The following is a 41,121-nucleotide window of genomic DNA, read 5'->3' as shown; positions in this document are numbered from 1 at the left end:
AGCAACACGTGAGTATTATTTCACCGACAGCTGGCAGTGTCTAGAAGAACATGTTGACACCTCCAACACCCCACGACGTCAATACGTTTGGGGCATGCGTTACATCGACGACCTTGTAGCACGAGACCGCGATATCTCGCCTTCGGGTGGGCTTTTAGGCGAGCGACTATACTTCCTGGCCGATGCCAACTGGAACACAACGGCTATTGTCGACGCCTCCGGCATCGTTCGAGAGCGATACGAGTACGATCCGTACGGCATACTGTCTTGCTTCGCGGCCGACTTCACGCCGCGATCCAGCAGCAACTACAACGTTCTCTACACGTATACGAGTCGCGAGTGGACACCGGTCGCCAGCCTCTACTACTTCCGTAATCGTTGGTATGACCCACAACTCGGCCGGTTTAGCTCCAGAGATCCTATCGGGTATGAAGGAAGCATGTGGAGTCTTTACGAATATGTAATGTCGGGCCCACTGATTGCAATGGATCCTTTAGGGCTCCAGCGCGGCGTAGGCCCCGTAAGACCAGGCATTAGACCCGGCACAGGTCAGCCCAGTACGAGGCCGGGAACAAGACCGGGATCAGAGCCATGGCCGACGAACGAATCAAATGGGTCAAACCTCTTTGTTGAGTAAGCAAGCTGGTGCACCAGCGTGAAGCGGCGATTAGCTTCAGCTAATGCAGCAGCGATCAGTCACATATCGATGGTATGTGGCAATGCGTTTTGCTACACCGCCACACGTTATCCAAACGGCAGCGAGGTTACACTCCACTTCAAAACCAATGGCCTGATCAAATGTTCCCAATGTCCAGCCTTGTCGACATAGAGTTGGCCGTTTTGACGGAGTACGAGTACTTAGGGCGGGGGAGCGTCTTCTAGCAGGATAGTTTCGAAGCAGGGAAGCGTGATGAAAGTTTGTGTGCTGCTTTTAACTCATCAATCAAAAACGACGATCTTTGAGCATTTTGATTCGATCGAATTGCCTCCTGGATGGAGCAAGTATCTTCTTGTCGACGAGAATTCGTGTGCGGTGAGTGAGTTTGGCGATCGCAGTGTTGTGGGGTTCTGTCACGAGAGTTTAGTGAAGGTCGGTTATCATCCCATCTCAGGAACACTCATTCCAGGGAGCGCCCATTTTCCTGTGATTGAGTTTGCGTACACTCGCAAAGTCGATTTCGTATGGGCGATCGAGTTTGATGTGCAGTGGACAGCGAGTTGGCTTGATTTTTTTAATGAGTTTGACGATTATGCGGACTTTTTGGCAACTCGAGTGCGCCGATACGAAACGGATGCGAATTGGTGTTGGTGGGATTCGCTGAAACCACCTCCTGGTGCAACAATCGAGTGGAACCACCCGAACGCCTCGCTCGCGTCATTCAATCCGATTTACCGGTTGTCAGCTGCCGCTGTTTGTGCGTTGCGGAAGCGATTCTTGTTGGGCTGGTCAGGTCACAACGAGGTGACGATCCCGACCTTGCTTGAACAGGAGGGGCTAGTCGTCGCGGACATGGGCGGGGCGGGCGAATTCACTCCCACCGCACAACGCGAGCGTATCTATTCATTGGAAACGATGCGGTGGAGACCGGAATTCAGCCTAGAAGACGTTTCTACGCTTGAACCCAATATGCTCTATCACCCAATGAAACATTAAGATGGCAGAGACGCGGACAAATCAGTGGGGAAGGGGGGGCAAAAGATGGTCTCCTATCTGCGCCAGATTGAAGCGACTCTTGAGCAGCACGCCAGGAGGCGGGCTTATTCATTGGCGGGCTGCATACCCGTCATGCGACTTTGTGCAGCAATTGATACCCCAATCCGATCCGTGCAACTCGCCGAAGATACTGAACTATGTGACTTGGGGGCGATGTCTTAGCTTTCCCCCAAGTCAGCGATTCACAATGAAACTGTTGGTTCGAAAAGCGAGCTATCGGCCGCCCACCGCAAGGTCAGAGGGTGAAATCCGAGCCAGCGAATGAACCAACTCGTCGACGTATTGGAAGTGTCCAATTCGCATGAAGACTAAATGTCGTGACCGGATTTCTAAGGTTCGGCTTGTTGCTCCGGCCTTATGGCGTGCAATACAACCGTTCATTTCATGATTACACCTATTGGATGCACCGGTAGTTCTGGGTTCGGTGGATGCCTAGTTGCCGGTTCCCGCCTTTTTGCCGCACACGTACGCTTCCGCTATCTCGACAGCGGCAAGCGAGCCTTGTCGACAAAACGTACTTGAGACGCGGTTCTTTTTCTCCGTTGATCGAAGCTGGATACGAAAAGGTGCTTTCCCGCGAGCTGCTCCACGCTTTGAAAACATGGAAGAATCGCCCAATTGCTTTGAAATCGGGGGCTATAGGAGAAAAGAGGGTTGGCTTTGTTGGCGGTTTGGCCAACGGCTAACAATTCAAACGTATTCATTCTCGTGTTTCTTCGGGACGCCCGGTTTGCAAGGGGAGCCGTTTGTTTGCCTCGCTCCAAGCAAAAGCTCTCGTTTCCTATGGCCCATTCTTGGTAGCACCACAATAACATGGAATTTGCAGTGCAATGAAACATGTCAGAGGAGGGGACTTGTGCGGCTTTCGAAAGAGCCTAGTTCGTCTGTCGGATTGCTTTTGGACCGTGCCCATCATCACACGAAGACTTTCAGCACAAAGTTTTTTTCCCACAGAACGCAATGAGGGCACCATGTACGAACTGATTTTACAAAAACTTGAGCAAATTGAATTGCAACTCGTCGCGTTGGTAGACGAGAAGCAAGTCCAAGAATGGTACGACACTAAGACCGTCGCGGAAATGCTGGATCGGTCGTCGTACAGCGTACGCGAATGGTGCCGACTCGGTCGCGTGCGAGCTACGAAACGAGCGTGTGGCCGTGGGAGCGCCAAGGAATGGATGATCTCGCACGATGAAGTGCAACGAATTAAGTCGGAAGGACTGCTTTCCCGGGAAGTTGTATGATTGAATGAGCCCGATCAATGACTTGATCATTCTGTCATGCCCAACATGACTCGACTGAAATGTCCGGGTATTATCCCACCGCCGTATTGCAGTTTTCGATATTCAAACCGAGTTCGGAATGTGCGCCGAAGCAATAGGTGAATTCTGCCCTGCCAGCTGCGGGGCGTGCCCTTACGGTTCAATTCAGTAAACTCAAGCAGACTGCCTATCAAGCGTTACGCGAGACCTAGGCTGAGTGATTCCGATGTGATTTCGATGAGCATGAGGAACGAACCAAGGGCGTAGTAACGGCGATAGATCGACTATTTGGGATTACGCTTTGGTCGCTATCCTGGCTCTAATGACGCAGTGATGTTCGGTATGCAATTTCAACATCGGGATTGGTTTGCTTGGGGTGGATTAGATAAAGAACAGAAAGCTCCCAAAGCAAGAACATGTCGAGAATTTTTGCAACCGGGTTACTCCACGGATTTGCTTTAGAAAAATATCAGACAAGTTTTGGATCAATGTGCCGCCCGCAATGTTGATGAAGGCGGCCAAGAAGAAAAAGCTTCACCTAGAACACAGAGGAATCGATGAGTCTTCTACGAGATATCCAGAATAACGCTATTGACGGATCCACCGACCTCTCGTCGCTGCTCCGAAGCTGCACTGTCCTCGGTGCTCGTCTAGGGAACGACGATTTCAGAAATTGGGTTTCAAACGAACTGAACGGATACCAAGACGCCAAATCGTTGCCTGACTACCGAGTCTTGGCTGTCAGATCGAAAGGAGACTTCTACGGGCCATTCGGAAGCGGGCTTCGCAATGCGGACATCCCTCCTATGTCAATACCCGCGGATTTTCGAGACCGCCTTTTCTATTGCCGCATCCAGGACCCAGTCGCCTCGATTCAAGACCTTGTTAAAAAGGCTGAGTCATCGCTTCGGGGCCCGTGGCCCGTCGAACTTACGCAGTACGCTGGGAATGAAATATTCGAAAATTACAACTGCCTGCAGGCTTGGCAGTCAATTCCGTGTAACACTATGGTTGCACTGCTAGATGCGGTCCGCAACCGATTGCTTAGTTTCGTGTTGGAGATTGAGGCCGAGGAACCAGACGCAGGGGAGGCGCCGATCAACTCAGAGCCGATTCCTGATAAAGTCGTCTCGCAGATTTTCAACACGATCATAATGGGTGACGTACAGAACATGTCCGCAGGAGGAGAGCATGTCCAGCAAACCGTTCAAACGATCGAGCCACTAAATTTTCAATCGCTTGCTGATTGGTTAAATCGCCAGGGCGTCAAAATGACCGATGTCGAGCATCTAAAATCTGCCATCAATGATGACGAAGGTACAGCGGAGGCTGGCATTGGTCAAAACGTCAAGCGTTGGCTCGCCTACATGCAGCAAAAGGCAGCAGATGGTTCGTGGAAGGTTGGAACGTCGGTAGCGGGGAGTTTGCTCGGTAAAGCACTTGCCAGGTACTATGGGTTAACTGGCGATTAGTTTCCACTCGCTCCCTATCATCTTAAACACTTGGCATCCGCAGTTTTGGTGCTATCGGGGGGCAACCGCACCTTATCGTGTATGCCGGGCAAAGGTTTATATTCACTGTTCCGCGAATGTAACGCAGCGTCGGTCGCGGGACTCTGTGACCGAGCCAATGCAGAATGTCGATAAGCGGAATCCCGGTTTGTTGGCTTCGTTCATAGTGGTCACGTCAAGCGAAAGGCCGCCAACTTTTTCGTCAACTCCAACTTGTTCGCAATACTGTTTGGCCAGCCTCTGAATCCGGCGGAGTTCACATCAGGACGATGGTGTACCGCCGCCAAAAGCGGGCGGAGGGGATTGCGGATATTTTGTTGGTGATAATGGTGCCCCACCTTAGCACATGTGGTTTGCGACAAAATCGCGAATACCATCGATCATGCGAGTTACGTCACCATCCTCGAATTCCTCTGGATGTCCATGGGCGGCTGCGTTGCGAATCTTGGCCCAAGCCCTGATTTGCTCAGCCCTCATCTTGTTGTAGACGCCTTCGCGGGCGAGGTCGTCGTTCATCGTGTTCAGTTTTTCGCAGGATTCGAGATTTGGATGGAGATCACACATTGCGCGTAGTGTTGATTCAAGCACCGTTCCGGCAACCACAGCTGCTGGCACCTTGAACTTGCGTTCAAGGAAATGGGTTGCTTGTTCAAGCTCGTCTGAAAACACTTCGGCATGGACGAGATTGCGAACGCTGAAGATATAGCCACCTTCATACTGGTCTTTCGCAGAAAGTAGAATAGCCTCAAGCATGTTGAAGTCTGGTAATCTGACCAACGAAGCAGTTGACTTCCCGAACGCGAAAAACTTGGTCATGACGGGATGCTCAGGACCGAACACTTGAATCAGGAGCGATTCAACTGACGTTGCCCAGCCCACGACAAGCCCCGAGTCAACGTAGTCGTGTGTTCCAAACATTTGCTGTGTAACAGTCTTTTTGGTTGCCTTGATGGCTGCTGTTTGCGCGGCAAGTTCATCGAACCGCTTTTGAATCCGCACTATGCCAGTCATTGTTTCTCCTTTCGCCCCGGATTTTACGCCAGATGTCATGGTGGAGTGTATTTGTCGCATAACTTCTTTTATAGGATGCAAATAGATATGTCGATATACAGCGAGGCATGGCCCCCCCTACTCGGAGCGGATGATTAGGTCTAACGTGCAGTTTTGACGGGTGGAAGAATGAGGCCGCCTCACATTACTTTCCTGGAATGTGCGCCCTCTGGGCTAGCCGAATCACCCTTGTATGTCGTTGGGCCGGTTTCTGACTTTTCTAGAGAGCCCGTGATCCATTTCCCTCTGTGCAGCCATATTTTTAAAACATAAGTCTGAAACGCAATGGGAATTCCTAGCTCCGAGATCGTTGGAATAATTTACGAACTTCTACCGGGGTTCGTCGCGGCGTGGATTTTTTACGGTCTAACGGCACATCCGAAGACATCGCCGTTTGAGCGGGTGATCCAGGCACTTATTTTCACACTGATTGCGGAAGCCCTCACGCAAATGGTTGGATTTTCATGTGTTTGCGTTGGGAGCTTGTGCGGCAAGTTTCTGATAGGTACTTGGTCGGCGTCAATTGCGTTTGTATGGAAGGTGGGATTCTCGATAGCAATTGGTTTTGCGTTTGCATGGTTCGCCAACACAAATCGGTTGAACTCTTGGCTTCCTGCATCGTTAACCAAAAGAACCTCTTTTCCTTCTGAATGGTTCAGCGCCTTTAATCGAACGCAACGTTTTGTATACCTGCATTTGCATGACAAGCGACGCCTCTACGGATGGCCCGAAGAATGGCCTGATGCGCCGGATCAGGGGCACTTCGTTTTAATGCAACCTGCTTGGATACTTCCGGACAACACCCGAGTAGAGTTGAAAATTACGGAACGAATTCTCGTATCCAGTGCTGAAGTCCGTTTCGTTGAGTTTGAAAAAGATGAAGTAGCTATCCGAGAAAACGCAGACGCGGTAAAATTGGAGTCCGATAAGATGCTGGAGTTCAATAAAGATGAAGAAGATACAAAGGAACGAGTTGATGAGTGAAGATAAGCGACCGATCCGAGAGCGAGTCATCATCGAAGGCGGGTACAACGGCGGTCCCGTGCCAGTGGAGATTCCATCACGCACAATCATTGAGCGTTCAATGAACGGAAATCCGCCAGTTCAAACGCAATGTGTCGTTCAGCAATCCCAGGACCGGCCTACCAGTCCTCCACCGCCGAAAGAGGGTTAACATATGTCCAATTCTTCAGAATCTAAGCCTGAGTCAACGAAATCCGGTGAACGCTATGAGCTGTCGTGCAACGGCCTGCCGCCTACGGCTGTCACCATGGGACGTCCTGTAAGTCCACCTCCACCGGAATCTTCTAAGGAGAATTCAAATGGGAAGTAAGATACCGCAGCCACCTCCGGCCCCCAAAACACCGATAAGAATCGGTAATGCTGCGAACGGTTGCCCGCCGAAACCAACTCAAGAGGCTCGACCTACGAGTCCACCACCCCCGAAGACTTCGGACGAAAAGAAGTAAAAGACCTACGTCTGATAAGCGAGAGTTTACACTGCATCGACAGAGCGGTTGGCTCAACCGGTCAGCTCCTTCCTATCATTGACATCGTATGTCACTTCCGGTCGTTGCTACTGAATGCATCGCACGACTCTCCCTAGCCGCCTCTGGTTTGGTATGTCCAACCTCCGCACAATTAGGATGTGCACATTGTTGCTCACAACAATGAAAACGTTGCGGTTGGTCATCGTTGATTTGGCACAGAGGTGAAGTTGACCAATGCGAGTTGGCGGCATTAGCAAATACAAGAACGAGTTGCAACCGAAGAGCGTTAATGACGCTGGGGTCTCGGACATCAAAGGACATCTCCCCCCTAAAGTTGGTTGGAAAACTCAACCACACCTTTAACCTGTTGTCCAGAAAACATTTCAAGCATTTGATCGGCTAGCTGAAAATCACATATGAACTCGTCAGAATTGACCACGCCACAGCTTTGATAAGATTGGGACTGAGTATATGGGAATGAGTATACATGTGGCTGCGGTTGAGTATTGTGTCGTGGTCCGCTATCCCGCGAACCACGAAATGCAAATGAACATCACTTCCCCTGTCAGCCCTCGATATGTCATTTAACAAAGCGGGAAAACTGTGGTTAATTTTAAAAAACGTCTAGCAGAGAAGTCGCCAGAGAAAACGATTGATCCAGTATCCCTTTACGATACGCTCGACCGAGCGAGCGACAAGGGGCCTCTGCGTCCAGTTCAAGAGACGATCTTGCAAACTTGGCATGAGAGTCGTCGGTCACATCGTGACATAATTCTCAAGCTGCATACCGGCCAGGGCAAAACACTTATTGGATTGCTAATCTTGCAATCTAAGCTCAACGAAACGGGTGAGCCAGCTGTTTACCTCTGTCCAAACAATTTCTTGATCAGGCAAACTGTAGAGCAGGCAAAGCAGTTTGGTATCCCAGTCTGTGTTTCAAACGGAGAGCTTCCGTTTGAATTCCTCAGTGGAAAGAAAATGCTGATCACATCGGTTCAGAAGCTTTTCAACGGAATGACGAAGTTTGGCTTAGGACCGAATTCCATTGCCATACACACCGTGTTAATGGATGATGCGCATGCATGCATTGACGCGATCCGCGATGCATTTTTAATAAGAATCGAAAAGAGCAACCAAGCCTATGCAGATATGTTATCGCTGTTCTCCGATGACCTTGAACGTCAGGGAATCGGGACGTTCGCCGATATTCGCAACCACGTTGCAGAGGCTATTTTGCCAGTCCCATACTGGTCATGGGATGATAAAAATTCAGAAGTAGCAAAGATTCTGTCGAAGAACGCTACCGATCGAGCAGTGAAATTTGCCTGGCCAGTAATACGAGATATGCTCCCTCATTGCCACTGCGTATTCTCAGGGCGGGCGTTGGAAATTGCACCCTACTTACCGCCGCTCGCGAAATTTGGATCGTATTTTAATGCAAAGCATCGCATTTTCATGTCGGCGACGATTACCGACGACGCGTTCCTTGTTAAGGGCCTTCGTCTCTCGCCAGAGACGATCAAAAAACCGCTTCGATTTAATGCGGAAAAGTGGTCCGGTGAAAAAATGATATTGATTCCATCGCTCATCGATGAATCGCTTGATCGCTCAACAATGGTAGAGCGATATGCGAAACCAAACCTGAAAGCGATGACAGGTACGGTTGCCTTGGTACCAAGCGTCAAATGTTCGGCTGACTGGAACGCATACAAGTCAATCATCGCGGACAGAGACTCGATTGCGGGGAACGTCGCGGATTTAAAAGCAGGAAAGGTTGCGAAGACGCTCGTAATTGTCAACCGATATGACGGAATCGACCTCCCTGACGAGGCATGCCGGCAGCTCATCGTCGATTCGAAACCGTATTCGGAAAATCTCTTTGATCTATATGGCGAAAGTTGTCGGAGTACCAGCAATGTGTCGTCGATACGCGTTGCTCGCACTATCGAGCAAGGACTTGGTCGAAGCGTGCGAGGCGAAAAGGATTTCTGCGTAATCGTGCTGATCGGTTCCGACTTAGTTCGGGCGATCCGCACTAAAGAGCTGAGATCGCATCTGTCGAATCAAACTGCGGCTCAAATCGAACTCGCGCTTGAAATTGTCGAAATGTCTCGCGAAGAGATCAACGAAGGCAACGACGCGTCTGAGGTATACCATCAGATGGTAAGGCAGTGCCTTGACCGCGACGATGGCTGGAAACAGTTTTACCAAGAGAGGATGAATGCCGTAGATTTTACGCCACGAGAGAGTACTGTACTGGAGCACTTTTCAGCTGAACTTGAAGCGGAAGACCTCTATGTTTCAGGGCAGGTCGACGAGGCCGTGGCAAGAATACAGCGACTGTTAGACAGTCATGTTGAGGACGCATTTGATCGTGGCTGGTACATGCAAACGATGGCGAGATACATATCTACAGTAAGTAAGACGCAATCAAACAAGATGCAGGTAAATGCTCACAAGAAGAATACGTACGTGCTGAAACCGCAAGCTGGCATGATTGTACAAAAGCTTGGTGAAATAAGCCAAAAACGGATGAAAAACATAGCTGATTGGATTTCGCAATTCGACTCATACGAGGAACTTGCGGTTACCGTGGCCGCCATGTTGGACCGATTCTCGTTTGGTGTCGATTCCGATGTGTTTGAGCGAACGACGAGTGAGGTTGCAAGTGCGCTTGGTTTTGAAAACCAGAGACCGGAAAAAGAGTGGGGTGAAGGGCCAGATAACCTTTGGTGTTTTAGGGATGGCGAATTTCTACTCATCGAGTGCAAGAATGAGGCACATATTGATCGCTCGGAGATCGCCAAGAGAGAGTCTGAACAAATGAACCGTTCGACCGCTTGGTTCAAGAAGTACTATCCAGCATGCTCTGTAAAGAACTTTATGATTATTCCAACGAATGTTCTTTCGAGCGCTGGAAGCTTCCTGGACCCCGTTGAGGTTGTAAACGATAACTGCCTGAGAAATCTCAAGAGAAACATTAGGGCATTCTTCGATGAGTTTCGTTGCCTTGATCTTCGCGATCTCTCCGAAGCCCGAATACAGGTATTAGTGAATGCTCACGACTTGTCGATAGACGATCTTCGATCTAAATATTCGAAGAAGGTTGTTGTCAAAAGACGTGCGAACCCCAGCTAGGATTCTCCCAATCTGTGAAGTGTCTTGGCTTGCAACAACTGGACGGAAGTTTCCCAGTGGGCAAGCAATCGACGTCCACTGTGGGGAAGCACGCCCCCAAATAGAGAACAATCGTTTCTAATGCAGTGAAATGCAGCGGCAGATAATTCGCATCGGTTCGAAAAAACTCGGTGTCTGTTGCGATGTGCGAACGGCACGTGGTCGTGGACACCGAAGGGATTTCCGCGTTTTCGTACAAAGCTTCGCTTTTTAATGGTTGTCGTTTCCTCATGGCTCGGGATTGCAGCCCGCTTCTGGCTGATCAAGGACGAGGCGGCACGCGGCACGGCACACTTCGCGGGCGAGTTGATCACTAACCGTGAACACCTTCAAGCCATCAGTCGAAATCCGTAGCACCGGAGGAAATCCGCCCTTATTCAACCATTCCGCAAGATTGTTTGCGTGCTCGGTCGCGTCGTCCACCATGCCGAGTGCGAAGTCGTCCATCATTGCGTTGAATGCTTCTGTTGGGTCCATGTAACGGACAATGCCAGAGTGATCGTTGTTCTGTCAACGAAAAATGTCGTCGCGTGTTGATCCTTTCTCCTATTGCCTGATTGAACGTTTTGCAGGCTGCCACAAGTCCGCTGCCCGACGGCAAGCAGAAAATCGGTTCCCCCTAAAGGTCTCCCCCAATTTTCGGCTTTTGCGTTCAGCAAACCCGTGGCGGTCGCTTGGCATGTTCAACCCAGGCAATAGGAGAAAAAAATGGGAACACTTACAAAAGACAATCTACAACAGTTCACAGGTGATCTTGAACGATACAGGCACCCCCTTAATAGAAAGGTGATTTACACACCTGGAGTGCGATACGTAGCGGAAGAGGGCGAGGCGTTCTGGCTCATTGATGCAATCGCATCGTGGATCGGATCGGAGGAGTTCAACGATGCTGCATCGAAAGACTACCGCATCGGTGAAATGCATTTTTGGACACTCGAAACAAGCTGGAGCAAAGCGGGGCAACTGACAGCACGAGCCGACAGCCCTGAAAAGCCCTTCATCATTCAGAACATCGAGTTTACGGACTTCCCACTCCGCAAAATTGATATCTGGGCAGGCTTTGATGGCGAACACTGGACGCTTTATCTGCCCAGCGAGCACTAAGCCGAACCAACCGATCGGGGCGATCAAGCCCCGATCACTCAACCAAAAGGAGAACAGCACCATGTCAAATACCGAAGTCACAACCACTCGCGAACGTCCACACTCTGAATTCACCCGAAAAGCCGAAGCACTCATTGCAATTGCACGTCAGGCGGAAGGCTTTCAGGAACAGTTGAGTGAACACACCACCTACGAGGAGAAAACCAATCTTACCGAAATCGCCATCACGGCCAGTCGACTTGCCACCCTTTTGAATACCGCCCATCCCGAGGCATTCTTGATCGGTCTGATCGACCAACTCCAAGACGAATTATCGTACTTTGCCAACCAATTCAAAGTGATCAGAAAGGAGCAGTGATGACCATATACCGACCAAACAATCCCTATCCAACACGTCCCGGTTTCGGGCTTCGGGTCCACCATGCCGAGACAGCGATCCGCAAACTGGCGGATGAACCGTGGGCGAATATTTACACACGCGGTTTCGATAACTGCTTCGAAAATGGCGACGGTGATGCAGTTGTCTTCGCACTGATCCACAAAGCCTACGCCGAACGCTCAGCTGACCCGAACGGCCGATCACAGCTTGCCGAGGGCATCGGCATCATGTTCCGAGGGCGTGTGAGCCTCGACGGGTTTCCGTTGAGCTGGGAAGCGGTCGCGTGGCCTGCGGAGCAGAGTGAATTGCTCACCGAAAATCGTGAGGTCAAGCAATTGTCGTTGACAGTGTAAATCGATCCGTGCCAATAACGGCACAGACACCAAACCAGCAGACGAAAGGGCAGTCACATGACACGCATATCAAAGATCGCCGCCACCAGAAGGTAGGGCGGCATGGCAAAGAAGAAAAGCACCAGCAAGAAACCCAAACGAGACATCTATCAGGAGGTCACGGACAAAATCATCGGATACCTGGAGGAGGGCATTGCTCCGTGGCGCAACCCGATAAAACGTGGCGACGGTGACGGGTGGCCCAAAAACATGGACAGCGGCAAACGATACCGAGGCATCAACGTGCTGCTGCTTGGTATGTCTGCCTGGAGTGGTGGATATTCATCCGATTACTGGATGACGTTCAAGCAGGCTCTAGCCAATGGCGGACAAGTCCGTAAAGGCGAAAAGGGAAGTTTGGTCACTTTCTGGACAATGTATGAGACCAAAGACAAAGACAATGGAAACGACATCACTGTTCCGGTTCTCAAACACTACACTGCCTTCAATGTCGAGCAAATCGACGGGATTGAAGCACCGGACGCACCGAAGGATGATCCGAATGCCATTCCGTTCCAGCCGCTCGCTGAAGCTGAGCGTATTGTGAACGGCTACCGAGTAAAACCGACCATTGAACACGATGGTGGTCGACGTGCCTTCTACCGCCCTCGCACCGACAGTGTTCACATGCCCGCCCCCGAGCAGTTCGATGAACGAAAGAGCTACTACAGCACTCTATTCCATGAGCTTTCGCACTCAACGGGCCATAGCAGCCGTCTTGATCGTGGCCTGGATACCGAACTCGCCCCGTTTGGATCACCGGATTACAGCCGAGAAGAGTTAGTCGCAGAAATGGGAGCCGCTTTCTTGTGTGCCGCCAGTGGCATCAGCCCCCCAACCATCGAGCAGTCCGCTTCGTATTTGCAAAGCTGGATCAATGTTCTCAAAGGCGATGCTCACCTTGTCATCGGAGCTGCAGGAGCCGCACAGAAAGCTGCCGATTTGATCTTGGGTGAAACCTTCAATGATGCTGCAAAGGAAGCCGCAAGTTTGATCGCGAACGCTGAAACGTCCAAGTGTCAGGTTGTTGACGCTGATAGTCCAGCGACGCCAGAGGAAGCCCATCCCGAACCTCGTGCAGAGAAGCCCAGAAGTACGACTACGCTGCCAACGCAGCTTGATTTGTTTTGACGGATATGGCATGGATTGGTGAGCCTGCACTGATCCTTGATCGGTTGATTGAGGACTATCAGGACACGCTGCCACGATGTGCGTTTCATCCGCAAGGGGCCGTGTTCTCACTTCGCTGCGAGCCGCACCTAAACCCCTTGCGGATGAAACGCACACCGCGGCTATTTCGCGGTCATAGTCATCAACAACCAACAAGGAGCAAAAACATGACACAGACAACAAACCAACCAGCCGCAAAACTACGCTACGGTGGCGTCGAAGCCGCCATTTGGGGCAATAGCAAGAAGGATGGAGATGGGATCCGCTACAGCGTCACCTACGTCCGCAACTACAAGACCGATGACGGTTGGAAAGAAACGACCTCATTCGGCGAAATCGAGAACTTGAAGCTGGGAATTCTGATCCCTCAGGTTGCTCAAAAGATCGCTGAACTCAAAGCGAGTGATCGTCAAGCGTCGCAAGACGACGACAGTGATCAATAAACACACGTTGGGAACGTTCAGTATCTAACATTTGGACGTTCCCGACTATGTGAACCGAAGTCACGAATTCGATTCTGTAATAACGGTCAAGCCTTGAAGATACAAGAAGTCGCGGGCATTGTTTGTCACCAGTGGCACACCAAGAGTTTCTGCTGTAGCGGCAATCCAGCCGTCAGCAGTTTTGAGTATCCGACCGCTTTTTTTTGCTTGGTCGATTAATCGCGCCCATGCCTCGCATGTCTTCCGGTTCGGATGGACAATGACATACCGCGATTTGATGAAGGCGGTTAGGTCTGCGTGCCGTTTTGCTCCCCAATTGCGGTTTAACGCGCCACGCAACAATTCCGCGTAGGTCATGAATGAAATGACGTTTATCTTTCCATCAAGGTGCGGTGCATAAAGCAAAGCTCTCGTATCGCCGCGAAATGCAAAAGAGACAACATCCGTATCAACAACAACCTTATTCATGGTGAAACGTTGGGTAGATCACGACCTTTTGCTGCGGCAATAAAATCGTCAACGCTCTCGTCTTCTGGCCACGCGGGAAAAATCAAATCGTTGGTATCGACAACAGGGCCAACACCTTGTTCGATAGCCAGCTTATCGACGTCGATATCGGCCTCGAATTCTTTCCAGCTTTGTATCCGCTGCTCTGACTCATCAAGACCAACACTGACTTTTGCCCCTCGTTCCCTAACCGCTGCCGCTAATTCATCAGCCACTCGGTCATAGTCCCCAGCTTGAAAAGCCGCCATGATTGATTGTTCGATATCGGATGGTAGATGAATTTGCATGATGTGTATCTCCTTCTGCCTCCATCTTACTACGGAAATACCGACAAAGACAAGTAAATCCGATCAATGAGGTATTGACCGAACGATTTGCGAGTTAAAAGCCGCCGTTCCTAAAACGCTGCAATTGGGAAACAAGCCGTTTCCCAATTGCAGGCGAATGCGAAACAGCTTGGCACTCAAGTTCCGTGAGGCCAAAACAATTGCCTTGATGCAAAACGTGTGCGATGCACAACTTTTAAGCGACACATCAAAAACCGGAAAGTGATCTCGCGCAACAGTTGCTCCGTGATCCGTATGACTTTGAATTCCTCAGGTGACTTCTGCCATGAAACGCAAAAACTCACTCTGATGGTCAATGGAAGGGCGCCGCAAATATTTCACATAGCGGAAAGTGATAATATATTTTATGGGAAATTGGATCTGATTCTGCGGCCAGACGTACCAGAGGCTGTGTGCGCTCGCGCACCGAAGTTCATCCGGTCGATGAAACCGGAGCACGCAAGCCATTGGCGATTCGGTGCGTCGGTGAAAACGACCGACGCGCATTCGCGAAATCGCTAACTACCCGGAAACGATGCAACTGCCGCGCCGTTGGGGAATTCTCCAAACCGCGTCGGTGTGTCCGCCGATGCATCGAAAAGATGGCCCCTCCGGCACCTTTTTTTCGCGGTTAGGAATCTGCTGTCGGCAGTGGTCAACGTAGCCATTAAATATCGGGCATTGCCGACAGCCAAACGCCAATCGTTCTCGTCGTAGGGTGCTCCGGGCCTAGCTTTGACTGGGCTAGGCGTATTCAATAGCCAATTGAGTCTTTCCAACTCCACCCTGCCCATGAATGGCTTGCGTGACGGCGGCACGCCTGTCACCTTCCAGTGCTCGTCGGAGTTCCGCGAGTTCGTTTATTCGTCCGGTAAATGAAGGGTTTTGAAAATAATCCAGATTCCATTTCGTGGCTGGTCTGAATGGCGTTTCCTCGCTGAAAAACTGTGGGTACAGCTGCTTGCAAAGATGAACCCGGAGACCCAATGCTTCTCGTATATCTTCCCAGAAAAATATATCAACCGAGAAAAGGCCTTTCTTCTTTCGCTCTTGGTCAATGCTCCTGGCAACCTTCTGAAGCTTGGCATCGCGTTGCCCGGACGTTGCCAGGATAAAGCTTGTTAGCTTTGGCTCGAACTCTTCCGACTTTTTAATTTCATCTCTGAGCTGTTTCTCGGTCAGATTCTTATCCGCAATGTTCTCTTTTCCTTTGCATTGGACGCCCGCGTATTCGCTGCCTCCCTGCGGACAACCGTAGACATCGACGCCGAAATCCTTTTGTCCGCTACGGCCATTTTTCTTGGCGGCTGGGTCCTGCCAGATATCTCGCCACAGAAGATGGCAAAGAAATTCAAAGTCTTGCCAATTGGTAGGTGGCGGCAATTGCGTTTGGCTGGCGTCCATCGGGCAAGGGCCTACATCGAGATCTAACTAATGTTGGGGAACAACGCAGGTGTCGATTGAAGTGGGCCGGGTTCACGGCAACTACAAGAGGTCAGAACACAAGCATGGGCCATTGTACTACTCCCCATTCTAGTGTTTTAGCGTCGATGCAACTTTCCTGCGTTTTACTCAAAATGGGAAGTTTCCAACGCCGCAGAGTGCTCTGACTCTCTGCGGTATTGTCAGACACGTAAGCCTCGCCAACCACTGTTTTCGAAAAGCCTGCATCCCGGAGTGCCCGTTTGCAAATCTGCGTCGGCTTCATTGACCGACGAGAGTTAAGTCACGGCCAAAGTGACGGAAGTTGGACAAACCGACCGCTCTGCGTCAACAAGCAAATTCGCTTCGGTCCAGCCCACCGAAGTGACTTTCGACGATCCGTACCGGCGTGCTCCGTTGGCCGATACCGGAGCAGGAAATGAGGATAGCAGGTACCGGTGTCTTGTCCCAACAACTCGCTACTTATCATGAGAGTGTCCGGGGACGCCGGTAGTATTTCTGTCAGTTGGTAATCATTCATGAACATTCACATTGTTGGACCGGTGAGCGTTTCGATGGTAATTTTGTCGATTGCTGGACTTTCTTCGGGGTGATCAAAGGTTCGAGGCCCCAGTTCTGTTATCGATTTGATCCGCCCCATCTGCAGCAGATCAAACAGTTCCCCAAGGTGACGACCTTCAATCGCGACGCGGTATTTTTCCATGCCGTAAATTGACAGCTCCACGTGCCCCGCATCACGCTTTTGCATCTCGCGAATATCCGAGCAAGCGAAGCTTTGCACACGTCCGTCATGGGTAATGAATTGTAACATCATCGGCGGCGGTTCGCCCGGTCCCACTTTTTTCCACGGCGTTTTTAGTGGCGTCCGTGATTTAATCGTTGGGGGCGTGGCAGCGTTTTCATTCGATGGAAATGGCATGTTTTTCATTCGTCTTAGCTCCTGCTCAGTTCGGGACGAGGGTGAATTCCAGGGGTGGACGTTCGAGTTTGTGAATGAGCGGTCGATTGATGCGGGAAGTGCGTTTTCCACCAATCTCGCACACGGGCAAAGAAAGCTCGTTGTTCTTGGCTCTGCCGGACAATCATGGATTGAGTGCTTTCTGCTTTACCAGACATGAGTTCCGTCGCTGAAAGCTGTTCACCCGCCTGCTGGATCGCCCGGCGCACCGCCGCCTTATCCTCGACGTAGATGGCGACGTTTTTGCGTCCGCGAGATGCCGTCACGTAGATTTGTTTGCTGTTTACAGCAGCAAGCGACTGTGACCCGATTGCAGCGATGGCAAGATCACAGTCCTTTCCTTGCGAAGCGTGAGACGTAATGCAGTAGCCAAGATCAAAATGGCCGTAGTCCTTCGAAACCGTCAGACCACTTGATAGAACCAAGTTTCCATCCGCATCGATCCGTTTCAGTTCATCCAATCGCCCGTTGGCGATTTGTCGTTTGCCATCGGTTGCTTTACCACCCAGGCTAAAGCGGATTTTGTCTCCCTCTGCAAACGCAACCTTTGTTTCGGTATAGACCTCAAAGCGGTCGGCTGCATCAAACGGCACATCCTTCACCTTCCTATTGCCCCCGATCAACTGAAGCCCCGACTTGCCGAATTCGTCGCGGACGACCTTGTAGCGTTCACCACGCTTGAATCCATTTTTTGTGTTTTGGTGAAATTGAACAACGAGGTTTGGATGCTGGTAAGAAAGTGGTTCGCCTTTTTGCGCGTCCGAAAGGTTGAGGGATCGTAATCGCGTCAAGTCACATTCTTCCTCCCCTATCGCCCCTGCCGCCCGCAGGACGCCACGGATATTTTCCGTAACCGCTTCCCCTTCGGCATGTGTAGGAGCGACAACAAGGACAGAGCGTTTATGTTTCAGTGCTTTGATGTATCGTTTGGCCAGAACATCGTGCCGAAGTCCGGCGTCGATTTCTTTGATCTTTCCCATTCGGTCGAGTAGATCAAAACCGGCGAGCATTCCCGTCAATCCGGTATTGGGGTCGATCAGCTCATTCCCAAGGCTAATCATCTCGATGGCCCGTTTGTACCGCCTTTTTTGTCGTTGAACCTCTTGCACATGTGCAATGTTCAGACCGGCTTCATTTTCAAGCAGCCGCATCGCTTCACCCCTCCGTGGTGAAGAGTGCTGCTTGGTATCTCCGGATAGCACCACGCGGCAATTTTGAGCTTTGCAAATATCGAAAACCGAGTTCATCGAGCGAACGTCCAATAGCCCCGCCTCGTCAATCCAAATGACTTGGTCCTTTAGTTCGGGGTGAAGTTTTTCATTGCGAAGCAGGTGCTCAACGGTTTGGGCGTCCGCGAACCCCTTCTCCTCGAGCACTTCGCGGGCGGATGTACTTGGTGCGAACACGAACAGCTTTTTGCCGTTGGCTTTGATCCCGTTGGCGGCTTCTTCCATGAGCGATGATTTTCCAGTGCCAGCACCGCCTGTGATGGCGGATACGGTATCGCGAGAGTTCAGAACATGAAGCACCGCCGCCTTTTGTTGCTCGTTGAGCCAGTCTTTGTCAAAGCGATGCTCCGCTCTCGCTATCGTCATTCGCGTGCCACGCCCCTCGCGGGCGAAGGCAATCATGCGGCTTTCCGCCTCAAGGACTTCGTGCGTCGTGACATAGTCCCTCTTGGCTCCGCGAACGTCTTTGCTTTGTTGGATGACGTCGCCCGATTGCAAGGCTGTCTCGACGTCTTCGGGGCGAAGCGTCACTCCATGCTCTAAAGCGGTCCCGACGATGACATGCTTTTCGACTGTGGATTGACGAAACAGGTGATGCTCGATTGCATAGCGAACGGATGCTTCGATCCGTATTGTTTCATCTTGTTCCTGCTTTACCGCTTTTGTATTCAATGCGTCGAACGCTTCGCGTTCTTGCGGGGTCAAGCGACTTTGCCATTGTTCGCGAAGTTGCTCTACACTGGCCCCTTTGTCTTTCTTCTCACGCGTCTTGGCGCCAAGCTTTCCTTTGGCTTCGGCATCGGTAATGCTTTGGGCTTGAGCTGCGGCCTCGACTTGAGCGGTTCTACGAGCAAACTTTTCAATCGTGGATCGATCGATGCCTTTGATTTCCCAACCTCGCTTCAGTCTCCCGCTTTGCGTGAACGCGACATTGCCAACCTCGTAGCCGAGCGAGTGGTTCAGCTTGCGGGCGAGTCGGGCTTCAAATTTGGCTTGCAGACTTTGGCGTTCTTTAAAAATGAGTTCGGGTTCTGCTGCGTACCATTTTCCATCGTCGCAAGTAAGATTTTGGCAGAAAGCGTGTATATGCAAATGCGGGTCGGCCACTCCGTCAACGGGTCTCGATGTCTTGTGAAGAAAGTCGGCGTAGACCAGAGTCCCCGTGGCTTTGCGGAGACGCGAAAATGCGTTATCGCCGGAGCGCTCTCGGCGACACATCAGCGGTTCAACGTCTTTGGTCATGGTTTCGTGAACGGCTTCGCGTAGCACGTCCAAGATCGCCTCGTCTTCGTTGATCGCCCAAACGGCGGAAACGCTTTTGGGTACTGAGAATGTCAGATCGAAGCCGGGACGACGGTCCTTTCGGCTTCGTTGTGCGAGTTTCTTTCCTGTCGCGGGATGCTCACCTGCGAGCAGGGCTTTGAATTGTTCTTTGGTGACACTGGTTCCGATTTCTAGCCCGAGAAGCTCTGCACCCTTGCCGTTCCAGGTTCCTGAAATTTCGGTGCCAGTGTAGTAGTCACCCTGCGTCAACACCGTGTCAAAATAACGGCTCGTTCCGACGATGTTTTTGGCTTGGGTGGCGGTCAACATGGCAATGCCTTTGGTAGGGTCAGTGACGCTGTTGTGATCCCCGGAGGGAAGAAAAAAGTTGATATAGGCTTGACTCCGATACGTGGTATCGGTGGTGTCAGCGTGAACCGAGTCGGCGAGTCAATTCAACCAGTGAATGCCCATAAATCCGAATCGATCCACAGGCAAATTCAACCGCCGACGGATGCAGATTTTGACACCAAATTTGCGTCAGCCCCGACGCCGTTGGAGGCGAGGGAAACGTTCCCATCGGAGGCAATTTCAAACGCATCTGAGGCGAGGCATTCGGCCAGACGCAGGGCGACACCGCTAAGGTTGAATCCGCCATCGTTGGCGAGTTTGTGCTTGGTTAGCGATTCCAGATCGTCTTTGGCGATCGGCTGGTTAGCCGCTACCAAGGCACGGCAAACCTCCATGACGTCGCTCTTTCGAGCAAACGGCTTACTCGCTTTGTTCGCAGCTTTGCCATTCGCTCGTTTCGTGCCGTCCATCGCTTTCAAAAGTGCTTCGAGCTGGTTCTTCACCTTCTCAATTGCATCGAGGCGTTCTTTGGTTTCTGTGTACTCGCGATCGACTGGCTCCAATTCGGCAAGCAAGGTTTCGCGGACGTTATCAATTGCAGACATAAGGCTCTCTCCAAAAACGTTGAAAATGAAAATGGTGGATGTGAATCGGCTATCGGTCGCTGCTTGGGCGGCCGGTTGTTATGGTGATTTGGAACGGGCTGTTAGTGGCACAGCTAATAAGCTGTCCAACGATTGGCGAAGTGAGCGACCACGCCACGGAAAGCACGATCGAAGGTTACGTTTTGCAACTCGACTTCTTCTAAAGCGAAGCGGGCGACTTCGGTTTCGTCGAACGGTTCCAGAATCATCAAGCCGTCAAAAGCTTGCCAGAGTTCGGGGGTCATCCGCACGCTTTGCTTGCTGGAATCTGGCAACGTGATTTCACGTGTGCCTTCATCACGGTAGCGTTCTAGTTTTTCTTGGGTCACAATCGTCATCTCCTGACGCTAGCACGGTATAAAATTGAAATGCAATCTTTAAGGTGAAGCCAAGGCTACATTCCCATGTCCGTACCGGCGGCACGGTTGAAGTCACGCTTGGCTGTATTTTGTAAAGCCGCTTTTTCAAGGTTGGATTGAGACAGTTGATGTTGTTTCGCAAGAGCTTGTTCTAAGGCTTTGATTTGATGCATGATTCTGCGATTGCCACTTGGGTTGTAACTTCCTGTGGTGTTTCCCAAGGGCGTTAGCTCATATGTGGAATCTGGTTTGGAAAGAAGTTTTTTCAAGCCGACAATCCGCTCTTCGAGTGTTGGCTCTTTCTTCGATGATTGTCCGCTATTGCCTTTCGCAGCAGCATTGAAAATCGGTGTGAGCCCCTTTTCGGGCGGTGGTTCGTATCGCTGTGCGCTCGCCACATTGTTGTTTCCACCGCCGCCTATGCCACGGCCGTTCCCTCCTCCGCGCCCACTCCCTCCCGCCGCCAGTTTTGGGACGGGCGTTTCACTTTTTGCATTAAGTCGGTTCTTGGCTTCTTGGAAGTCTGCGTTTACGTCACGGGGCATCGAAGAATCCTTCGGGAAGGAGGAATGTTGTCACGGGGTTGCGGTATGGCGTAAGGTCCGTGCAATCGCGAAGTGGTACAAAAACAATCAATGGACATCCCCTCGAATACTCGTCCGCACGGACGACACGCCATCCAAAGAACGGCGTCCAGTAGTCCGCGTTGGTTTTGTCGTTCGCTGTGGGAATGCCTTTTGTCGGGTAAGCCCGATACGTGTACTGAATCGAAGGAATACCCCAGCCAATCACGATTGCGATCGCTACCGCGGCGATGATCGCGGCATTGCGGAGCTTCCGGCGGATGGCTCGATAGCTACGGGCGATAGGGTCAGAGGCATCGGTCTCAAAAACGTTCATTCGCTTATCCTCGGTAAGGGTTGGGGCCAGCGATCCGGCGGAAGGCTTCTCGTTCGAAATAGCCCACCTTGTTGACCAGCATTGGTTTGTTAGCGCCTACCAGCACCAATGCAAGTCGCTGATCCATTCGCTGCAGATCCTCAGGACGGATCAAAGGCACCGATTGGTGGCCGCGACCAAAGGACTGGTCAGGCATTGTGGAAGTGCTTTGGGGCCGATCGTTTAGCGATAGGTTTTCGATCCCTTTCATACCGATCATCTTGCTAAACGTTTCGCAGGTTTCCGGACCGCGAAGCGAAGTGATCCACATCAGCTCACTTGCCGAGAGAATTTGACGGACACCGGAGCGACCAAAGACTTCGTCAACTTGGCCTTCTAATTCTTGCCATGCTGCAAATATGCGAAGATTAAATTTACGACCAATGTTCATGAAGCGAGCAATAGGAAAGCAGCCAATTTCGGTGGCTTCGTCGACCAAAGCTGTTACGCAATTGCCCGGTCTGCCTTTGCAGACCTGTTGAAATAAGTAGGTCATCGTCGCCGCAGCCATCCGTTGATGGGTTTTGATCCGTTCACCGGGATAGCAGATGTAGAGGGTTACGTTCTTTTCACCTGTTTTGAGCAACGCGGGGTCAAAGCCTGGACCTGAAACGTGGCGACCTACCGATGAGTAGCCGTCATAAAGACCGATTGCTTGTTTTGCACATCCAAAGCCGCCACTAAATTGCTGAGGTGCCGCTGTAAGTACTCCGTTCAAACCATTGGCAAGCAATGCTAATTCGCCTGCGAATGCACTGCTCTCCATCGCTTCCACGAAGGCTTCGTTAAGCTCCGCTGGCCCCGATAATATTCTTTCGCGAACATTGGGCAGTGTGATGTCTCGCCCACGGTTGAGTTCATCAAGGCAGGTGAATTCGAGCAACTCGCGTCCGTCGATCTCAAAAAATCTGGTTTTAGCGTCGGTTTTCAAATTGTCAGGAAGCAAGAGCTCGACACGGTTCTTGATATTCTCTCGAACACGTTCGGGTTTTCCCTTGAACTCGCTGCTACCGAAAAAGTTGATCCCACAATCTGTAATCTGATGATCGGGATGAAGGATCTCGTTCGCGTCATCGGGGTGAGGGCAAACGACATACACGTCGTTACCTAGCAACTCTCGGGCAACATGTGTCATTGAATAGATTTCGAGCGTTGGGTCAAAGACGATATGTGTTCCTGGGTCCGTCAATAAAGTGGGACAAAAACATTTGGCAGTCTTGCCGCCACCCGGCGGCGAGACGATGGACCCCGAGCCTTCCGAATCGAATCGCAAATCGACGGTTTTTCGCCGGTCATTTATCGTGCCAAGGAAGATGCCACTAGTGGGCTGCACGATGGGCTGCGTTCGCTTAAAAAAGTTCATTCGTTCTGCCCTCCTTTGTGGTTGACCAATACTGCACAGCACGCGTCATCTTTCCATCGCTTCCACGGAGGCTTCGTTGAGTTCCGCTGGCCCCGACAATATTCTTTCGCGAAGATTGGGCAGCGTGATGTCTCGCCCGCGGTTGAGTTCATCAAGGCAGGTGAGCTCGAGCAAATCACGCCCGTCGATCTCAAAAAACCTTGTATTAGCATCAGTCTTCACATTATCGGGAAGCAAGGGTTCGACACGGTTCTTGACGTTCTCGCGAACGCTTTCGGGTTTTCCCTTCAACTCGCTCCTACCAAAAATGTTGATCCCACAATCTACAATCCGATGATCGGGATGAAGGATCTCGTTTGCGTCATCGGGGTGAGGGCAAGCGACGTATAAATCGTTGTCGAGCGACTCCCCTGCAATATGTGTCATCGAGCAAAGTTCAATCGGTGGGTCCACGACGATGGTAGTGGCTGTTTTGCCGGCACCGGGTGGAGATACAATTGAGGCTGATCCCTCAGAATTAGATAAAGCGCCACGAGCGTGCTGCTCGTTGGGCTGCGTTCGCTTAAAAAAGTTCATTCGTTCTGCCCTCCTTTATGGTTGACCAATCCTGCCTGGCGGGCATCATCGAGGGTGCCGAAAGAGGATTGGCCGTGCTCTTTCGCTGATTGTTTGAATACTTCACGGCGTTTTCGGTAGTGCCGCAGTTTGGCCCAATCGTCGAGCATCCTGATTACTTGAGTGATCGTCATCCAGCCCGTCACAAAGGCAGCGGGCGTACCCCACGGGTATCCCTGTTCGCCACGGTCGAGCAGGTACGTTGTCACCCAAATCAATCCACCAACGTAGATCAGTGTTAACAGGGGATGACGGAATGTTTCGGTATGTGGATTTGGTCCGGCATTCATGGCAGTTTGTCCTTTTCTGGAAAATCGAAACGAAACACGTGAGCAAATTAACTTTTCGCGTGTGGTCCCTCCCCCAACGTCGTTGGAGGTGCAGTCTTTGGTATCGCGAATGGATTAAGGTCGAGTTCGACTTTCGACACTTTCCGTTTGATCAGCATCCGATAGACGCAATAGCGGATCGCATTGATCGCGGTGGTTCCGATTCGTCGGAAAAAACGTACGATGGCCACTACGATTTCTGAAATGACGGCGATCAAATCTTGCACAAGTGCCAGAAACAAGACCGCAATAGCGTTTCCCACTGCACAAAACATCAATGCATGGGCAACAAGCATCGCGTCATCTGCAGTTCCCTTGTTGGGGAACGGAAAAGCATCGGCAACTTTAAAAGCATTGTCGTCTTCGTCGGCTAGCGAAAGAAACGTGACAATTGGGTCAGGCTTGGGATTTTGGCCCTGCGCGTATTGGGACCACACGATCAGGGCTAGTGAGAGGACATAGCACACTGAGGCAGTTCCCTTGTGAACGTTCTTGAGTAAAGTCATCTATCAATCTCCTTGAAAGTGGTTGCGTGTGACTGTTTACAACAGATTGGTAATCACCTATCGATTTTGCAGAGTGCCGGGCGGTAACGCGCTGCTAATTACGGCCTCAATTAGGTCGTCTGGCGAGCGAGAGAAGCAACTGTTGGCGTTGATGGCACCGATATCTCGAAAAAACTTCTCATGTTCGTCTTTGTCACCCGAGAACATCGAGATAAGTCGGCGATCTGTTTTGTTTTCGGTGGCCCATTGCCGCGTCAATGGAATCATGCCTGCAAATTGGGCATCGGAATCCGAAGGTGTTACACCACAAACGCAGTCGGCTACGACCATCAGAAACTGACGCTTGCCAACGCCTACGCTTGCCAAATGGGTCATTCCAGAACCCAACATCTCTCGCATAACACCATCGCTGCCAGAGGCATCAATTGACGAAAGAAAATCTCGCAAATTTTGTAGTGATGCACCGCCATCACTCTCTTGCTCTTTAATTTGTGTCACCGGAAACCTTCGCGTCCCGATGGAACTATGAACTTCGATTCCGATTTCCAATGATTTAACCAGTGGAGGTAGTGATTCGCTCAAACTTAGGATGGTCAAATTGTTTTCCTGGATCTTGGACGCCATACTCCCAGATCCGTCATAAACAACTTGCAAGACGATTGATTCACCAACTAACGCCTCGACATTCCCACCATTCATTTCGATGCGATGTGCGATGGAACCGGGCTTTTTGAAACTCACATTCGGAATTTGGACCGGCACGATCACTGGTACGGGGGCTTCTTTGTTCTCAAGTTCGGTTTCAACTTTTGGATGTCGCATCGCCGGTATCTCATCAACGGCTACAATTTGGTTGTTGAGATGTGGCAGCGTGAACGAGAATGCGAGTGCCGGATCGGGCGTCAGGCGGATAACATTACCGTGACGTATCTGAAAGAATAGTTTCCAGAATCTTTCAAGCTCTCTCCGCTGGTCTCTGTCAGTTCCCCATGTCATGTTCGGGATGAGCCAGGAGATCAATGTTGCGTCAGGAAGATCCGGGCGTTCGCTGAAGGGTGAATGGAGAGCGAACAAAAGGCCGTCACTTGGCACCATACCTTTTTCCGTAGTAAATGTTGGATCATCTGGCTCGTCGTATGTCGGCGCGCCACACAAGATAATGCGACAGGGGTACGTCGTTCGCCGCAGGTTGGCAACTGTTGAGGGTACCAATGGAAGATGCAATTGATCCGATCCATCAGGTGGACCGTCCGAGTTGAAGAACTTTTTCAACCCTGCAACTGCTTCTCGAAAGTCGCGATTTCGTTGCCGAGTGTTTGGGGGACCACCGGGCAGAACAATACAAGCTAGAGGCCGATGTCCCGGGGTTTCGATCACATGCACGACCGTACCGCCAGGCGCAGTCTCAACCAATGTTCTAAATTGGCTTGCAATCAATCGTCGATCACCCGGCACTTGGCGGGTTGGGACGTAAATAAATTGCTCCGTTTTTTCCGAACGCAATCTTGATCGATCAACGGCAGCAAAATGTGGGGCCGCGGAACCGGTGACAGCCGTGCTTTGCATTTTGTCACAACCTGACATGAGCAAAGCAGCGACGGCTAGGGTCGCAGCAGGTAAAAAAGATCTCATTTAAACACTCCGGTTTGTGAAGGAAGTAATGAAGCTGATTGTTGATTTATTATTCAAGCTCCTCGAGCTTGCGGCGGAGAATCGTTTTTTCACGCTCGCGGCGAAGTTCGGCAATCTTGGCCTTGATGTCGTATAAGAAGGTCACAAGTTCGTCGCGATGCCGCTGCTGAACGTCGCGTAACTTGCCGACGGTGGCAGCATTTTCGATCAATGCAAACCGAAGGTGCGCGAGGTGATCTTGATGGTCGGCATGCTTCTCATTCATTGTCGTGATGGTTGTGAAGAAACTATCCCACTGCGATTTCGCCATCATTAAAATCATCGTGGTTAAGGTTGCCAGCGCGAGCATCGTGATCGCCATCGAGACTGATCGAGACGGCCATTCATTTGGAACGTCTTCAAAGATTGAGCGTTCTTCAAGTCCGCTGCCGACGATGCGGCAGAATAGAAACGTTGCAGTCAAAATGAGTGGCAAAGACCACATCGCGAAAATCTTGGTAAGGCGTGGGCGCTCTTTGGGCTGGGAACTGAAGAAATAGAATTTCAACCAGAACAGCAATCCAGAAATTGGCAAAAAACTAAAGGCCAATGCACGCCAAAACGTGGCTGGGATTGGTGGCGCATCAGGGTCGGCGGCGGGTGTCTCGAACAAGCCTCCGGTTTGCACTGATGCAACACCAGTGTCAATCTCGGCATAGAACGCGTAGGCACCGAACGCAAGCAGAGTTGAAAGCACCAAAGCACTGGCGACAACAACAGCGCGAGGTCTGTCGGTCCGCAAACGTGTCCCTGTATCGACGCGGTCCACCAGGTCGCGGTCATCGACTTCCCTTTCGATCAGCTGTTCGAGGTCAGTTCCATGTTTTTCCACGATCGGCAACAATTCAGCGCTCTCTGCGCGTTGGAGCGACCGCTTTTTGTCCGACCAATAAAGTGCTTCCGCTTGACTGCGTTGATCGTCGTCGCTCGAATCGATTAGCGGACCTAGTTCCGCAACATCGATTTCAATGTCCGCTGCCGGGGAGAAAAGTTCCTGACCTGCGATGCTAAAGCGAATGCCATGCGGCAAGCCATCGTAGATTGGATTCTCGACCAGGTCGTTGATGTCCAACTTTGGGGATTCGTTCTGAGAACCACTATGTTTGTTATGAAGCACGTTCGTTACCTAAAAAAGTTGTTGGAAGGAGTTCAATCAGGAGCCTAAGGATTTAATTTGGTGAGTTGTTTGGGGGCATCAGCCGACCAACAATTCGGAAGGCGATACTGCGAGAATTCAGTCTTGCCGACGGCGAGCCCTAGCTTCGGATCACTACGTTGACCGGGATGACCACGCCGAGAAAGCAACGCCAGCATTCAGCGGCAATTCGAACGTTTTCAATTTTCAATACGGAGACTGGCCCTCCACAATACGGACATGCCGGGTCATCATTGGGAACTTTTGGCTGATCCATCGTGCCTTTATCCACCGCTCGGGGAGTATTTAGCTCGGCCATTTCTTGATTCCTTAGTGAAGGTTCTGAAAGTACGTACCTTTAGCCGTGTCGCCCCGAAGGGCGATTTAGAAACTGGGAAAAGATGAACTGCAAATTAGTTCATCGAGAAAGGCTCATCGCCATTTACATGTCGGCGCTGTTGCGCAGAAAGCAAGATGTTGCCACCTATTTCTTCAAGCACCTGACGAAGCTCAAGTTTTTGCAATTGAGCGGTCGCCGTCACGGAATTGTGGATGTCCCAGGCGAGGTATCCCGTTGGTTCCGGCGGTGCCAGCTTCTCACGATCGCGAACGCGGTTAAAAATATCGATACGCAAATCAGGATCGATGCCAAGCACTTCGTCCGCATCTAACTTACCGGCGAGTCTACGCTTCACTGTGCGATGCAAGGCGAGCAGGTCGTTATCCAACACCGGCTGCTCAACAATTCCTTCATACAATCGTCGGGCGCTCTCCGCTGCCGTCGCCTGGGCCTTGTCTAATTGCCGGACGAACGCGTTGATCTTCGCGCTATAGGATTGGTTTCCGAACTTCGAATAATAAACCGACGCGTGTTCCGTTTGGCGAGTGCAGCCATTGCTGCAAACCAATCTCAATGTGAACAAATCCGATTTCAGTCTTGGGCCGCCGGTTTCGCTATTGCTGATTTCCAGCCCAACTTTGATTACATCACCCACTTCCGGCTGAACCTCGACGCCTGGGATCAAAAATTCCAACTTCACCCCGAAATCTGATACAATTCCCTTGTCGAATTTCAAGAGATCATCGTTAAAAGACATCGCTTCGAGTACGTCGATAGTCTTGGCAACTCCTTTTTTCGCGCTGCCATGCATGTAAAGCTCAGACTCAACGACTCCCACGACAGTCCCGTTCGAAACGCAAACCGTCACAGGCTTCCCTTTGTCTCTCTTTCGCTGCTCAAAGATCCCGTTGAATTGATCGAATGGAAGGTCCTGTTCGAATCCAAGCGGAATCACACATGCCTTGACCAGCTGGTCATGCACAGTGTCTGTGTAGGGAAACCTGGTGTTACTAAATTCAAGGGTCCCCTCCTCCTGGATGGTGATTTCCTCCAGCCTAGTTTTGAAATGAGTGACCGCGAATGAGGCCTCAAGATGCTTGTGTAAATCGTCGCGGTTGGTAACGCGAACTTCACGAGACTCGGTAAGTTTTTCTGGCTTCATGGCTCTATACCTTGCTTTAAGGTGAGTTCCAGAAGTTTTGGTCAACGATGCGCGTTAACAAGTTTTTCGGGCGACGTTGACAACAAATTCTGGACGGAAACTTGAATGGCATTCCTTGCCCCGTGTGACGGCCTGCTGGAAAACCACATCGAATAGCGGTTTCCACGTAACCAGATTAAGAATACACAAAGTGCGACCGCACGTCAAGCCGGTCGCACTTCACGGGTTTGAGAATGTTAAGAGCGGTACCTTGATATTGGACCAAAGGTCGGTTCGTTGAGAATCGGTTGTACGAACTTTGAACCGGTGCTGCTTCATGCTCTTTGGCTTATCTAGGTCCATCGTGCAGGCCTCGCCGTCCAGACGCACAATACCGCCTGTCGCACGAAACGCGTCCACCAACTCGATCAACTCACGCTTCTTTTCATCCGGAAGCACTTCACCTTCGGTTCGTTTGAGATGAGTCTTGGCGGCTTCGTGTTTCTTAGCGAAAAACTCAGTCAACCGTTTTGCCGTGACCACTTCACCAGGCCGAAGATCATCTATTATTTTGCATGCTGTATTGAACCTCTCAGTGATTCCTTGCTTCGTAAGCGCGACTTCCCGTTTCAACACATATTCTTTCATGACGCGAATATCGTTCAACGTAAGCGAAGCCAAACCGTGAATCCGAGCGTGTTCAATCACCGCCTCAATCGATGGAGCCGTTTCGCTTTGGGTTGAAGTTGTTTCGCTTTGCCGCATTTCCTCCGTGTCCGTGCTATCCGGCGAGCCTATCACTCTTTCAGATGCTTTGTCAAACTCTTCGGACTTCACTCCCTTAAGATACGTTTCGGATGATTCGAAAAATTTGAAAACACGATTACAAGCTTCCACAGGATGATTGGTACCAAATGCGGAGCCTGCATTTATTGGTAGCTTTGAGTTGTCGATTAATCGAGTCCGCTTTTGCTCAACACTTAAGTTCGGTGCTACCACCTTCAACGCTGCTACTACTGGTCGCAAAATCCTTCGGAGGATTGCATTGCTGACTGGCTTTCCCGCGACTGTTGCTTCGTGGGTCGCTGCTTTAAGAGCTTGCTTGGCCACCGCCATTGCTTCCATGACCACATCTATCGACTCCCAATCTTCGGGACTCAAGGACTTGGTTGGGTCCCAACTTCCCAGGAAGGCTGCAATGAATGGATCCAGCAATTCCGCATCTTGCAAAGCCGCGATTCTCATTTCGCTGAGATTCGCCGCGGACAATTCAGTTTGTTTTTTTTTCATCCCTAAATATTCTCAATGCGCTGAATGGGCGACCAGCCTAGACCGCTACAGGTAAATGCGCCCCAATGGACTACCGAACCAAACGGAGGATTCGGCTCATCAATGTACCGCTTGCAAAAACTCTTCCACTCATCGAGCTCGTATTTGTCTTCAGCAAGCGGCCAGTACTGCTCTTCTAGACACTTGAGTACGTCGCTACCATTTCTGAGAGACTCACCGCGATGGTCATCCTCACCACGCAACCATCGCTGCGCCAGTCGCACTGATGCGATCGGAGTTTTTCCTTCAACGATGTAATCGTAGAAACGGTAGAAAAACAGCGTGCATGCGAGCTGATCGACTTGCCAAAGACAGGATACGACGGTACGGGATCCCGCGTAGTGGAACGCAAGTGGGAAGCTAACATATTCATCGATATCGTTTGGGACAAGCACGGCCGTTTCACATCCGCTCAATGTCGTCACGTCCGTTAAGGGAAGCCGCAGCTTCTCAAATATCTTCTGGAGCTTCAACCGATCGGTTCTTGTGCCGTCGCGAAGCACTGAATCAAGTGGGGCAAGTAAATTAGACATCGCATGCCCGGCAAAATGCCATATTTGAGAAGATTGGGATCGCTTGGTTAGTTCTTCAAACGTGTACTCGGAGGGGTCGCACGATCCCGCCGTCAGTACCTCGGCAATCTTTCGCACCTCCATTGGTGCCAATTCATCATCACAGTCGTTCGACGCAAGTAACAATGTGTCATTGCCGGGAATACTGGGCTTCTCGGCTAGACGTTTCAGGATTGAGAGGCTGGGAACGGTTTGCACGTCAAATAAATCGCACATGCGTACTTGATCGCCTAGCGGAATTGCATGAAATGGAAAAAGATGCAGCTCGCGATTGGGAACGATGATAATCGACTCACAGTCACCGATCTCTGACATTATTGGCTGCAATAGTCGCTCGCTAAGCGCATCCGTTATTTCATCGATGACATTTTTCCACGCTTCTGTATCTTGCGTCTCTCGATGTGTCTCAAATCCTCCCCACCAGCGTTTTCCCAGCTCCGTCACTCTACTCTTACTGAGGCTCGTCAATTGATAGAAACGATGGCCACCCTTCTTTATCACTACAGCGGAAAGCCCACTCTCATTAACATGGAGATGCAAAATTGCCGTCCGGTCGTTCGGCAAGAGGTGCACTGCGTCCTCGAGTGTGGCTGTTTCAACGGGAACCGTAGGGTTGAAAAAAGGATCATGCTGCTCCTTAATAGTGCGAACGATTGCTTGATAGGCAATCAGGCTCTCGTCAAATGTTTGTAGTTCGGGTTCCCCGCTTGTCTCGGTATCGATTTGTGGCGAATGTGCTTTTTGCAAACTGTCGCCATAGACCGGTGCAAGCACCCACATCTTCACGTCATGGCCTCTTGCTTCGCGTGATGCAGCATTGTGTACTTCAGCTCGTGCAAGTTGTAGCTGTTTTCGCAAGACATCGGGACATATTGAAGGCTGAGATTCTGTGCTCACCATCTCAAATATCACTCTCGCCCTCGCTTGCTCGCTCACGCTGACTAAAGTTTCTGTCAGCTCTGCACAATTGCGCTCTGTGATTAGCTTTGCCAAGATAACTGCACGCTTCGCATAGCAAGTGGCAACCTTTGTTTGAAGAGAAAGACGCTTTCGTGGATCTACTACACGAAAACGCATTACGGAAGACACTTCGATTGCCTCAGCCAACAATTGGTCCGCTTCTCCTAGACTAACAAACGCGTTCTCTGCATTTGCTATATCACTACAAAGCATTCCCGCCTGCATAAGTGCCAAGAATCGATCCTCAAGGAACTGCCCTTCAAAGGTTGTTTGCCAGCTTTTTGCAGCAACTCGAAACGCGGCGCATGCTTCCTCAATTGCACCGATAGCAACGAACGCTCTGCCGCGGAGGTTCTCAATTTCCGCAGATGCGCGACTCGTGTCCATTTGCCATACGTCGACATTTTGAACGGCTTTCTGCGCCTGATCGATTTGAAGTATCGATTCACGGGGATTCGCAGCTTCAAGCAAAAACTTCGCAAAGGCGAGTCGCACAATGAAAAGCGGTACTGCTACTCGTTCCCCAATTCGACCTCGATTTGATTCCAACATAACGATAGCTTCTTCATAAAGACCTTTCGCTTCAACTTCGTTTCCAAGCGATCGCTGAGTCACCGCATGCAAGCTCAAACAAGTCGAGAAATCATTCGCAATCGTGCCGGGTCGTGATTTAAACTCTTCCCTAAGCTGGGCCGCAGCGACACCTAAATGCCGAGCGGCCGACTGAACGTTTCCTTCGTGCATGTCGAGTAGTCCAGCAGCAATTCCTAACCGAGCGAGAACTTCCTTCGGGATCCATTGCCCGGCGTGCGCTGCAATTTCCTGGTAGTGAATCGCGCGAATTGTCTCTGCTCTGGCTCTATCAATAGCCCCACACTCAGCTAATGCGATAGCATAATCCGCCAATACCTCCACCATCAAAGGAATGTCCCGTTCCTGTGGACAGTCGTTGTTGCCGGAGCAACACAAAATGGTGGCAGAAACACTAAATGGACTGACTGCACTTATTGATTCGCCAGCCATTCGCAGCATTCGTCCGTATGAAAGCTTGGATTCTGCAAACTGCCTTCTGTATTTATGTCGCCCTTCCGCCATATAGAGATAGGCTGCGGCGTTCATTGCTGCATCAAGATTGTTGTATGCATCTCTCATTCGCCCCAACGCAATGTCCGCATTTCCAAATGCGAGACACACTGCAATGGATATCTCGCCATAAGCTTCCAATAACTCTTCTGTGCAGAAATTGTCGCCATCTTCCGCGCTCTGTTTCGCACGATTCCAAAGTTTCTCGATTGCCTGACGTGTCTTGAGGATAACGTCGGTCTTGCCTACTCCAATTTCGAGATGGAGCAGGTCAATGAGCGCCTGGATACCCTTTTCCGGACGTTTTAGCTCAAGCGTATGCTTAAGCACATTCGCTAGGACTGTGCGTGCCAACTCCACGTCACCCATTGCTTGATGAACTTTACCCATTTGATGTGCGGCTTCGGTAAGTATTGCTAGTACACGCTTAGGTGGTCGCCTTTTGTTAGAGTATTGTTCAAACACTGTTGATAATATAGTCACTCCATCACTAATAAAGCCGGCCGTAACAAGATCCGTCGCTTGTAGTACACGGAGCCAGCTGATCGTTCGCGCGGAGCGGTAACTCTTTCTCTTGACGCGTTCAAAAAGCCGAATCAGAACATGACTTGCCTCGTTTGCTGCCATCGTGAGGCCATAGTTGGAAAGTAAGATCTTGAGCGTTTCTACGTCTCGTAGTGACTCTTTGGTGAGTACGTGATCCTTGTCACAAGCGGAATAAAGAAACAGAGCCTTGCGCATGTGATGCACGGCTTCATTGGAGACTTCCGCCTCCTTTTGAAACTCTCGAACGAAATCAAGGTGAGTTTCCGCAATTTCTTCCGCCTGTAACATCGCAAATGGCGAACGCAGTCGGTCTGCCTCTGCGGTTTCTAAAGCATTTTTTGCGTCAAGGTAATTTAGTCGTCGACAGGCGCGAGCCATTCCAACCGATACTGGGACCAACACCTCAAATGCATTCATGCCTAATGCCAGCTTGTAGAATCTTTTGAGTCCCTCAACATGTAACTGAAGATCTTCCCTTTCCCATGCTTCTGGCATCCGTCTAGTCAAGTATGCTCGGCAGCCAACGTACTGGCCGACGAGGTTTAGCGTGGATTGCTCTCGTTCAGTGAGATGCGTCCAAGAGTTGAGCTGCGAAGGATCATGGTTCTTCTTTCCCGGTGATAAATGCTTCAACCACTGCAGAAGTTCAAACCTACACTTCAGCGACAAGTGTGAGCTAGAAAAGACAATTGCTCGAAGTTCTCGCCACCCCGTAAATGAATCTCCGGAAGCAAGCTTATGCCTCAGGACATTCACCCAGTCTCGCTCATTTTCTCTTTCTGAGGAACCAAGCATTTATTGCCTCGCTAGATTGAGTTTGAATTCACATCTTATTTTTAACACATTAGGAATGTTACGTTTGTTGACTACTGAGGAATGACGGTTCGTAGTCACTCAGTCGCCTGCGAAAAACTCGGTCTGCTTCGCCTCCACCCGGTCGACCGAATGCCACGTCGTGTGATCTACCGCGTCTGCACAATTTTCTTAATCGCCAGCGTTTTTTTGTTGCAATGCGTTAGTTTCCTATGGCAATGTCAGCGGCTATGGGGCACCGACAACTGACCATTGATTTCGACGCACTGGCAACTCGCGAGGCGGTTGTTGACTTCTCATGTCCTGGATCCAGGCCGGAAATGGTGGTTTTGCCCAAGGATGTATTCGCTGCCCGCACGCGGGCAATTTGGGACGCCGTTGAAGCCTGGTTGATTGATCTCACTCCAGCGCACGGTTTTGATGCTTTTAGCCTTGGCGTTTTTGACAAAATCGCACCTGAAGCGACGGGGTCATTTGCTGACGCCGACCAGGTACAATCCATCACCAACGAATATGCACTTGCTGCGGGCGTCGCGATCGCGGCCGATGAAGCGGCGGTGATGCTTGAAGAACACGGGCATCCCGATGACGCGTCAACGATAGTTCGAGCTTATTATTTCGCATTGGCCCTCAGTACGCTCGGTTACGACCTTGAGCACTATCTCCCTGGTATGCCAGTACATGCTCTTGATCTGTGATTTTTTGCTGCGTAATTCTCCGACATGGGAAACAACCGAGTCCAAGATTTTCCACTGACAGAGTGTTCCTTTTCTCGCCGTCATAGGCAATTCTCTCGTCAAAATCGCTTCTTATTTCGCCACAGAATCCTCTGGAGTGGTACGATGCCAATATTTGGGGTCTACACAAGTCAATTTCCAACATAAGGCCTTCTGACGCTTTAAATTGCATTTGTTGGCCTATCGCCCAAGCGTCAGAGCAGTCGCCTGACTTTGTCCAGCATTCATTGCGTCATCAACAATGACTTTGTTCCAGTCAGAACCACGGAACACTGGTCGATCGTCTCTGAACTCTAAATCGTTCCGACGAGTCATGGAAACAATTTCGCGAAGGTTCGCACTGAGAGCATCGCCTGCGGGATCGTTATCAAACGCAGCAACGATCTGAGCGCCCTGCCCCATCCGCTCGATCGCTGATTGGATTAATGCGGGCTGCGCCGGATTCATTTGACCTGAAAGCGACCCGACACGAATGTCATTGCACTGTTCACGCTTCACTAGGTAGGACAGGGCATCGAGGCCGCTTTCAGCAAATGCCAAAACGCGATCGGTTTCGAAAGCCGCCGACATCCAAAGCCCCTTTCGTCCGCCCTTGCTGAACATGTTTACCCCTGGACCTTTGATCTCGTAGCCGGTCAGACATCGATCTTTGCTTCCCGAGTCGTCAGGACATCCCCAGTGTGGAAACACAATCGATCCGCGTTTGGGGCAGTGGCGAACGCGATCGTAAAGACGCTCCCGTTTGAGTAAGTCAAACGGAATCCCGCGAGTGTTGCAAAGGTAGGGATGGGGTTCGTCGATTGCATTGAAGTTCGAGTAACGAGCCGCAACGCCGAGCAGGTCTGTTTGACTTGGCTTGATCTCGCTTGCGAAACGCCCGCGATACGTCGTTTGCAAGTCACTGACGTAACCGCCATCGAGATACGGACGAAGCAGTTGGCGTGCCCGGCCCAATGTGCATCTCGGTTCAATTACCTTTTGGGCGAAATCGATCGCGGTTCCGCTCGATGCCGGATCGTGAACACTACAGTAGATAAAATGCTTGCCGTTCTGCGAAACGATAATCTTATCGGCTCCATTAGACATGAGCACCGAGTGGCGTGTCGATTTTTTTCGGTCAATCGTGTAGCCGTGAGCACTTGCAATGACACTCAGGTTCACTTTTTTGAAGGCTTCCAATTCCTCGTTGCGATCCATATCTCCAGTATCTCCTGTTGTTAAGTTATTCGCAGTCGGCATCTGGCCAACGCAACAGAGTTGACTCGGTTAACTCGATCCCCTCCTCCTCGCTGAACCATGCCGTAGCGGGCCGTCGCGTATCGAATGTCCATTCGTATCGGGCGGTCACCCATGCGTGGTTCTCCCAGATTGCAAGGAGATCGCCCGCATGCACTGGCTTTTGATTTAAGAAATGCCGTGGGCCAGTCGATTCACGTTTGAGCTCGAGATGGTGAGTTTCTCCCGTGTTTTCCGGTGAAGTCGGATCGAGCGCATCACGTAGCCGGTCAATAGCCTCCAAGCCCCCTGCCCTAATGATGTTTGCAAATTCACCGATTCCTTGCACTGCGTCGCCGTCGAGTCCGAGAACGTCGGCCATGAGCTGGTTGGCGATCCGGCGCGCTTGCACCTCGCTGTTTGTTGCTCCAAGCTTTTCGCCGTGGACGGCCAAGTCCAGGAAATGCTCCAAGGCTGACTGAGGCTGTGTTTTGATCATGGTTTCTTTCTCCTTCAAAACCGGCTATAGGGTTAGCGAAACACTCGCTTCCAAAAACCTTTGTCACGCTCGGATCGCAACGCTCGCTTCAATTGATTGATTTCTTGCTCGTGTTGCGAAGTAAGCTCCTTTTTCATCTGAGCAATTGCCTCTTTCCAACCGTTTGCTTTGTTGGAGTGATCTTCCAATAGTCGCAACGACGACTTGTGTTCCTCTCGATTGTCGTCAAGGATTTTGCGAAGATAGTCAAGCTGGTCCTGAAACTGCCGACGCTCTCGCTCACGTTCTTCCTCAATTGCTTTTAGCTGGGCGCGAAGATCCTCGCCCCCTACTCCACCGATACGATTCGTTTCGGATTTGCCTTTCGGCTTTTCAAGCCTTGAGAAGTCACACTCGTCACCGAAGTAACGCACGAGTTCCGAAGCATCAATCTCGCGATGCCCCTGCTTGTTCTTGGAAAAGGACACGTCACCGACGTCCAGATGCTTCCTGATGGTCGCCCGGCTCTTATCGGTAATCTTTGCTGCCTTTGAAATCGAGTACTTCGTCGCCAATGTCAGTCACACTTGGTTGGTTGAGTTCAATAGCAACTCTACGCTTTGTGACATTTACCAACAAACACTTTCCGCACTGGCAATTGGACTTATCCACAGATGACATGTAACTGCCATGGCACGGTATCAACTGCCAACCAAGTGTCTAAACCATTGTGCCACCATTGATACAGCACAATAACAATGCATCGCCATGATTTCGTTCCAGCCTTGCCATGGTCAACCGCATGCGGACATGGCAACGCCGCTTCGTGCCATGGAACGAAGTCTGTTGAAGCTGGCGAACTTAATTGCTTGGTAAACACTGCCATGCAAAGAGTTCCGCAAGCCACCACTGAATTGCCATGGTCAAAAACCATGGCCACGTGCCAGCTCTGCCACCCTATTGCCACCACGACGATTGACTGTGTTTGATTGCTGATTTCTGCCAAGTTGTGACCATGGCGCGTGCCATGGTTATAAGCATGTTGTCGGGTTATCAGTCGCAGAGTGAGCAAGGCGTTTCGTTGGTGCCACTGGCACGATGCTGGTTGCAACCATGGCAAGGTGCCAGAAGTGCCATGGAGAATACGCAATGCTTGACAAGGAGCAATCGAATCGGCACTCTGAATTTCATCGGTTCGCTCGCAGGAGACGATCAATCTCCGAGAACCATCAATGCCAATCAACAACGAAGAGGAGGAGGACGCACGTCCGAATGAGTTAACTCAAAACAAAAAAAAGACCACCGTTGGTAGCGGTGGCCTTTGAACGAAGAGTGTGAAGTGTTCTCCAAAATCGATAGAGACACCGTAGCGCGATTCAATTCTCCACGCAAGTCAAAAGTGATTCGGCGAAAGTTTTTGCTGTGCGTAACACTTTTCAAGCGGAAGTTTTGTGAACGCTCCCCAAAGACGCGTCAATTGCACATGGAAAACATCACATCAATATCGAGTGACAGACAACAATACAGCGGAGGACGTATCGCTTCACAGCAATACCGCCAGTCCATGGCGTTTTGCATGGAGTTTGACGGGCTGGAAGAGGGCGTAAATCGCTACGATTTATTGCTGCTCGTTAAAAAATTGGGAAAATCGGCAGGTTTTACCCCGCGGATGATCCATCTTCTTGATTACTACATGGCCTTTACTCGACAAGAAGATTGGGAGGAGGGGAGTCGTCCGGTGGTTTACCAGTCACTTTCCCGAACCGCCCTCGCCCTCGGCATATCTGAACGGCAAGTCCAGAAACTAGAGAAAGCGTTAGCTGACGTTGGAGCGATTACGTGGAATGACAGCGGTAACCATAAACGTTATGGTCAACGCGATCCGAAAACAGGTCGCATCCTCTATGCCTTTGGTGTGGAACTAACACCGCTTGCGAGCCTCAAATCTGAATTGGAAAACAAATTGCACGAGAAACAACTCATCGATGCTACTTGGATGGAAACCAAACGTCAGATTTCCTGGCATCGAAGTCAAATTCGTTCTTTGATTGCGTTATCGCAGGAGGAGGGTAGGGATGTGGCATGCCATCAGCGCCGCTACGACGAGATCGCCATTCAGATTCGAACGCATCTAGACCTCGCTACACTGCGACTACTTCTAGAGCGGCATAGAACGCTCTACAGCGAGTTGGTTGCGGTAATGGGGGAATGCACAGTGAAGTCAAAACGGCCCACTCAGGAGCCTCGTATTGCGAAAGAAACACATGAAAGTTCACCCAGAGGCGAATTAAAGTTCGTTCACTACGAGTCTACAACCCAACAACCATTTAATAAATTAAATACAATTAGTTCGACGCCCAGTCGTTTTCGGGATGGGGTAGGGACGAGGTGCTCGGCAAACGTTCCGTCTCGCGATTGTGGGATCAGCCACGTTCGGATCGGATCAGCTATCAATGCAGCGAGCCAACGCCTTCGAGACCATTTGCCGTTGCACCCGGAGTGGCCGGACATCGTCAATGCCGCCTCAAGAATTCGGGAAGATTTGGGCATATCGCAATCAGGATGGGGCAACGCCTGTCAAACGCTTGGCCGCACCGGAGCTGCACTGTGTGTTCTGGTCACTGATCGAGCCGCTCAACGCGATTATCAACCGGCACGTCAACCAGCAGCCTACTTCCAAGGAATGCTTAACCGTGCCAAATCAGGAAATTTGCATCTTCACAAATCGATATTTGGATTGAGCAAACGAAATGAGGTTTCTCAAGAAATTTGTTGAGACTTGCGACGGTTTTGATGTGAATATGTGATGTCGACCATATTTGTCACCATCTGATGTACACAGCATTTTGCCGTTCCATACGGCGATTTAGGGAAAGGGGCGATAGGAACATGAGAGCAGGGCAAAGACAGGGCTGGTTTCTAGCGTTAGTCTCTAGTTTTGCTGTGTACCAAGACGCCAATTATTGGCGACGGTAGAATTTTTGCATTTGAGGTGAGCAGACTTTATAGCCTCGACAACAAGAAACCACCGCCGTACATGGACGCGAGCGAACGAAGTCAACAACCCCAGATCGCATCAACACAGACGTGCCCGACCCAATGAGGTTCCGCCTGCTCAGCATCGACCATCGATCGACACGCTACGGTTGATAGAATCGGCCTTACGCCGCCCGCTTTAATGTTGACGTCGCCATCATACGAAGTCAGTGTCTGGATGCACTGGTACCGCCACAACGTCGAACAATAAATATAAACCGATGAACACATCGGTCCATCGCGGCGATTGGGATTGGGCCGAGTCCATGCCGCTGGATCAAGCCGCCGAGCGATCGAGAACCCCAAAGCGTCTTGCCGACGACGAGAAGATGGCACGTATCGAAGCCGCGATCAAACGCTGGGAAACCAAACCAAAGCGAAACGAGCCGAGACCTATCTAAAAAAGCTACGCAAACAGCATCGCCACCTCGAAAGAAAGAAAAATCGGCCACCTACTGACTAGGCGATTGCTCCCCAAAGTTTCGCTGCGGCATCGGCGGTGCCGGGTACTGCCCCAAGACGGCGTGCCAGTAAGCCCACGAACGCGGATCAATCACGCCTGGTGGCGCGTTGGCAAGAACGTGACGCAATGCATCATCGTCAAGCTCACTACGGATAGTTTGCATATCCGCGAACGTCGCGTGCGTCATCGCATACGCGACAAACCGAACGGTGTCCTCCAAGGCTTCTTCGGGCGACTCAAACCAAATCACACGTTCAGCAACGTCGAAGAACGTTTTGTTGAGTGGAAGTGACTTCATCGGGAGAGTCCTTGATCGCGATCACTGGCGGACTGTCCCAGCAAAGGCAGGTTAGCAAGGTCTACTTTCTGAACAGCAGCAACTAAACGCTTGCGTGTCTCTTGTGGGAGTTTCCTAACACTGCCATCCTCGAAATAGCAAAGAGCCTTCAGTGTCAGTTCCGGATTGAACTGCTTGCCGTAGACCATTCGTCCTGCCCTGAGTGCTTGCGGCAAGTCAATCACTTTCGCCTCGATCATCGCATCAATATCAATATAGTCCTTGACCTCGGCACGCTTCTGCACGACGGCGACTTTGGTTCCAGCAAGATCGTAGATGCTGGCGACCGTGATCCCGTTCTCGTCGACTGTGTCCCCGCCTCGCAACCGCTTCAGTTCAGGAACGCCAAAGAATGAAACCGAAACGTCTTTGCCACGATTGATTTTCGCTGTCAACGTGTTGGCACTTTTTTGGGTGACTTCGGCGTCGCGTAGAAACGGCACCTTTCCAAGAAGCGCATCAGGATCGAAATCTTCATTTCCAAAGAAGTCGAAATCCACCGACTGCCGGTGCCCTAAACGAAGAGCAATGGCGGTGCCTCCATAAAGTGTGAATGAATCGGGTACATCGATCAGCTCTGGCCAAAGCCGACGTTGGGCGTCGGAATGTGTCAACGACAGTGAGACAACTTTTTGATAGTTGTTAGGTGCTGCATCCCGCGTGCTCAGGGGCCAGCCCCCGAACCCCCGGGATTTTTTCAGGCATGACTCGGGTGTTCAAAGAGTTTGTTGCTGGTACTGT

41 protein-coding genes are annotated in these 41,121 nt (G+C 50.9%); 15 read left to right on the top strand and 26 right to left on the bottom strand.

The window, feature by feature from the left end; all coding sequences use genetic code 11:
- Window positions 1–94 precede the first annotated feature (94 nt).
- The 4 genes from ABX962_RS02130 to ABX962_RS02115 all read left to right on the top strand — a co-directional run bounded on the left by ABX962_RS02130 (window position 95) and on the right by ABX962_RS02115 (window position 4,448).
- Window positions 95–637, top strand: coding sequence for an RHS repeat domain-containing protein (locus tag ABX962_RS02130; protein WP_372716173.1), 543 nt, complete (start codon window positions 95–97; stop codon window positions 635–637).
- Window positions 638–910: 273 nt separating this feature from the next.
- Entirely contained in the window at window positions 911–1,654 is a 744-nt protein-coding gene (locus ABX962_RS02125; protein ID WP_372716171.1) for a hypothetical protein, read from the top strand.
- Between the two features lie 1,031 nt (window positions 1,655–2,685).
- Entirely contained in the window at window positions 2,686–2,958 is a 273-nt protein-coding gene (locus ABX962_RS02120; protein WP_372716169.1) for a helix-turn-helix domain-containing protein, read from the top strand.
- Between the two features lie 575 nt (window positions 2,959–3,533).
- A complete protein-coding gene (locus tag ABX962_RS02115) occupies window positions 3,534–4,448 on the top strand; it encodes a hypothetical protein (RefSeq protein WP_372716167.1) in 915 nt (304 codons plus the stop codon).
- 378 nt (window positions 4,449–4,826) lie between these two features.
- On the opposite strand, the gene ABX962_RS02110 is transcribed toward ABX962_RS02115, so the two are convergent.
- On the bottom strand, window positions 4,827–5,537 hold the full coding sequence (locus ABX962_RS02110) for a hypothetical protein (protein ID WP_372716165.1): 711 nt from the start codon (window positions 5,535–5,537) through the stop codon (window positions 4,827–4,829).
- Between the two features lie 285 nt (window positions 5,538–5,822).
- On the opposite strand from ABX962_RS02110, the gene ABX962_RS02105 reads away from it, so the two are divergent.
- The 3 genes from ABX962_RS02105 to ABX962_RS02095 all read left to right on the top strand — a co-directional run bounded on the left by ABX962_RS02105 (window position 5,823) and on the right by ABX962_RS02095 (window position 10,165).
- Window positions 5,823–6,521 carry a DUF6338 family protein gene (locus tag ABX962_RS02105; protein WP_372716163.1) on the top strand — a complete coding sequence of 233 codons (699 nt, stop codon included), beginning with the start codon at window positions 5,823–5,825 and terminating at the stop codon, window positions 6,519–6,521.
- Entirely contained in the window at window positions 6,514–6,711 is a 198-nt protein-coding gene (locus tag ABX962_RS02100) for a hypothetical protein (RefSeq protein WP_372716161.1), read from the top strand. Before ABX962_RS02105 ends, ABX962_RS02100 begins: the two co-directional genes overlap by 8 nt.
- Before the next feature lie 919 nt (window positions 6,712–7,630).
- Window positions 7,631–10,165: a DEAD/DEAH box helicase family protein gene (locus ABX962_RS02095; protein ID WP_372716159.1), complete on the top strand. Its 2,535-nt coding sequence runs from the start codon at window positions 7,631–7,633 to the stop codon at window positions 10,163–10,165.
- Window positions 10,166–10,432: 267 nt separating this feature from the next.
- Here the strand turns inward: ABX962_RS02095 and ABX962_RS02090 are convergent, their stop codons facing one another.
- Window positions 10,433–10,681, bottom strand: a complete 249-nt coding sequence (locus ABX962_RS02090) for a hypothetical protein (protein ID WP_372716158.1) — start codon at window positions 10,679–10,681, stop codon at window positions 10,433–10,435.
- A 231-nt stretch (window positions 10,682–10,912) separates the two neighbouring features.
- On the opposite strand from ABX962_RS02090, the gene ABX962_RS02085 reads away from it, so the two are divergent.
- The 5 genes from ABX962_RS02085 (at window position 10,913) to ABX962_RS02065 (ending at window position 13,692) form a co-directional block, all read left to right on the top strand.
- A complete protein-coding gene (locus ABX962_RS02085; RefSeq protein ID WP_372716156.1) occupies window positions 10,913–11,308 on the top strand; it encodes a DUF6876 family protein in 396 nt (131 codons plus the stop codon).
- A 61-nt stretch (window positions 11,309–11,369) separates the two neighbouring features.
- Window positions 11,370–11,666, top strand: coding sequence for a hypothetical protein (locus ABX962_RS02080; RefSeq protein WP_372716154.1), 297 nt, complete (start codon window positions 11,370–11,372; stop codon window positions 11,664–11,666).
- Complete coding sequence (locus ABX962_RS02075) at window positions 11,666–12,040, top strand: hypothetical protein (RefSeq protein WP_372716152.1); 375 nt, start codon at window positions 11,666–11,668, stop codon at window positions 12,038–12,040. Before ABX962_RS02080 ends, ABX962_RS02075 begins: the two co-directional genes overlap by 1 nt.
- Before the next feature lie 102 nt (window positions 12,041–12,142).
- On the top strand, window positions 12,143–13,210 hold the full coding sequence (locus ABX962_RS02070; RefSeq protein WP_372716150.1) for an ArdC family protein: 1,068 nt from the start codon (window positions 12,143–12,145) through the stop codon (window positions 13,208–13,210).
- A gap of 206 nt (window positions 13,211–13,416) precedes the next feature.
- Window positions 13,417–13,692 (top strand): hypothetical protein, encoded by a 276-nt coding sequence (locus ABX962_RS02065; RefSeq protein ID WP_372716149.1) that lies wholly within the window; start codon window positions 13,417–13,419, stop codon window positions 13,690–13,692.
- 60 nt (window positions 13,693–13,752) lie between these two features.
- Here the strand turns inward: ABX962_RS02065 and ABX962_RS02060 are convergent, their stop codons facing one another.
- From ABX962_RS02060 to ABX962_RS01975, 18 genes are all read right to left on the bottom strand, one after another.
- Window positions 13,753–14,160, bottom strand: coding sequence for a type II toxin-antitoxin system VapC family toxin (locus tag ABX962_RS02060; RefSeq protein ID WP_339938709.1), 408 nt, complete (start codon window positions 14,158–14,160; stop codon window positions 13,753–13,755).
- A complete protein-coding gene (locus ABX962_RS02055) occupies window positions 14,157–14,486 on the bottom strand; it encodes a hypothetical protein (RefSeq protein WP_372716147.1) in 330 nt (109 codons plus the stop codon). Before ABX962_RS02055 ends, ABX962_RS02060 begins: the two co-directional genes overlap by 4 nt.
- Before the next feature lie 783 nt (window positions 14,487–15,269).
- Entirely contained in the window at window positions 15,270–15,929 is a 660-nt protein-coding gene (locus ABX962_RS02050; RefSeq protein ID WP_372716145.1) for a hypothetical protein, read from the bottom strand.
- 565 nt (window positions 15,930–16,494) lie between these two features.
- Window positions 16,495–16,887 carry a hypothetical protein gene (locus ABX962_RS02045; protein WP_372716143.1) on the bottom strand — a complete coding sequence of 131 codons (393 nt, stop codon included), beginning with the start codon at window positions 16,885–16,887 and terminating at the stop codon, window positions 16,495–16,497.
- Window positions 16,888–16,901: 14 nt separating this feature from the next.
- Window positions 16,902–19,748: a MobF family relaxase gene (gene mobF, locus ABX962_RS02040; protein ID WP_372716141.1), complete on the bottom strand. Its 2,847-nt coding sequence runs from the start codon at window positions 19,746–19,748 to the stop codon at window positions 16,902–16,904.
- A gap of 170 nt (window positions 19,749–19,918) precedes the next feature.
- On the bottom strand, window positions 19,919–20,374 hold the full coding sequence (locus tag ABX962_RS02035; protein ID WP_372716139.1) for a hypothetical protein: 456 nt from the start codon (window positions 20,372–20,374) through the stop codon (window positions 19,919–19,921).
- A gap of 113 nt (window positions 20,375–20,487) precedes the next feature.
- On the bottom strand, window positions 20,488–20,742 hold the full coding sequence (locus tag ABX962_RS02030; RefSeq protein WP_372716138.1) for a hypothetical protein: 255 nt from the start codon (window positions 20,740–20,742) through the stop codon (window positions 20,488–20,490).
- A 65-nt stretch (window positions 20,743–20,807) separates the two neighbouring features.
- Window positions 20,808–21,317, bottom strand: coding sequence for a hypothetical protein (locus ABX962_RS02025; protein ID WP_372716136.1), 510 nt, complete (start codon window positions 21,315–21,317; stop codon window positions 20,808–20,810).
- Complete coding sequence (locus ABX962_RS02020; RefSeq protein WP_372716134.1) at window positions 21,307–21,672, bottom strand: hypothetical protein; 366 nt, start codon at window positions 21,670–21,672, stop codon at window positions 21,307–21,309. Before ABX962_RS02020 ends, ABX962_RS02025 begins: the two co-directional genes overlap by 11 nt.
- Before the next feature lie 4 nt (window positions 21,673–21,676).
- Window positions 21,677–23,074, bottom strand: coding sequence for a type IV secretory system conjugative DNA transfer family protein (locus ABX962_RS02015; protein ID WP_372716132.1), 1,398 nt, complete (start codon window positions 23,072–23,074; stop codon window positions 21,677–21,679).
- A 45-nt stretch (window positions 23,075–23,119) separates the two neighbouring features.
- Window positions 23,120–23,500 carry a hypothetical protein gene (locus tag ABX962_RS02010; RefSeq protein ID WP_372716130.1) on the bottom strand — a complete coding sequence of 127 codons (381 nt, stop codon included), beginning with the start codon at window positions 23,498–23,500 and terminating at the stop codon, window positions 23,120–23,122.
- A 146-nt stretch (window positions 23,501–23,646) separates the two neighbouring features.
- On the bottom strand, window positions 23,647–23,979 hold the full coding sequence (locus ABX962_RS02005; protein WP_372716128.1) for a hypothetical protein: 333 nt from the start codon (window positions 23,977–23,979) through the stop codon (window positions 23,647–23,649).
- A 47-nt stretch (window positions 23,980–24,026) separates the two neighbouring features.
- A complete protein-coding gene (locus tag ABX962_RS02000) occupies window positions 24,027–24,524 on the bottom strand; it encodes a hypothetical protein (protein WP_372716127.1) in 498 nt (165 codons plus the stop codon).
- 57 nt (window positions 24,525–24,581) lie between these two features.
- On the bottom strand, window positions 24,582–26,156 hold the full coding sequence (locus ABX962_RS01995) for a hypothetical protein (protein ID WP_372716125.1): 1,575 nt from the start codon (window positions 26,154–26,156) through the stop codon (window positions 24,582–24,584).
- A 49-nt stretch (window positions 26,157–26,205) separates the two neighbouring features.
- Entirely contained in the window at window positions 26,206–27,312 is a 1,107-nt protein-coding gene (locus ABX962_RS01990; protein WP_372716123.1) for a hypothetical protein, read from the bottom strand.
- Window positions 27,313–27,743: 431 nt separating this feature from the next.
- Window positions 27,744–28,832 (bottom strand): hypothetical protein, encoded by a 1,089-nt coding sequence (locus ABX962_RS01985; RefSeq protein WP_372716121.1) that lies wholly within the window; start codon window positions 28,830–28,832, stop codon window positions 27,744–27,746.
- 219 nt (window positions 28,833–29,051) lie between these two features.
- A complete protein-coding gene (locus tag ABX962_RS01980) occupies window positions 29,052–30,101 on the bottom strand; it encodes a hypothetical protein (RefSeq protein ID WP_372716120.1) in 1,050 nt (349 codons plus the stop codon).
- A 2-nt stretch (window positions 30,102–30,103) separates the two neighbouring features.
- Complete coding sequence (locus ABX962_RS01975) at window positions 30,104–33,796, bottom strand: CHAT domain-containing protein (protein WP_372716118.1); 3,693 nt, start codon at window positions 33,794–33,796, stop codon at window positions 30,104–30,106.
- A gap of 530 nt (window positions 33,797–34,326) precedes the next feature.
- Between ABX962_RS01975 and ABX962_RS01970 the strand changes: the two genes are divergently transcribed.
- Window positions 34,327–34,812, top strand: coding sequence for a hypothetical protein (locus tag ABX962_RS01970; RefSeq protein ID WP_372716116.1), 486 nt, complete (start codon window positions 34,327–34,329; stop codon window positions 34,810–34,812).
- Window positions 34,813–35,031: 219 nt separating this feature from the next.
- Here ABX962_RS01970 and ABX962_RS01965 read toward each other — a convergent pair whose 3' ends face one another.
- From ABX962_RS01965 to ABX962_RS01950, 4 genes are all read right to left on the bottom strand, one after another.
- On the bottom strand, window positions 35,032–36,048 hold the full coding sequence (locus tag ABX962_RS01965; protein ID WP_372716115.1) for a DUF3991 domain-containing protein: 1,017 nt from the start codon (window positions 36,046–36,048) through the stop codon (window positions 35,032–35,034).
- A 25-nt stretch (window positions 36,049–36,073) separates the two neighbouring features.
- The gene (locus tag ABX962_RS01960; protein WP_372716113.1) at window positions 36,074–36,583 is read right to left on the bottom strand and encodes a hypothetical protein; all 510 of its coding nucleotides are present in this window, start codon (window positions 36,581–36,583) and stop codon (window positions 36,074–36,076) included.
- A gap of 14 nt (window positions 36,584–36,597) precedes the next feature.
- Window positions 36,598–37,032: a hypothetical protein gene (locus ABX962_RS01955; RefSeq protein ID WP_372716111.1), complete on the bottom strand. Its 435-nt coding sequence runs from the start codon at window positions 37,030–37,032 to the stop codon at window positions 36,598–36,600.
- 176 nt (window positions 37,033–37,208) lie between these two features.
- The gene (locus ABX962_RS01950) at window positions 37,209–37,787 is read right to left on the bottom strand and encodes a hypothetical protein (protein ID WP_372716109.1); all 579 of its coding nucleotides are present in this window, start codon (window positions 37,785–37,787) and stop codon (window positions 37,209–37,211) included.
- 96 nt (window positions 37,788–37,883) lie between these two features.
- On the opposite strand from ABX962_RS01950, the gene repC reads away from it, so the two are divergent.
- Both repC and ABX962_RS01940 read left to right on the top strand, forming a co-directional pair.
- A complete protein-coding gene (gene repC, locus ABX962_RS01945) occupies window positions 37,884–39,320 on the top strand; it encodes a plasmid replication protein RepC (protein ID WP_372716107.1) in 1,437 nt (478 codons plus the stop codon).
- Between the two features lie 481 nt (window positions 39,321–39,801).
- Window positions 39,802–39,981 (top strand): hypothetical protein, encoded by a 180-nt coding sequence (locus ABX962_RS01940; RefSeq protein ID WP_372716105.1) that lies wholly within the window; start codon window positions 39,802–39,804, stop codon window positions 39,979–39,981.
- Window positions 39,982–40,032: 51 nt separating this feature from the next.
- Here ABX962_RS01940 and ABX962_RS01935 read toward each other — a convergent pair whose 3' ends face one another.
- The gene (locus ABX962_RS01935; RefSeq protein WP_339938660.1) at window positions 40,033–40,341 is read right to left on the bottom strand and encodes a hypothetical protein; all 309 of its coding nucleotides are present in this window, start codon (window positions 40,339–40,341) and stop codon (window positions 40,033–40,035) included.
- Window positions 40,338–40,994: a nucleotidyl transferase AbiEii/AbiGii toxin family protein gene (locus ABX962_RS01930; protein WP_372716103.1), complete on the bottom strand. Its 657-nt coding sequence runs from the start codon at window positions 40,992–40,994 to the stop codon at window positions 40,338–40,340. Before ABX962_RS01930 ends, ABX962_RS01935 begins: the two co-directional genes overlap by 4 nt.
- Between the last annotated feature and the right edge of the window lie 127 nt (window positions 40,995–41,121).

Source organism: Novipirellula sp., from assembly GCF_041583735.1.
Classification (GTDB): Bacteria; Planctomycetota; Planctomycetia; order Pirellulales; family Pirellulaceae; genus Novipirellula.
The sequence above is the reverse complement of the archived record's forward strand: the minus strand, read 5'-3'. Positions and strand labels throughout refer to the sequence as shown.

Bases quoted from the DNA above. Each gene is read 5' to 3' on its own strand.
- ABX962_RS01935 (WP_339938660.1), bottom strand. From the start codon at position 40,341: ATGAAGTCACTTCCACTCAACAAAACGTTCTTCGACGTTGCTGAACGT.
- ABX962_RS01975 (WP_372716118.1), bottom strand. From the start codon at position 33,796: ATGCCAGAAGCATGGGAAAGGGAAGATCTTCAGTTACATGTTGAGGGA.
- ABX962_RS02035 (WP_372716139.1), bottom strand. From the start codon at position 20,374: ATGTCTGCAATTGATAACGTCCGCGAAACCTTGCTTGCCGAATTGGAG.
- ABX962_RS02105 (WP_372716163.1), top strand. From the start codon at position 5,823: ATGGGAATTCCTAGCTCCGAGATCGTTGGAATAATTTACGAACTTCTA.
- ABX962_RS02005 (WP_372716128.1), bottom strand. From the start codon at position 23,979: ATGAATGCCGGACCAAATCCACATACCGAAACATTCCGTCATCCCCTG.
- ABX962_RS02050 (WP_372716145.1), bottom strand. From the start codon at position 15,929: ATGGACGCCAGCCAAACGCAATTGCCGCCACCTACCAATTGGCAAGAC.
- ABX962_RS02100 (WP_372716161.1), top strand. From the start codon at position 6,514: ATGAGTGAAGATAAGCGACCGATCCGAGAGCGAGTCATCATCGAAGGC.
- ABX962_RS01965 (WP_372716115.1), bottom strand. From the start codon at position 36,048: ATGGATCGCAACGAGGAATTGGAAGCCTTCAAAAAAGTGAACCTGAGT.
- ABX962_RS02080 (WP_372716154.1), top strand. From the start codon at position 11,370: ATGTCAAATACCGAAGTCACAACCACTCGCGAACGTCCACACTCTGAA.
- ABX962_RS02055 (WP_372716147.1), bottom strand. From the start codon at position 14,486: ATGCAAATTCATCTACCATCCGATATCGAACAATCAATCATGGCGGCT.
- ABX962_RS02025 (WP_372716136.1), bottom strand. From the start codon at position 21,317: ATGCCCCGTGACGTAAACGCAGACTTCCAAGAAGCCAAGAACCGACTT.
- ABX962_RS01980 (WP_372716120.1), bottom strand. From the start codon at position 30,101: ATGAAAAAAAAACAAACTGAATTGTCCGCGGCGAATCTCAGCGAAATG.
- ABX962_RS02010 (WP_372716130.1), bottom strand. From the start codon at position 23,500: ATGACACATATTGCAGGGGAGTCGCTCGACAACGATTTATACGTCGCT.
- ABX962_RS02090 (WP_372716158.1), bottom strand. From the start codon at position 10,681: ATGGACCCAACAGAAGCATTCAACGCAATGATGGACGACTTCGCACTC.
- ABX962_RS01985 (WP_372716121.1), bottom strand. From the start codon at position 28,832: ATGAAGCCAGAAAAACTTACCGAGTCTCGTGAAGTTCGCGTTACCAAC.
- ABX962_RS02000 (WP_372716127.1), bottom strand. From the start codon at position 24,524: ATGACTTTACTCAAGAACGTTCACAAGGGAACTGCCTCAGTGTGCTAT.
- ABX962_RS02015 (WP_372716132.1), bottom strand. From the start codon at position 23,074: ATGAACTTTTTTAAGCGAACGCAGCCCATCGTGCAGCCCACTAGTGGC.
- ABX962_RS02130 (WP_372716173.1), top strand. From the start codon at position 95: ATGCGTTACATCGACGACCTTGTAGCACGAGACCGCGATATCTCGCCT.
- ABX962_RS02070 (WP_372716150.1), top strand. From the start codon at position 12,143: ATGGCAAAGAAGAAAAGCACCAGCAAGAAACCCAAACGAGACATCTAT.
- ABX962_RS02060 (WP_339938709.1), bottom strand. From the start codon at position 14,160: ATGAATAAGGTTGTTGTTGATACGGATGTTGTCTCTTTTGCATTTCGC.
- ABX962_RS02120 (WP_372716169.1), top strand. From the start codon at position 2,686: ATGTACGAACTGATTTTACAAAAACTTGAGCAAATTGAATTGCAACTC.
- ABX962_RS01970 (WP_372716116.1), top strand. From the start codon at position 34,327: ATGGCAATGTCAGCGGCTATGGGGCACCGACAACTGACCATTGATTTC.
- ABX962_RS02125 (WP_372716171.1), top strand. From the start codon at position 911: ATGAAAGTTTGTGTGCTGCTTTTAACTCATCAATCAAAAACGACGATC.
- ABX962_RS02115 (WP_372716167.1), top strand. From the start codon at position 3,534: ATGAGTCTTCTACGAGATATCCAGAATAACGCTATTGACGGATCCACC.
- ABX962_RS01940 (WP_372716105.1), top strand. From the start codon at position 39,802: ATGAACACATCGGTCCATCGCGGCGATTGGGATTGGGCCGAGTCCATG.
- ABX962_RS02065 (WP_372716149.1), top strand. From the start codon at position 13,417: ATGACACAGACAACAAACCAACCAGCCGCAAAACTACGCTACGGTGGC.
- mobF (WP_372716141.1), bottom strand. From the start codon at position 19,748: ATGTTGACCGCCACCCAAGCCAAAAACATCGTCGGAACGAGCCGTTAT.
- ABX962_RS02020 (WP_372716134.1), bottom strand. From the start codon at position 21,672: ATGAACGTTTTTGAGACCGATGCCTCTGACCCTATCGCCCGTAGCTAT.
- ABX962_RS02085 (WP_372716156.1), top strand. From the start codon at position 10,913: ATGGGAACACTTACAAAAGACAATCTACAACAGTTCACAGGTGATCTT.
- ABX962_RS01995 (WP_372716125.1), bottom strand. From the start codon at position 26,156: ATGAGATCTTTTTTACCTGCTGCGACCCTAGCCGTCGCTGCTTTGCTC.
- ABX962_RS02045 (WP_372716143.1), bottom strand. From the start codon at position 16,887: ATGCCATTTCCATCGAATGAAAACGCTGCCACGCCCCCAACGATTAAA.
- ABX962_RS02110 (WP_372716165.1), bottom strand. From the start codon at position 5,537: ATGACATCTGGCGTAAAATCCGGGGCGAAAGGAGAAACAATGACTGGC.
- ABX962_RS02075 (WP_372716152.1), top strand. From the start codon at position 11,666: ATGACCATATACCGACCAAACAATCCCTATCCAACACGTCCCGGTTTC.